This is a genomic window from Shinella yambaruensis, assembly GCF_022899355.1.
GTDB classification, from domain to species: domain Bacteria; phylum Pseudomonadota; class Alphaproteobacteria; order Rhizobiales; family Rhizobiaceae; genus Shinella; species Shinella yambaruensis.
The window spans coordinates 1-56,276 of record NZ_JALJCK010000022.1; the positions used below are offsets into that span (position 1 = coordinate 1).

Here is a 56,276-nt window from a genome sequence, read left to right on the forward strand (position 1 = left end):
GCGCCTTCACAAAACCCTTGACGGTATCCTCGACAACAAGGTCAGGGTCGTTGATGAAACGCTGCATGGTAACTCCTCCTTCAGAAAAATCAGCCGCAGGCGGCCAGCGCCTCGCGCACCGTCCGCAGCGAGCGTGCGAGCGCGTTCTCGATGGTTTCGAGCGCGACGGGTTCGGCCTGGCGGACCGGCCTGGCGTTCGGGTCGCGATGGAGCCGCAGCGGCAGTTCGATGCTCACCGGGAAATCGGGCAGCGCGGCGACGGCGGAAAGAAGGCGCACGCAGCCGATCGTGCCTTCGCCGACGGGCGTGAAGAACCAGCCCCGGTCGGTGCGGCGTACATCCTTGATATGGGCGTGGGCGGACGCGGGCAGGGCGCGCACGGCGTCGCCCGCGAAATCGCCGAAATCCGGGCGGTGCGAGGCCGTGTTGGCGGCATCGTAGTTGAGCCTGAGCCAGGGGGAGGCATATGCCGCGACGAGCGCCACGCCGTCCGCTGCCGTATTGATCAGGTTGTCGCTGCCGTCGCCCGGATTTTCGAGCGCGATGACGAGGCCGAGTCGCTCGGCGCGCTTCAGCAGGCTGTCGATGTTGCGGCGGAATGCGGCTTCGCGCGCCTGGGCGCTGGCATTCGTCGCGATGACCTTCGCGCCGAGCGCGGCGGCGAACTCCATGCGCCCGGTGAAGACCTCGACCGCGTCGTCGAGGCCGAGATCGATATGCGAGGACATCGCATGGCAGGCAAGGCCCGCCGCGCCCATTGCCCGCCGCCAGGCTTCGGCCTCCGCCGGCAGGAAGGCGGTCTCGTCGAAGGGCTCCGTGTAGCCGACGATGAAGGCCGGCTCGACATGGGTGAAACCGAGACGCGCCAAGCTTTCCAGCATCCTCTCGCGGCTGTGCCCGTCATAGGGCGCGCCGGATGCGGACACGATCCGTTCTGTCATTCCATCCTCCCGCGCCGGCCCCGCGGCCGGCATCCCGCAAGGGAACTCCTCGCCCCCGCATCACCGATAGATGCGACGGCGCGGGCGTATCGACAAACGGAAAGAACTAAAGGACCGGTGAATTGGCTTCATCAATGGCGGGAGCGGTGCCCGTCTCGCCGGCTTGCGCCTCGCCCAGCGCGGCTGTGAGCCATTCGGCGAAACGCCGCGCCAGCCGCCGCTGCGAGCCGGATTTCGGGAAGGCGAGATAATGACCGATATAGTGTACGTCCCTGGCGACACCCGTCAGCGGCGCGACGAGCTTGCCGCTCTTCAGCTCGCGATGGGCAAGGCGGGTCGATTCCAGCGCCACGCCGAGGCCGTTGGCGGCGGCGTCGATCGCGAGGAACGAGCGGTCGAAGCTGACGCTCTGGATCGGCGGCGTGCCGAGGTCGTTGGCCTCGAACCAGTCCGGCCAGCGCAGGCGCTTGTTGTCGCTGCGGATCAGGACCTTCGAGAGGAGGTCGCGCGGCGTGTGGATGCCTTGCGCGAGGTCCGGCGTGCAGAGCGGCGTCACCGTCTCCGTGCCGAGCGGGATGATCACGAGATCGTCGCCCTGCGGCTCGCCGTAGATGATGTCCGCATCGAACTCCCCGTCAACGAAGCGCACATAGGTGGTGCTCGCCGCGAGGCGGACCTCGATGCCGGGATTGGCGGCGAGGAACTGCGGCAGGCGCGGGGAGAGAACCTGCGCGGCGAAACTCGGCGCACAATGGAGGCGCAGGAGATGCGACCGGTTCGAGGAAACCAGCTCGATGCCGCAGCGCAGCTCCTCGAAGGCATTCGACGCATGGCTGAGCAGCGTCTGGCCGTCGATGGTCAGGCGCACCGTTCTCGTGGTGCGTTCGAAGAGCGGCGTGCCGAGCGCCCGCTCCAGCTTGACGATGGCATGGCTGACGGCGCTTGCGGAGAGATGCAGCTCGTCGGCGGCGGCCCGGAAGGAGCCGAGCCGGGCGGCGGATTCGAAGGCGCGGATCGAGGACAGTGAAATTCCGTTCAGCATTCGATTAGTGAAACAGATTCACCTACCGGTGTAAACTTCGCGTTTGAAGCCGGGGGTGGGTCTCTGCAATATCCCCGCCATCCGCCGGGCAAGGCGGAGCGGCTGCGCAAGAGACGGTGAGCCGCCTATCGATGGGCCGGAGCCGTTCGGCGTCCGGGGAGGAGAATTGACATGTTGCTGAAGGGCAAGACCGCCGTGATCTCCGGCGCGGCGAGCAAGCGTGGCATCGGCCGGGCGACGGCCGAACTTTTCGCGGAACACGGCGCACGCGTCGCGATCCTCGATCTCGACGAAGCGGCAAGCGCCGAAGCCGCCGCCTCGATCGCCGCCGTCGAGGGCGGCGCTCATCTCGGTGTCGCCTGCGACGTGACCGCAAGGGCGTCCTGCGATGCGGCGATCGCCCGGGTCATCGACGCCTTCGGCAAGATCGACATCCTGATCAACAATGCCGGCATCACCCAGCCGGTGAAGACGCTCGACATCACCGGCGAGGACTGGGAGCGCATCGTCGCCGTCAACATGACGGGCGTGCTGAACCTCAGCCAGTCGACCATTCCGCACATGCGCGGCAATGGCGGCGGCTCGATCGCCTGCATGTCCTCGGTCTCCGCCCAGCGCGGCGGTGGCATTTTCGGCGGCCCGCACTATTCGGCCGCCAAGGCCGGCGTGCTGGGCCTCGCCAAGGCGATGGCCCGCGAGTTCGGCGTCGACGGCATCCGTGTCAACTCCGTCACCCCCGGGCTGATCCAGACCGACATCACCGGCGGCAAGCTGACGGACGCGATGCGCGCCGACATCCTGAAGGGCATTCCGCTCAACCGCCTGGGCGACGCGCGGGACGTGGCGAACATCTACCTGTTCCTCGCCTCCGACCTGTCGTCCTACGTCACAGGCGCCGTCATCGACGTCAACGGCGGCATGCTGATCCACTGAGGATCGACCGACGGAGGGGCGCCATGACGACAGAAACCGCAACCGAAAATCCCGCCCTCCTGGCGAATGTCTCGCTTGCCGAGCGGGCCTATCGCATCCGCCGCAATGCGGTGCTGATGGGCGAGGTCCAGGGGCAGGGCTATGTCGGCCAGGCGCTCGGCATCGCCGATGTGCTCGCCGTCGCCTATTTCCACGCGCTCCGCTACCGACCGGACGATCCGCGCTGGGAGGGCCGCGACCGCTTCCTCCTGTCGATCGGGCACTATGCCATCGCGCTCTATGCCGCGCTCATCGAGGCCGGCATCGTGCCGGAGGACGAGCTCGAGACCTATGGCTGCGACGATTCGCGGCTGCCCATGTCCGGCATGGCCTCCTACACGCCGGGCATGGAGATTACCGGCGGCTCGCTCGGCCACGGCCTCGGCATCGCCGTCGGCATGGCGCTCGGCCTGAAGCGCAAGGGGTCCGACCGCTTCGTCTTCAACCTGATGTCGGACGGGGAACTGGGCGAGGGCTCGACCTGGGAAGCGGCGATGGGCGCGGCCCATCACCGGCTCGGCAACCTCGTCAATCTCGTCGATTTCAACAACCAGCAGGCCGACGGCCCCTCGCGCGACATGCTGTCGGCGGAGCCCGTCACGGACAAGTTCGCCGCCTTCGGCTGGCATGTCCAGCGCGTCGACGGCAACGACGTCGAGGCCGTGCGCGCCGCCTTCGACACGGCCATGGCGGTCAGGGACGACCGGCCCCGGGCCATCGTCTTCGACACGAAGATGGGCAAGGGCGTGCCCTTCCTCGAAAGCCGCGAGGTGACGCATTTCATCCGCGTCGAGGCGAACGAATGGGCGCTTGCGCTCCAAGCTCTGGAACAGGGACGGCCGGCATGAGCACGACAGGCAAGGAACCCGCCGCCGCGCCGGCGAAGAAGCGGCTCACCACCTCCGCCATGATCGCCTCGATCGCGGCGGAAGGACAGGCGACGCGTCCCGCTCCCTTCGGCCACGCCCTGGTCGAGCTCGCCAAGCGCGACGAGCGCATCGTCGGCCTCACCGCCGACCTCGGCAAGTACACCGACCTGCACATCTTCGCGCGGGCCTTTCCGGACCGCTTCTACCAGATGGGCATGGCCGAGCAGCTTCTGATGAGCACGGCCGCGGGGCTGGCGCGCGAGGGCTTCGTGCCCTTCGCCACCACCTACGCCGTCTTCGCCGCGCGCCGGGCCTACGACTTCATCGCCATGGCGATCGCGGAGGAGAAGCTGCCGGTGAAGATCGCCTGCGCATTGCCGGGGCTGACCACCGGATACGGCCCGAGCCACCAGGCGACGGACGACATCGCCATCTTCCGCGCGATGCCGGACATCACCATCGTCGATCCCTGCGACGCGCTCGACATCGAGCAGGCGGTACCGGCGATCGCAGCCCATGACGGGCCGGTCTATCTGCGGCTGCTGCGCGGCCAGGTGCCGGCGGTGCTCGACGCCTACGACTACAGTTTCGAACTCGGCAAGGCGAAGGTCCTGCGCGAGGGGGGCGACGTCCTCTTCATCTCGTCCGGCATCCTGACGATGCGCGCACTGGAGGCGGCCCGCGCGCTCGAGGGGGACGGTATCCGGGCCGCTGTCCTGCATTCGCCGACGATCAAGCCGCTCGATGTCGCGACCATCCTCGCGGAGGTCGATCGCGCCGGCCGGCTCGTCGTGGTGGCCGAGAACCATTCCCGCATCGGCGGGCTCGGCGAAGCGGTCGCCACGGCCCTGCTCGCCAACGGGCGTGCACCACGCTTCCGCCACATCGCGCTGCCGGATGCCTTCCTCGATGCCGGCGCGCTGCCGACGCTGCACGACCGCTACGGCATTTCCACGGATCGCATCGTCGAACGGACGAAGGGGTGGCTCGAAGAGGATTGAATCAGATAGGTGAGCAGCCGTCGGGAGCCGGCCGCCACGGATGTTCCATGCACTGCGCCGGAGGGCGCCAACTGGGAGGATTGAAAATGACTTTTCTGATGAAGCGGCGTGCCTTTCTGGCTGCGGGCGGCTCTGTTCTTGCCGCGCCAGCCATCCTGTCGTTCGGCCGCGAGGCGCGCGCTGCCGTGACCCTGACGCTCGGCCACGGCGCAGCGCCCGGCAATCCGCGCACGGTCGCCGCCGACAAGTTCGCCGAGCTGGTGAAAGCGAAGACGGAGGGTCGCGTGACGATCAACGTCGCCGGCTCCGAAACGCTCGGCAGCGATGCGGCCATGCTGACGAGCCTGCGCACCGGCGCGCTCGACATCACCGCCAACAGCCAGGGGCCGGTTTCCGCGCTCATCCCCGAGATCGCCGCCCTCGGCCTGCCTTTCCTGTTCGAGACGGCCGAGCAGGCGATCAAGGTGCTGCAGGGCGATGTCGGCAAGGCGCTTGCCGAGCGCTTCGATGCCGTCGGCCTCGTCACCCTCGACTGGTGGGACAACGGCATCCGCCACCTGTCCAACTCGAAGCTGGCGGTCAAGACGCCCGACGACGTGAAGGGCCTGAAGATCCGCACGCCGGCCGACCCGATGACCATCGACATCTTCGAGGCGCTGGGCGCGAGCACCGAGCAGATCGCTTTCGGCGAACTTTACATCGCGCTCCAGCAGGGCGTCGTCGACGGGCAGGAGAACCCGCTCGCCAACATCGAGAGCTCCAAGCTCTACGAGGTCAACAAGTACATCAGCCTGACGGCGCACAAGTGGGAATCGACGCCCTTCCTGATGTCGAAGATGTCCGAGGCACGCCTTGGCGACGACCTGGAGGCCGTGAAGGCGGCAGCCCTGGAGGCCGGCACGCTGCAGCGCGACCTGTCGGCGCAGAAGGCCACCGAGACGCTCGAAGCCTTCAAGGCCAATACGGCGATCGAGATCTCCGAGGTCGACCGTGCCGCCTTCGCGGCCGCGACGACCTCCGTCCTGGAGACCTGGAAGCAGAAGCCCTTCGGCGAGTTCGTGGCGCAGATCGCCGCGGCCGCCAAGGGCTGATCCTGCCGCACCGCGCGCCGCAGGCCGGCGCGCGGTCTTCATCCATCATCGTGCATATTGGGGAGGAGCACCGATGACCGATGGCTTGCTGGCTGCCGCCGATCGGATCGACAGGGCCATATCGCTGCTGTGTCGCGCCACGATCATTCTTGCCGGAGTCGTTCTCACGGTCGTCATGACGGCCAATGTCGCTGCCCGCTACACCTTTGCCGGCGGCGGCTTCAATTTCGCGCAGGAGCTGCCGACGCTGATCTTTCCATGGTTCATCGTCGCCGGCATCGTGCTTGCCGCGCAGATGGGCATCCACATGTCCGTCGAATGGATCTACGGGAAGTTCGCGGACCGCGGCCGGATCGTCGTCTTCATGATCGCCAACCTGATCTCGGTCGCGTCCTTCGCCGTGCTCGCGCGCCAGGCCTTGGTGGTCGCGGACATCGCCAGCATCGAGCGCAGCCCCGTCCTGCAGTTGCCCAACAGCATCGGCTACTACTCCATCGCGCTCAGCGCCGTGCTGGTGGCGGTCGTTACCGCCACGGCGTGCCTGCGCGTCTTCGTCAACGGCTGGGATGCCCGCCCGCAGGCGGAAACCGAGGAGATGCCGCTATGATGACCCTTGTGATGATCGTCGCCTTCTGCGTGCTGATGATGCTCGCGGTTCCCGTCGGCTACGCGCTGATCATTTCGGCCGGCCTCGCCATTCTTTCCACCGACCATGTCCCGCTCTCGATCGTTGCGCAGCAGGTCTACGACCAGACCCAGTCCTTCCCGATGCTCGCGCTGCCCTTCTTCATGCTGGCCGGGACCCTGATGCTCGGCGGCAAGCTGGGCCAGCAACTGCTCGAGCTCGCCTCGAAGGCCCTGCAGCGCTGGCGCGGCGGCGCGCTTTCCACGACAGTGCTCTCCTCGGTCGTCTTCGGCGGCGTCTCCGGCTCGGCCGTCGCCAATGCCAGTGCGCTCGGCTCGGTCCTCATTCCCTGGCAGAAGCGCCACGGCTATCCGGCGCCGCTGTGCGCGGCCAACAATGCCACCTCTGCCGTCATCGACGTGCTCATTCCGCCGTCGATCCCCATGATCCTCTATTCGCTGGTCAGCGGTGTCAGCATCGCGAACCTCTTCATCGCCGGCATCCTGCCCGGCCTGCTCATGGCGGCAAGCTTCGTCTTCGTCTGCTGGGCCATTTCGGTCCGCCGCGGCTATCCCGTGGCGAAGGAGAGGGTCCGCAAGCGCGAACTCGCCATGATGGCGGGCAAGAGCCTGCCGGCGCTGCTTCTGCCGGTGCTCATCATCCTCGGCCTGCGCTTCGGCTTTGCGACGCCGACGGAAGTGGCCGTTCTGTCGGTCGTCTATTCGCTGGTCCTCAGCCTCGGCTTCTACCGGGACCTGACCGTCAGGCGCTTCTGCGACAATGTCATCGAAGCGGGGGTCGCGACCGGTGTCGTCATGCTCGTCATCATGGGCAGCGCGGCGGTGGGCTGGGTGCTGACATTCGATCAGACGCCGCAAATGGTGGCGCGATGGGTCGCCGAGAACATGTCGAACCCGATCGTCATCATCCTCATGATGAACCTGCTGATGCTGATTGTCGGCATGCCGCTCGATCTGCCGCCGGCGATCCTGCTGCTTGGCCCGATCTTCGTGCCGCTTGCCGACGTGATCGGTCTCGATCGGGTGCAGCTCGGCCTGATGATGGTCATCAACCTCGGTATCGGCCTCTATACGCCGCCGATCGGAACGACGCTGTTCATCTCGTCGTCGATCGCCAAGGCGTCGATGGGGGCGACGACACGGGAACTCTGGCCGTTCTTCGTGATGGCCATGCTGCTCCTCCTGGCGGTGAGCTACATTCCGGCTCTGACCCTCTACTAGACGCTTTCTCCCATAGGCCGCGGTGAAGGTTCTTCATCGCGGTCTTCCGGGTGATTTTGCTGCCGGGCATCAGAACCCGCACCATGTCGCGCTGTGGATCCTTTCACGTAGCGGACGGCCCATCGGCAGATTCGCGAAATAGACCGGTTGGGCGAACGGCGCCAGCGGGTGGTGCCGGCGCGATAGGGCATGGTGCGCCGGACCGGTCGCTCTCGCACGGCTCTCCTTCACTGTCCTTGCGCGTTGACTGCGGCTTCCCAACGCTCCGCGAAGCCGCTCTTCCGCTCTTCGTCGTTCCAAATCAGAGCCGGGCAACGGACGATGGGGCGGCATTCTCCCGCGATGCAGAGCTTGCCGTCGTCTCCTGAAATATCGAGATTTCCCCGGCCCTGTGCGTCGAGGCTTTGGCCCGGCGCGCCCCCGAACATCTGGCAGCTCCGGTCTGATGCGCATCGCAAATGCAGGATTGTCTGGGGTGGGTCCTGGCCCATGCCGTCGAAGAGGACGATCAGACCGTTGCCGTGGATTTTGATGGGACTCATCAAACACATGCTTCTGGCGAACTCGGCGGAGTCGTCCATGCCGTCGAACTTGCTGAACCATATCCCGGAAAAGCCGTCGGGGAAGCCTCCCGCCGGCATTCGTGTCCACGCGATCGGCTCGACCCCGCTCGTGCTGAGGAGCCTTTGCCCGTCCGGACTGAAGGCAACGGAGCCGGGGGCGTTGAGATGGCCCGTCAGGACGGCTATCCCGGCGCCGCTCTCCACATCCCAGACGCGGATGCTGCGATCCTCCGCCGCCGTGGCCACGCGCAGGCCGTCGTGGCTGAACGCCGTGTCGTTCACGTCGCCTTCGTGTCCCCGCAGCACATGGATTTGGCCTCCCGACACGGCATCGAACATATGGGCTTCGTTGGCCGATGCCGTGACGATCCGCGTACCGTCCTTGCTGAAGGCCGCCGAATGAACCTCGAAGGCATGGGGCAGAACCAGCAGCTGGCCGCCATCTGCAGCATTCCATATCCGCGCAGTCCTGTCGTCCGATGCCGTGACGATCTTTCCGCCGTCCGAGCTGTAGCGTGCCTGAAGAACCTTGCCGGCATGCCCCTCCAGCGTCGCGATTTTTTTGCCTGACGCCGCGTCCCATAGGTGCACCTTTCCCTTCCGGCCTGTCGCGGCGAGCTGCTTTCCGTCAGGACTGAAGGATAGGGAGGTGACATCCAGCGGCGGCTGCAGAGACGCGATTGCGCTGCCGCTCGTGGAATCCCAGAGACGCACGATCCCCTCGGCGGATGCCGTGGCGACGCCTGCCCCCTTGGGGCTGAGGGCGACGGCAACGACCGGCGAGGGATGCGCAAGCTCGCCGAGCTGGCGGCCGCTGGCGATATCCCAGAAGCGCACGATCCTGTCCCCGGACGCTGTCGCGAGACGCGCGCCATCTGCGCTGAAGGCGACGAAGCCCAGGAAGCCGTCGGGCTTGTCGAGCGCCGTCGCGGCCGACAGCGACGCGACTTCGTTCCCGTTCGCCGTATCGCAGATGCGGACAAGAAGTCCCTCGGTGGCGACGGCGACACGGCTCGCATCTTCGCTGAAGGCCGTCGCGGATATGGTGACGCTTCCGGCATCGGCGTTCCCGCAGAAGGAAAGCTTGTTCATCGTATAGAATTCGTCGGCGTCCGCCGCGACCGGCAGCAGCAGGGCGGAAAGCGCGAAAGCCAGTCCGAGACGTTTCATCTGTTCCTCCTGGGAGCCTGGTCAATTTGAAGAGGGCGCTCGCCTGTCGGTTGCGCGCCGCAACCAAGCCGGCATGCCTCCGTTCCGAAGCGGGACCTCTCACCGAAACGGCTGGGTCATCGTCAGCAAGGACACGAGTTCCGATTGGCGGTGCGTGCCGGTTTTCTCGAATATGCGGGTGAGGTAGGTCGTGGCGGACCGGTCTGCGATCCCGAGGGTCCTTGCGATCGATCTGACGGTCTTTCCGGCGGCAAGCTCGATCGCAAAGCGTGTTTCGGCAGGCGTGAGGTCGAAAAGACCCATCAGGACCTGCGGGGCGGGAACGATCGACGACTTTCGCAATGCGGTGACCGCGACGATCAGATCGCCTCCGGGAAACAGGTCATGGGCGCTGCGATGGAGCGGCAGGGCATGAATGACGCACGCCTCGCGGCTCTCCTTTGCGCCAATCGGTATGGACTGGATCTTTTCGCCCGGTGCAAGCCCCGTCTCGATGACCTGTTGCAGCAGGCGGTTTGCCGGGATGTCCGCGATCGCCAGCCGCCCGAAGGCGACAGGCATGAAAAGGTCGGTCAAACCGTCGAACAGCGCATTGGCCGACAGGACCCGGCCGTTGCCGCCCAGCACGGCGGCGGGCAGGCCGATCGCCTGCAGCGTCGATGTCGTCGCCTTCGCGCGCTCCAGCCCGAGATGGGCGGCCATCAGGCCGGCCCGCGCCAGATGCGGGAGAAGGCGGTCAAGCGTCGCTATGTCTTCCCGGGAGTGGGGGCCGTCGGCCTTCCGCCTGGTGAAATCGTAGATCACGAGTTCGCCCGTCGGAAGCGGCACGGCGGCGGCGACCTCGCTGTCCAGCCCCAATGCATCGAGCCTCTTGCGGCACGGATCGCACGCGATCAGCTCCGCCGGGAAGTAGTCGTTGAGGACGGCGAAGCCAAAGAACGGCCTCTTCTGGGCATATGCGACGCGGGAACTGTCGCGCCACTGTTTCGTGCTTTCGTGGGCGACCTCGGCCACCTCGTCCGTGGCCCTGTACTGGACGGGACGGGCGTCGTCATAGACGAAGAGGGCCCCGCCCGGCGAACGGACGAGCGCGCCGATGTCCTCAAGCACGCGCATCCAGCCCTGCGGCTGGAAAGCAGCCTCGTAGATTCGCTCGATCAGGCCGTTTTCCATGCAGCCGTGCTCCGTCAGACCGCCACGAACCGGATGCTATACCGGATTCGTCCGCTCGTCTGTCGCTGTTCGACGACTGGCGTGCCTTGACCCGGACTGCGGCGGAAGTTGACGGGTGCCGTTTCCTGATGGCACCGGCCGGCCTTGCCGGCGCCCCCTCCGGCCGTACCTTTACCAGCCGAGGCCCTCCGATATTTTCCTGGAGGCGTCCTTCAGGAGGGCAATATAGCGCGGAATATCGTTGTCCTGTGTTCGAAAGGCCGGCGCGGCGATGTTCACGGCAGCGATGACCGAGCCGTCGAAGGCGAGCACCGGGACGGATACCGACACAAGCTGATCGCTGACCTCGCCGCGGCTGACGCAGTGGCCGGCCTCGCGAACGCGTTTCAGCTCCGCCTCCAGCCTCGCACGGGTCGTGATGGTCCGGGGGGTGAAGCGCTCGAGCTTGTCGGGAATCATCTGCGCCTGGACCTGCGGCGGCAGGTAGGCGAGCAGAATCTTGTAGGAACCCGCATGAAGCGGCCGGCGCCTTCCGATCATGGAATGCACCCGGAGGTCCCGTGTCGGTTCGAACTTGGCGATGCAGAGAGATTCGCCGTTGTCGATGATCCTCAACTGGGTCGTTTCATTCACCTTCTGCCCGAGTTCTTCGAGGATCGGGTTGGCTATTCTGACCAGATCGACCTGCGTCGATGCGGCCGTGCCGAGCACGATGGCGGTGTTTCCGAGCCGATAGGTCCCGCTGCTGCTCTTCCGGACCAGTCCACGGCGTTCCATTGTGCGTAACATTCGCAAGATTCTTGGCTTGGTCTCGCCAATGTTCCTGGCGATGTCGGCCAGCCTGCAGTCCGGATTCTTCGCGACATCCAGAAGCACGTCGATGCAGACATCAACAGCTTGAACAGTCGATCTTTTTTCTTCTTTTTCCTCGTCGTTCATGGAGAGTTTTCCACAGAGGAATGATCCTGTTATTGCCCAAGGGGAAGCGTTACGTTTAGCGTAACATGCCGGTTTTCCGTTTGACAATGGGTGTCCGGGGAACTTACGTTTTTGTTCAAGAGAGGCTCAGAACCCCTCGTCAGGCTGGCGTCAGACCGGCAGGAAACTCCAACTGGGATTTAATCAGATGACCGCAAAGATATTGACGCGGGCAGCCGTCGCGCTGCTCGGCACGATCGCCATTCCTGCACTCGCCGCCGCGCAGGAGACACCGCTGACGATCGGCATGTCGACAACACCCACCACCATCGATCCGCATGAGGACAGCTCCGCGCCCAACAACGCGACATCCCGGCACATCTGGGACAGCCTCATCAACCTCACGGGCACATCAGCCAACGACCCGGAACTGGCGACCGAGTGGAAGGCCATCGACGCCACCCACTGGGAATTCAAGCTGCGCGAGGGCGTGAAGTTTCACGACGGAAGCGCATTCGACGCCGACGACGTCGTCGCCTCGCTGCTGCGGGCCCGCGACAAGCCGAGCCAGGGTTTTGCCTCCTACACCCGCAATATTGCGAACGTGACCGCAAAGGATCCGCTCACCGTCGTCGTGGAGACGAAGGTCCCCGATCCCCTCATCCTCAATTCTGTCAGCCGTATCCGCATCATCAGCGCCGACTGCAAGGACGCGCCGGTCCAGGACTTCGACAACGGGAAGTGTGCGATCGGGACGGGGGCCTATTCCTTCGTCTCCTATACGCCGGGCGGCGAGCTGACGATGAAGCGGAACGAGGACTATTTCGCCGGCGCGTCGCACTGGTCGAACGTCACCTTGCGCTTCCTGCCCGACGATGGGGCCCGGCTGGCGTCGCTTCTGTCGAACGAGATCGACATCATCGAGGCCCTTCCGGCCGACGGCATGGCGCGGGTCGAGGCAAGCGACAGCCTGCAGGTCGTCAACGGCCAGTCCTCGCGCCTCGTCTATCTCGGCATGGACGTCAGCCGCGACGCGTCGCCCTTCGTCAAGGCCGCGGACGGTTCCAACCTCGACGAGAACCCGCTCAAGGACATTCGCGTCCGTCGCGCAATGCTGATGTCGATCAATCGACCTGCCATCGTCGACCGCGTCATGCAGAAGAACGGCACCGTCGCCGACCAGTTCGTGGCGGAGGGGTATGCCGGCCATAGCGACGCTGTCGAGAGCGTGGCTTACGATCCGGCCGCCGCAAAGGCGCTCCTGGCCGAGGCGGACTATCCGGATGGCTTCAGCCTGACGCTGCACGGCCCCTCCGGCCGCTATGTCAAGGACGCCGAAGTGCTCCAGGCCGTCGGCCAGATGTTCACGCGCATCGGCGTCCAGTCCAAGGTCGAGGTGATGCCCTGGGCCATGTATTCGGAAGCCTATGCGCAGGGCGAGTACAGCACCTATCTTGGTTCATGGGGCGTCAACACCGGCGAGACGACCAATCCGACGGTCGCTCTGGTCGCCACGCGCGACGAGGCGAAGGGAACCGGGCGCTACAATGGCGGCGGCGTTTCGGATCCGAAGATCGACGAGGTGCTCGCCCGCGCGAGCTCGACCCTGGATGAGGCGGAGCGCGCTCCGCTGCTCGAGGAGCTGTCGAAGCAGACCTTCGACAATCTGTGGATCCTGCCCATGCATTACGAAAACGTCGTGCTCGGCGCCCGCAAGACGGTCGCCTACACGCCGCGTGGCGACAAGTACACGCTCGCCTATGAAGTGAAGCCCGCAAACTGACGGCGGGCCGGGGGCCGTGCGAGGCGGCCCCCATCCATGACTTTCCAGGAGACGATCATGCAGGAACTCGGAACGGGCGATGCCAGCGCCCGGGCGACGGCGATCTATGACTACGGCCAGACGGCGATTTTCGCGTCACGGGTCGATCCGCGCCTTCACATGCTGCTCTACGTGCCGCCGACGGCGGCCGATGGCCGCAAGCTCGACCTTCTGGTCGCCGTGCACGGCACAGGCCGCACGTCGGCCATTGACTTCCGTGACGGTTTCGCCGAATTCGGCCTCTACAACGATTGCGCCATCCTGTGTCCGATCTTCCCCGTCGGCGTGCTCGGCGACGGCGCGCGCTCCGGCTACAAGTTCATCGAGGAGGGCGACATCCGCTATGACCGTGTCGTCCTCGCCATGGTCGAGGAAGTGGCCGCCAAATACGGCCAGGACTGGTCGACCTTCGCCATGTTCGGCTTTTCCGGCGGCGGGCATTTCACCCACCGTTTCGCCATCCTCCATCCGGAAAGGCTCTGGGCCGCCTCGATCGGCGCGCCGGGTTCCGTCACGCTTCTCGATCCGACGCGCGACTGGTGGGTCGGCATTCGCGACCTGGAGGCCCGTTTCGGCCGGCCGTTCCGGCCGCAGGAGCTTGCAAAGGTCCCGGTCCAGATGGTCGTCGGCGATGCCGACCTGGAGACCTGGGAGATCACCCACCAGCCCGGCGGGCGATACTACATGGAAGGCGCGAACGATGCCGGCGCGACGCGCCCCGAACGGCTGGCGGCGCTTGCGGAATCGTTCCGCGATGCGGGCGTCGACGTGAGCTTCGAGCGCGTGCCGGGCGTCTCCCACGACCGGATCAAGGTGCTGGGCCACGTTAAGGCCTTCCTCGCAAAGGTATTGAAGGACCGTCGCGCAAGATGAGAAACGCAACCATTGTCGCGCCGCAGCCCGAGGCGGTGGAAGCGGGCGCGCATGTCCTGGAGCGCGGCGGTAACGCCATCGACGCAGCGCTCGCCTGCGCCTTCGTCCAGGGCGTCGTCGATCCGCAGATGGCCGGCATCGGCGGGTTCGGCTCCATGCATGTGCACATGCCGAAGAGGGGCGTGCACGACATCCTGGAATTCTACGCCCGCGCGCCCCTGAAGGCGACGCCGGATATGTGGCTGGGCGCGATCAAGCACCAGAGCCGGGACGGCTTCGGTTACGTTCTGGAAGGCAATATCTCGGATATCGGCTACCTTGCGGTCTGCACGCCCGGATCCCTCAAAGGCTACGAGACGGCCCTCAGGGACTACGGCACGTTCGACTGGGCCGACCTCATCGCGCCGGCGATCCGCTTTGCGCGCGACGGCTTCATGATCCGCAGCCATATGCACTGGTACTGGACCAAGGACCAGTCGAACGACGGCTTTGCCAACACGCTTGAAAAGCTGCGCTATTCCGCCACCGGCCGGCGCGTCTATTTCCATGAGGACGGCAACATCCGCAATGTCGGGGAAACGCTCGTCAACACGGACATGGCGCGGACGCTCGAGCGCATTGCACGCAGCGGCGGATCCGACATCTTCTACCATGGCGAGATCGCCGAGCAGATCGCCGAGGATTTCAAGGCCAATGGCGGCCTGATCGACCAGCAGGATCTCGCCCGCTACGAACTGTCGCGCGTAAAGCCCGTTTGGGGCGAATATCGCGGGCACCGCATCGCCACGTCGCCTCCGCCGGGTTCCGGCTTCCCGCTGCTCGAACTCCTGCATATCATGCAGCAGTTCGATGTCGGCGCGATGCGACACGGCAGCGCCGAGCACATCCGCATCCTGTTCGAGGCCATGAAGCGGATGACGATCGACAAGGACGCCCATATGGGCGATCCCGCCTATGTCGACGTGCCCTACGAGAAGCTGCTGTCGCGCGACCATGCCGTCGCCCTGGCGGCGTCGATCAAGGCCGGCGAGAGGGCCAATGTCTCGCGCCTCGACCGGTCGCAGCGCGATACGACCCATATCTCGGTGATCGACAGGGAAGGCAATGCCGTCGCCATGACCCACACGCTGGGCAGCCCCTCCGGCGCGATCACGGATGGCCTCGGTTTCATGTATAATGGCACCATGAGCCGCTTCAATCCGGTTCCGGGAAAGCCCGGTTCCATCGCCCCCGGAAAGCGCCGGCCGAGTTCGGCCGCCCCGACCATCGTCTTCAAGGATGACGAACCCAGCATCGTGATCGGTGCGCCAGGGGGGAGCTACATCGCCCCCGCCGTCGCCCAGTGCCTCATGAACATGATCGACTTCGACATGTCCGTGCTCGAGGCTGTCGTCGCGCCCCGGATCGTCGGTGTCTCGAACACCATCGATATCTGCAACCGCATCCGCCATTCGGTGGAGGACGAACTGCGCGCCGAAGGGTATCAGGTGGCCCGCTCATCCCAGACCTATGCATTCGCGGCGGTCCACGCGATCAGGATCGAGGACGGGGTCTCCAGGGGCGCCGCCGATCCGCAACGTGACGGGATGGCGATCTCCGTCGCCTAGAAGCGTTTCCGGCCGAAGCGGAAAACGCCCTGGCGCCGGACAACGCGCTGAAAACAGGACCCTGGAGCAATCAATGGTCACATCGATAATCAGGCGGTTGATACAGGCGGTGTTCGTCGTCGTCGCGATGACGGTGATCGTGTTCATCGGCGTGAACGTGATCGGCAATCCGGTCGATATCCTGATCAACCCGGATGCCAACCAGGCCGAGCGTGCGCGCGTGATCGCCCATTACGGCCTCGACCAGCCGCTCTGGCGCCAATATCTCCTGTTCCTGCAAGGTCTGCTTCACGGCGATTTCGGCAACAGCTTCGTCTATGGCCGACCCGCCATGGGGCTCATCCTGGAACGCCTGCCGGCAACGCTCGAACTGGCGATCTCGGCATTGGCGATCGCGCTCGTGTTCGGCCTGCCGCTCGGGCTTTACGCGGGGCTTTATCCGAACCGGGTTTCGTCGAAGCTTATCATGAGCGGCTCCATTCTCGGATTTTCGCTCCCGACATTCTGGGTCGGGCTGATGCTGATCATGGTCTTCTCGGTCGAACTGGGCTGGCTGCCGACCAACGGGCGCGGCCCGACGCTGGAACTGTTCGGCGTGCGATGGTCGTTCCTGACCGGGGAGGGGCTGAGGCACCTGCTCCTGCCCGCCTTCAATCTCGCTCTGTTCAAGACGTCCCTCATCCTGCGGCTGACGCGCGCCGGCGTGCAGGAGGTGCTCCCCCAGGACTACGTCAAGTTCGCCCGTGCGAAGGGCCTGCGCGAGCGCCGGGTGATCGCAGTGCATGTGCTCAAGAACCTGATGATCCCCGTCGTGACGATCATCGGCCTCGAATTCGGCTCGCTCATCGCCTTTTCGGTGGTCACCGAAAGCATCTTCGCCTGGCCCGGCATGGGCAAGCTCATCATCGACTCGATCAATCTCCTCGATCGGCCCGTCATCGTCGCCTACCTGATGATGATGGTCCTGCTCTTCGTCGTCCTGAACTTCATCATCGACGTCTGTTACACCATCCTGGATCCGCGGGTCCGGCTGGATTCAAAGGCTTAGACCCATGGCCGAACACGATATGCAAGAGACGCTTCCGGAACCCGGCCGGCTTTCCAAGCACCTCGCCGATTTCTTCGCCTCGCCGGCGGCGGCGATCGGCTTCGTCACCCTCCTCGTCATCTGTTGCCTGGCGCTCCTTGCGCCCTGGATATCGCCGCAGAACCCCTACGACCTGATGCAGCTGGACATCATGGACGGGCGCCTGCCGCCGGGGTCGGAATCCATGACCGGTCTCGTCTATCACCTCGGCACGGACAGCCAGGGCCGGGACATCCTGTCCGGCATTCTCTACGGCCTTCGCACGTCGCTGCTGGTCGGCGTGCTCTCCGCCTTCGCCGCCGCCATCATCGGCACGACGGCCGGGCTGTTCGCCGCCTATATGGGGCGCCGGACGGAAACCGTGATCATGCGTCTCGTCGACCTGCAGCTGTCCTTCCCGACGATCCTGATGGCGCTGATGATGCTGGCGATCCTCGGCAAGGGCGTGCTGAATGTCGTCATCGCGCTGATCATCGCCGAATGGGCGACCTATGCGCGCACCGTCCGCGCCACCGCCCTCGTCGAGCGCGAGAAGGAATATATCGAGGCGGCGCGCATGCTCCGCCTGCCGGGCTGGCGCATCCTCTTCCGGCACCTGCTGCCGAACTGTCTCGCCCCCGTCATCGTGATCGCGACGATGCAGGTGGCGCGCGCCATCGGCCTGGAGGCGACGCTTTCCTTCCTCGGCCTCGGCGCCTCCGTCACCGAACCCTCGCTCGGCATGCTGATCTCGACGGGGTACCAGTATCTGCTGACGGGCCTCTACTGGATCAGCTTCTTTCCCGGCATCGCGCTCCTGGTCACCATCGTCGCCATCAACCTGGTCGGCGATCGCCTCCGCGACGTGCTCAATCCGAGGAATGCGTCATGAGCGCGCTTTTGCAGGTACGCAACCTGGTCACCGAGTTCGGCGGCGGCAAGGGACAGCCCGGCACCCGGGCGGTCAACGACGTGTCCTTCTCCGTCGAGCGCGGCCGCGTGCTTGGCCTCGTGGGCGAGTCCGGCTCCGGAAAGTCGGTCACCGGCTTTTCGATCATCCGGCTTCTGGAACGGCCCGGCCGCATCGCCGCGGGCGAGATCTTTTTCGACGGCGTCGATATCAGCCGGAATTCGGAGGAGGAGATGCGCCGCCTCCGCGGCAAGCGGATCGCGATGGTGTTCCAGGATCCCACGATGACGCTCAATCCGGTCCTGTCCGTCGGCACGCAGATGATCGAGGCCGTGCTGGCCCACGAGAGCGTATCGAAGGAAGCCGCCCGGCAGCGCGCCCGCGATGCGCTCGGCCTCGTCGGCATCCCGAGCCCCGAGGAGCGGCTTGCGGCCTATCCCCACCAGTTTTCCGGCGGCATGCGCCAGCGGGTGGCCATCGCCATCGCGCTCCTGCACAAGCCGGATCTCATCATCGCCGACGAACCGACGACGGCGCTCGATGTGACGATCCAGAGCCAGATCATCGCGGAGTTCCAGAAGCTCACCGAAGAGGCAAGGACCGCGGTGATCTGGGTTACACACGACCTCGCGATCGTTTCGCGGCTGGCTGACGACATCGCCGTGATGTATGCCGGCCGGCTGGTGGAGACCGGCCCCGTCTCCGAGGTTCTGAACGATCCCCGCCATCCCTATACGGCAGGCCTGATCGCCTCCGTGCCGTCGCAGAACCACCGCGGCGAGCGCTTGCACCAGATCAACGGCATGACGCCGGCCCTCAACCGTCTTCCGCAGGGCTGCAGTTTTCGCACGCGCTGCGAGCGGGCGGACGACGGTTGCCTTGTCATGCCGGAGCTCGCGCTTGCGGGCGAGCGATCCTTCCGCTGCATCCATCCCGTGACGAAAGTATCTGCATCATGACGGCTGCCGAGACCCCATTGATCGAGGCCAGGACGATAACGCAGCGTTTCGGCGCCAGGCCGGACCTTGCCGCGAAGATCGCGCTCAGCCTGAAGCTGGCGAAACCCGCCCCGGTCGTCCATGCGCTGGATGGCGTCAGCCTCAGCATCCGCAGCGGCGAGGTCGTCGGCCTCGTCGGCGAAAGCGGCTGCGGAAAATCGACCCTCGGCCGCGTCATCGCCGGGATCGCCGCGCCGACCGGCGGCAATGTTCTGTGGAAGGGCGTGGATCGCCGGGCGATGTCTGCCGCCGAGCAGAAAGAGGCCGGCCTTGCCACGCAGATGATCTTCCAGAACCCGATGGCCGCCCTCAATCCGCGCATGACGATCGAGGACATCATCTGGGAAGCGCCGAAAACGCATGGCCTGGCGTCCTCGGCGGAACGCGTCTCCTACGTGGACAACTACCTGACGCTGGCCGGGTTCGACCCGTCCATGAAGGCGCGCTATCCGCACCAATTCTCCGGCGGTCAGCGCCAGCGCGTCAACATCGCGCGGGCATTGGCGGTGCAGCCGCAATTCCTTGTCTGCGACGAAAGCGTCGCCGCCCTCGACGTCTCCATCCAGGCCCAGGTGATCAACCTGTTCATGGACCTCAGGGACCGGCTGGACCTGACCTATCTCTTCGTCAGCCATGACCTCGGGGTGGTGGAGCACATTTCCGACCGCGTCGCGATCATGTATCTCGGCCGCATCGTCGAGGAAGCGCCCGTCGAGGATGTCTTCCGTCGTCCCAACCACCCCTATACGAAGGCTCTCCTTGCGGAAGTTCCCCGGATCGAAACCGGAAAGCGGCGTTTCAAGGCCGTGGAAGGCGAACTGCCCAGCCCGCTCGATCCGCCCAGGGGGTGCCATTTCCATCCCCGCTGTCCGTTCGCCATGGAGCGCTGCCGGGTGGAGGTGCCAATCCGCAAGGAGGTGGCGCCGCGACATCTGTCGGCCTGCCATCTGAACGGCTGACGGAGCGCCTGGAGCGTTCGACCAGGGCCCGGTCGCATCCGTAATTTCAAATCCGAGAACAGGAGGTCAGCCGTGGCTGAGAAGGTTTCCCATTCCGGCGTCAACGACGTGGCGTCGCTGATTGCCGCGATCGTCAATGAAAACGAGGCCCGTTTCGTCGATGTCCGCAGGCGCATTCACGAGTATCCCGAAATCGCCTTCGAGGAGGTCCGGACCGCGGCCCTCGTCGCGGATACCCTGGCGAGCCTCGGGATCGACCACCAGACCGGCGTCGGCCGCACCGGCGTCGTCGGGCACATTCGCGGCAAGAGGCCCGGCCCCACATTGCTGATCCGCGCGGACATGGACGCCCTGCCGATGCAGGAGGAGACGGGGCTGGCCTATGCGAGCAAGGTCCCGAACCGTATGCATGCCTGCGGTCACGATCTCCACACCGCGACGGTGCTGGCCGTCGGCGCCGTGCTGAAGCGCCTGGAGGACCGATTGGCCGGTGACGTTCGCCTGATCTTCCAGCCGGCGGAGGAGGCCATCGGCGGCGCCAGGGAAATGATCGCCGACGGGGTCATGGAGGGCGTCGACATGGCGCTGAGCCTGCATAATCGGCCTGAAATACCGGTCGGCCAGTTCGGTATCGTGCACGGCTATGCGAATGCCGCGGTCGATTCCTTCGACATCACCGTGCAGGGCAAGGGCGGACATGCCGCCCGTCCCTACGCCGCCGTCGATCCGATCGTCATCGCGGCCCAACTGATCGGCCAGCTGCAGACCATCGTGTCGCGAGACGTGCGGGCGCTCGACGCCTGCGTGGTGACGGTCGGCTCGATCCATGCGGGGGAGGCGAGAAACATCATTCCCGAACGGTGTGAACTGAAGGGAACGGTGCGCAGCCGGCAGCCGGAGGCGCGCGACGCGGCGGAGGTCGGCCTGCGCCGGCTCTGCGAGGGTGTGGGTTTGAGCTTCAGGGCAGGATGCGAGCTCACCTACAGACGGGGCACGCCGCCCATCTTCAACGACGCGGGCATGCTCCAGCGCACCGTCAATGCGATCAGGGCGCAGCTCGGCGACGTCGCCTTCGACTACGAGCCGAGCATGGGCGGCGAGGATTTTGCGCTTTTCGCTGAAATCGTTCCGTCATTCCGGCTGCTTGTCGGTTCCTCCCAGCCGGGACGATCAGACAAGGTGCACAATCCGCATTATCAGCCGGACGAGCGGTCCATCGCCTTCGGAACGCTGGCGCTGGCAAGGACGGCGGCCGACCTCCTGAGCTGACGGGATGCCGGTCGGCGGTGCTTTTAATGACCATCGAGCCTTGGCATGACTGCACACGGCCGCCGATTTTCGGCGGTCGCGTTTTATTCGGATGATCAGGCGAGGATCGTCTTCGCGATCGCCGAAGCTGCGCCAACATGGGCGCGGCAGGCTGCCGCGGCGGCGGCGGGATCGTTGGCGTCGATCGCTTTGAAGATTTCCCGGATTTGCGAGGGGCCGGACGCCATGCGATTCGATGTCGAGAGCGTCATGACGCGCAGCCGCGAGATGCGGCTGTTCAGGCGGCTGACGATTTCCCAGGCGATGTTGTGGCCGCCGGCCTCGAAGACGACCTTGTAGAACTCCGTGGTCGCATCGAGCACGCCGACGGGAGAGTTTTGCTTCGATGTCTCTTCCAGTTCGTTCATCGCTTTCCGCAGCCGCGCCTTGACGTCGGGGCCGGCAACGCGCGCGCAATCGGCGACCGCGGTTGATTCCAGTGCGGCCCGGATCTCGTAGATCTGCCGCGCATCATCCCAATCGAGCTTTGCGACGATCGGTCCTTGCTTGGCGAGCATCTCGACGAGCCCTTCCGCCTCGAGATGGCGAATGACCTCGCGGATGACGGAGCGCGAGACGCCGAGCTGGTCGCAGAGCGTGCGTTCGACCAGCCGCTCGCCCGGCTCGAAGAGGCCGCCGATGATGGCGCGACGCATGCGGTCGAGCGCAATCTCCCGGAGCGTTGTCGGCGGGGTTTCGATGCGGAGGGCCGCGAGGCTTTCGGCGTTCTTTGTCATGCTGGACTCATAGCCGCAAAAAAAGTTCGAGACAATGGCTTGACACTTTGTCTTATGGTATACCAAAATATGAGCAGATGAAAGACAGGAGGATGCCTCGGTGACGCTGGTCCGGAAAACGCTGCTGCATGTGGAGACGACGTTCGTGGAGGGCGGCAGAAAGGCCGCACGGCCGCTCAAGCTGATCGCGGCCGTGGCCGTCGTGAAAAACCCATGGGCTGGCCGCGGTTTCGTCGAGGACCTGAAACCGGAAATCCATGCCGTCGCTCCGGTCCTTGGCGAGCTCCTGACCGGGATGATCATCGATGAGGCCGGCTCCGGCGAAGCCGTCGAAGCCTATGGCAAGTCGGCGGTCGTCGGCCTAGACGGCGAGGTAGAGCATGCGTCCGCCCTTATCCACACGCTTCGTTTCGGCAACCACTACCGCAGCGCCGTGGGCGCAAAGTCCTATCTCGCCTTCTGCAACACGCGCGGCCCGGCGAATGCGCCGATCATGATCCCGCTGATGGACAAGAACGACGAGGGCCGCCGGTCGCACTACCTCACCATTCAGTGCGCGGTCCCGGATGCGCCGGCCGCCGACGAGATCGTGCTGGCGCTTGGCGCTTCCATTGGCGGTCGCCCGCATCACCGCATCGGTGACCGGTACCAGGACCTCAAGGAGCTGGGCCACGATGTTGCAAATCCTGCCGCGGTCTAAGACGCCTTCGGGCGCGGCCTATCTGGAGCGGGGCGCGGGGGATGAGGCCCTCGTCCTTATCCACGGCGTCGGCATGCGCATCGAGGCCTGGGGGCCGCAGATCGAGCGGCTGGCGGAAGGATATCGCGTGATCGCGGTCGATCTTCCCGGTCACGGCCTTTCGAATGCGCTCGATGGCGCGCCGGACCTGCACCGTTATGTGGCATGGTTCCAGCGCTTCCTGGAGGAGGTCGATGCCGGGCCGGTCAATGTCGCGGGCCATTCGATGGGCGCACTGATCGCAAACGGCATCGTGGCGACGGCGCCCGGGAGGGTGCGGCGGGTTGCGCTGTTGAATGGCGTCTACCGGCGGGGGCCGGACGCGCGGAAGGCTGTGGAGGCGCGGGCGCGGGAAATCGGGTCCGGCGACTTCGACCGGGTGGCGCCGCTGGCCCGCTGGTTTTCCGAGGAGGAGGCGGGAACCGACGCCTACATCCTGGTGCGCGACCTGCTGCAGGCGGTGGACCCGTCAGGTTATGCCGCGGCCTACGCGGCCTTTGCCGGCGGGGATACGGTCTATGCGGATTGCTGGCCCGGGGTCGAATGCCCGGCGCTCTTTCTGACGGGGGACGGAGACCTGAATTCGACCGCCGGCATGACGCGGGACATGGCCGCTGCCGCCCGCCGGGGAAGGGCCGTGGTGATCGAGGGACACCGTCACATGGTGAACCTGACGGCGCCCGACGCGGTGAACCGTGCGCTTGCGGACTGGCTGGCGACGAGCTGAAACATTCGGTCCTCACGGACCATGGGAGGAGACCATGATACCAGACGCGAGAGCCTTGCGCGACGCCTTCGGCGCATTCCTGACCGGTGTCACCGTCGTCACGACCGTAGACGATGCGGGCGCGCCGATCGGGTTCACCGCCAACAGCTTCACCAGCGTTTCGCTCGATCCGCCGCTGCTCCTCGTCTGCCTGGCGAAGACCTCGCGCAATTACGCGACGCTGACCGGCGCGAAGGGGTTTGGCGTGAACATCCTCTCGGAAGGGCAGAAGGAGGTTTCCAACACCTTCGCCCGCCCCGTCGAGGACCGTTTCGCGGCCGTCGACTGGAGGCCGGGACCGCACGGTTCGCCCGTCTTCGCCGATGTTGCCGCCTGGTTCGATTGCGCGACGCATGAGGTCGTCGATGCCGGCGATCATGTGATCCTGATCGGCCGGGTCGAGGGTTTCGACAACAGCGGCAAGACCGGCCTCGGCTATGCGCGCGGCGGGTATTTCACGCCGGCGCTCGCTGAAAAGAGCCTGCTCGCCTCGGCCGAAAGCCTGCTTCTCGGCGCAGTCGCCGTGCGGAACGGTGAACTCCTCCTGATCGATGACGGCAAGGGGGGCTGGACGCTGCCGTTCGTCGAAAAGGCCGAGGGTGACGGCATGGAGGCCCTGGAGCATCATATCGCGCAGACGGTGGGGCTGACGCTCACGACCGGTCTTCTCTACTCCGTCTACGAGGACACGAAAACCGGCCAGCAGCATGTCGTCTACCGCGCCGAACTGGGAGACGGGACGGCAAGGAGCGGCCGCTTCTTTCCCGTCCAGGCTCCGCCGGTGGCCGAGATCGCCGACGGTGCGGTGCGCGACATCGTCACGCGTTTTGCGCAGGAAAGCACGCTCGGCAATTTCGGCGTCTATTTCGGAAATCAGGAAAAGGGCCGCGTGCACGCCGTGGCTGCAAAGGGGTAAGCCATGAAATTCTCCCTGTTCGTTCACATGGAACGGCTGGATGCCAGGCAGAACCATCAGGACCTCTACGAGGAATTCATCGCGCTGTGCGAGATCGCGGACAAGGGCGGCATGCATGCCATCTGGACCGGCGAGCACCACGGCATGGATTTCACGATCGCGCCGAACCCCTTCGTCAACATCGCAGACCTTGCGCGGCGCACGAAGAATGTGCGGCTCGGCACGGGCACGGTGATCGCGCCGTTCTGGCATCCGATCAAGCTTGCCGGCGAAGCGGCGATGACCGACATCATCGCCGGCGGCCGGCTCGACGTGGGCATCGCGCGCGGCGCCTACAGCTTCGAATACGAACGGCTCCTGCCGGGCCTCGATGCCTGGGGCGCCGGCCAGCGGATGCGCGAGCTGATCCCGGCCGTCAAGGGTCTCTGGGCGGGCGATTATGCCCATGACGGCGAGTTCTGGAAATTCCCGAAGACGACCTCCGCGCCGAAACCGGTGCAGCAGCCGCACCCGCCGATCTGGGTCGCGGCGCGCGATCCCAACAGCCACGAATTCGCCGTCGCCAACGGCTGCAACGTGCAGTGCACGCCGCTTGCCAATGGCGAGGCGGAAATCGCCAGCCTCATGGAGCGCTTCGATGCGGCCTGCGAGAAGGCGACGGGCGTGCCGCGCCCGAAGATCATGCTGCTGCTGCACACCTATGTCGGCTCCGACGAGGCCGATATCGCGCAGGCCGCGAAGGAAGTGAGTACCTACTACAATTACTTCTTCGCCTGGTTCAAGAACGAGCGGCCGATCAGCCAGGGTCTCATCGAGCGCCTTTCCGGGGAGGAGCTTGCCGCCAATCCAAACCTCACGCCGCAGAAGATGCGCGAGAACATGCCGATCGGCACGGCGGACGAGGTGATCAAGCGGCTGAAGGTCTACGAGGATCTCGGCTACGACGAATATTCGTTCTGGATCGACACGGGCATGAGCTTTGCGCGCAAGAAGGCGTCGCTCGAGCGCTTCATCGCCGATGTCATGCCGGCATTCCGGTGAGGCCGCCATGCAGAGCTTCCAGCAATATATAGACGGAACCTTCGAAGACGGCGCGGCGCGGTTCGACTCGATCGATCCGGCAACCGGTTCGGTCTGGGCGGCGATGCCCGAAGCGCGCGAAGACGATGTCGATCGTGCCGTGAAGGCCGCGCAGCGCGCACTCTGGAACGGCGCCTGGCCGGCCATGACCGCGACGGCCCGCGGCAAGCTGCTCTACCGGCTTGCCGATCTCGTCGAGGCCAATGCCAGGACGCTCGCCGAACTGGAGACCCGCGACACCGGCAAGATCATCCGCGAGACCTCCGCGCAGATCGCCTATGTCGCGGATTACTACCGCTATTATGCCGGCCTTGCCGACAAGATCGAGGGCGCGACGCTTGCCATCGACAAGGCGGACATGGATGTCTGGACGCGGCGCGAGCCGATCGGCGTCGTGGCGGCGGTCGTGCCGTGGAACAGCCAGCTTTTCCTCTCGGCCGTCAAGATCGGCCCGGCCCTCGCCGCCGGCTGTACGCTGGTCGTCAAGGCCTCGGAGGAGGCCCCCGCGCCGCTTCTCGAATTCGCGCGGCTCGTGCACGAGGCGGGCTTTCCGGCGGGTGTCGTCAATATCCTGACGGGCTTCGGCCCGGCCTGCGGCAGCGCGCTGACCCGTCACCCCGGCGTCGATCACATCGCCTTCACCGGCGGTCCGGCGACGGCGGCGGCCGTGGTGCGCAATTCCGCGGAAAACCTTGCCACGACCTCGCTCGAACTCGGCGGCAAGTCGCCCTTCATCGTCTTTGCCGATGCGGATCTCGACAGCGCGGCCAACGCGCAGGTCGCGGGGATTTTTGCCGCGACGGGCCAGAGCTGCGTTGCCGGTTCGCGCCTCATCGTCGAGGCTTCGGTGAAGGACCGGTTCCTCGCCATCCTGAAGGCGAAGGCGGAAGCCATCCGCATCGGCGCGCCGCTCGACATGGCGACGGAAGTCGGGCCGCTCTGCACGCGCCGGCAGCGCGACCATATTGCGGCGGTCGTCGCCGTCTCGCTGGAGGCGGGTGCGAAACTTGTGACCGGCGGCCGGGCAGGAGAAGGCGGCGGCTTCTACTATGTCCCCACCATCCTCGACTGCGACGGCGTCTCCGCCGCCTCGGTGGAAACCGAGCTCTTCGGGCCGGTGCTTTCCGTGCTTTCCTTCACGAGCGAGGAGGAGGCTGTGCGGCTTGCGAACGCCACGCCCTACGGGCTCGCCTCCGGCGTGTTCACGCGCGACCTTGCCCGCGCCCACCGCATGATCAAGCGCATCCGCGCCGGCATCGTCTGGGTGAACACCTATCGCGCGGTCTCGCCGATCGCGCCCTTCGGCGGATATGGCCAGTCGGGGCAGGGGCGCGAGGGCGGGCTTGCCGCCGCGCTCGACTATACGAAGACGAAAACCGTGTGGCTCCGGACGTCCGACGATCCGATCCCCGATCCCTTCGTGATGCGGTGACGGCGATGTTTGTCGAAATCCGCACCTACAGGCTGAAGAACGGCGGCATTCCCGAATACCTCAAGGTGGTCGGCGAAACCGGCATCGCGATCCAGAAGAAGCATCTCGGCAATCTCGTCGGTTATTTCTCCTCGGAGATCGGACCGGTCAACGAGATCGTCCACATCTGGAGCTTTGCGAGCCTGGACGACCGGCAGGCGCGCCGCGCGCGCCTTGCCGCCGATCCGGACTGGCAGGCCTTCCTGCCGAAGATCCGCGACCTGATCGTCACCGCGGACAACAAGATCATGACACCGGCCGCCTTTTCGCCGCTTGGCGGCAGCGCGCCGGCCTGACGACGATATCAACCGAACCGGGAGGATGGAAACATGAAAAGCAGACTGGTAATCGCGCTTCTTTCGACGACGCTCTTGCTTGCGGGAAACGCCGCGGCTGAGGACCTGGTCTTCACGAGCTGGGGCGGGACCACGCAGGACGCCCAGAAGACCTACTGGGCCGATGCCTTCACCGCGGAGAGCAACATCGCCGTCACGCAGGACGGCCCGACCGACTACGGCAAGATCAAGGCCATGGTGGAAGCCGGCAACGTGACCTGGGACGTCGTGGACGTCGAGGGCGACTACGCGGTCCAGGCCGGCAATGCGGGCCTTCTCGAAAAGCTCGACTTCTCCGTCATCGACAAGACCAAGCTCGATCCGCGCTTCGTGACGGACTATTCCGTCGGCAGCTTCTACTATTCCTTCGTGATCGGCTGCAACAAGGACGCGGTCGAGGCCTGCCCGAAGACTTGGGCGGATCTGTTCGACACCCAGAAGTTTCCCGGCAAGCGCACCTTCTACAAGTGGTCCGCGCCGGGCGTGATCGAGGCGGCGCTGCTGGCCGACGGCGTTGCCGCCGACAAGCTCTATCCGCTCGATCTCGACCGCGCCTTCAGGAAGCTCGACACGATCAAGGCGGATATCGTCTGGTGGGACAGCGGCGCCCAGTCGCAGCAGCTTCTCGCCTCCGCCGAGGCGCCGTTCGGCTCGTTCTGGAACGGCCGCCTGACGGCACTCGCCGAAACCGGCGTCACCGTCGAGACGTCCTGGACGAACAACATCACGGCAGCCGATTCCCTGGTCGTCCCGAAGGGCGCGAAGAACAAGGATGCGGCGATGAAGTTCATCGCGCAGGCCACCAGCGATCAGGCCCAGGCGCAGTTCGCCACCGCGACCGGCTATGCGCCGATCAACCTCGATGCCAGCACCCTGATGGACGCGGAACTGCGCAGCTCGCTGCCGGACATGCAGGCGGATACCCAGGTCAACGCCGACATGGGCTACTGGGCCGAGCATCGCGACGAGATCGGCACCCGCTGGTACGCCTGGCAGGCGAAGTAAGGCCATCTCCCGAGACGATGGCGGGCCGGCAGCTGCCGGCCCGCTTCCCAATCCACTGGATGATCGATCATGGCTGTTACGGTAGCGACAGGCGCCGTCAAAACGAAGCGCGAGGGCACGTTCGGCTATCTCCTGCCGGCCTTGCTGCTCATTGCCTTCTTCTTCATCGTGCCCGTGCTCATGCTGCTCGTGCGCAGCGTGCTGGAGCCGGAGCCCGGTTTGCAGAACTATGCGGTTCTCCTCGGCTCGACGACCTATCTGCGCGTCTTCCTGAACACGTTCATGGTGGCCGGCGTCGTAACGTTGGTCTCGATCGTCATCGGCTATCCGGTCGCCTGGCTGCTCGCCATCATGCCGGAACGGTGGTCGCGCATCGTGCTGGCCATCATCATCCTGTCGATGTGGACGAACCTGCTTGCCCGCACCTATGCCTGGATGGTGCTGCTGCAGCGTACCGGCGTCGTCAACAAGACGCTGATGGGCCTTGGCCTCATCGACCAGCCGCTGGCGCTCGTCAACAATCTCGTCGGCGTCACCATCGGCATGACCTATATCATGCTGCCCTTCGTCATCCTGCCGCTGATGGGCGTGATCCGTGCCATCGATCCGGCGATCCTGCGCGCCGCGGCGCTGTGCGGCGCCGGCCGGCTGCAATGCTTCTGGCGCGTGCTGCTGCCGCTGTCGCTGCCGGGCATCGCCGCCGGCGCGCTGATGGTCTTCGTCATGTCGCTCGGCTATTTCGTGACGCCCGCCCTCCTCGGCGGCACCGCCAACATGATGCTCGCCGAGCTCGTCGCGCAGTTCGTGCAGTCGCTGGTGAACTGGGGCATGGGAGGCGCGGCCGCATTGGTGCTGCTCGTCGTCACCCTCGCGCTCTACGCGGTCCAGCTGCGTTATTTCAATCCGGCCCGGGGGACGTGACATGCTGCTCGACTTCGACAAGCTCGGCGGGCTGCGCACCGCCCTCATCGCCCTCGTCGCGCTGGTCTGCCTCTTCCTGATCCTGCCCATCGTCTTCATCGCCGCGCTCTCGTTCGGCTCCTCGCAATGGCTGATCTTCCCGCCGCCCTCCTGGACCTTCAGATGGTATCAGGATCTTTTCGCCGATCCGCGCTGGCTCTATTCGGCGCTGACGAGCCTGAAGATCGCGGCCATCGTCACGGTGCTGTCCGTGGTGATCGGCTTCCTTGCCGCCCTCGGCCTCAATCGTGGCCGCTTTCCCGGCCGGGATTTCCTGCGGGCGCTGTTCCTCACGCCGATGATCCTGCCCGTCGTGGTGCTGGCGGTGGCGCTTTATGCGCTCTTCCTGAAGCTCGGCCTTGCCGGCACGACGCTTGCCTTCATCATCGCCCACCTCCTGATCGCGCTGCCCTTCTCGATCATCTCGATCGGCAATGCACTGGAAGGCTTCGACCGCTCGGTCGAGGACGCGGCCATCCTGTGCGGGGCGAGCCCGTGGGAGGCGCGGCTGCGCGTGACGGTGCCGGCCGTCAGCCACGGCATCTTCGGCGCTGCCGTCTTCTCCTTCCTCGCCTCCTGGGACGAGGTGGTGCTGGCGATCTTCATGGCCAGCCCTACCCTGCAGACGCTGCCGGTGAAGATCTGGTCCACGCTCCGGCAGGACCTGACGCCGGTGATCGCCGCCGCCTCCACATTGCTCATTGCCTTCACGATCCTCCTGATGATCGTCGCAGCACTCTTCCGCAAGGGACGAAAAGCATGACCCAACCCTTCCTCAGCATCCGCGGCATCCGCAAGACCTACGGCACGGTCACGGCCGTCAAGAGCGTCGGCATGGACATTGCCGAGGGCGAGTTCATGACCTTCCTCGGCCCTTCGGGGTCCGGCAAGTCGACGACCCTCTATATCCTCGCCGGCTTCCAGGATCCGACGGACGGCGACATCCTGCTGAAGGGCCGGAGCCTCTTGTCGACGCCGTCGCACAAGCGCAACATCGGCATGGTGTTCCAGCGTTATACGCTCTTCCCGCATCTGTCCGTCGGCGAGAACGTCGCATTCCCGTTGCGCATCCGCCGCCGCCCGCAGGCCGAGATCGCCGAGCGCGTGAAGGCTGCCCTGAAGCTGGTGCGCCTGGAGGGGTTCGAGGATCGCATGCCGGCCAATATGTCCGGCGGCCAGCAGCAGCGCGTCGCACTCGCCCGCGCGCTCGTCTACAATCCGCCGGTGCTGCTGATGGACGAGCCGCTCTCGGCGCTCGACAAGAAGCTGCGCGAGGAGATCCAGTTCGAAATCCGCCGCATCCACCAGGAGACGGGCGTTACCATCCTCTATGTCACGCATGACCAGGAGGAGGCGTTGCGCCTGTCCGACCGCATCGCGGTCTTCAGCCAGGGCGAGATCGACCAGATCGGCACAGGCCCCGAACTCTATTCCAACCCGGCGACCCGCTTCGTTGCGGGCTTCATCGGCGACAGCAATTTTCTCGATGCGACCGTCGTGGCGAGCCATGCCGGCAAGGCGAAGCTTTCGCTGGGCGATGGCGCCGTCGTCGAAGATGTGCCGTTGCACGGGGCGTCGACGGCAAGCGGCAAGGCATCGCTGATGCTGCGCCCGGAACGCCTGTCGCTGTCGCGCGCCTCGGTCCCCTCGGGCATTGCCGTGACGGTGCGGGATATCACCTTCCTCGGCAACAATGTCGAGGTCAGCACCGCGACGTCCGCCGGTGCCGATCTTTCGGTGCGCCTGCCGTTCGGCCACGAGGCGATTTCGAGCCTTGCGCGCGGCGAAAAGGCCTGGCTGACCTTCGACACGGCCTCCGCCCACGCCTTTGCCTGAATCCTGCCCCCAGCCGGAAGGCTGCTCTTCGAAAGGACGAGGGAACGCAAAGCAAGGAAGCGTCAGGTAGCGGCGGCATCCTCCATTTCCGCCATGTCCTGGAACCGGTCGGCGATGCGCGCATGAGGGCGCCCGCCGTCGGCGGCCGCGATGGAGACGACGATCTCGTCCGGGTGCGGCGCGTCGGCGATCTGGAAATTGGCGGTGAGGAAGTGGGACCGCTTGCCGGTCTCGCTCTTGTGCATCATCGGCAGCGAGAGCAGCGCGCCGGGCGCGTTGCGTGTATTGGCGAATTCGAGATAGTTCGTGCCGCCGATCGCGTTGCGGAAAGGATTGCCGAAGCGCAGGGTGTGGATCATCGCCGAGGCATGCTCGATCTCGCCGTTGATGCCCACGGCGGCCGCCTTGCCGCAAGCCTCGATCTGCTCGGCCGGCATCTGCGCGAGCAGCCGGCGCGTCATTTCCTCGCTGAGCGGCCCGGCGATGCGGACGATCTGCGGCCGCAGGTTTTCCACGAAGCCCTTGCCAGCCCATGGGTTCTCGATGATGGCGGCCACGACGACGATCCTGACGGGCCGCGGCGTCGCTTTGCCGCCTTCGACATGGGTTTCTTCCAGGAACGTGCAGATCTTTCGAATGCCGAGCGCCATGTCGTTTCCACCATCTATTGAATGTCTCCTCAACCTAGCGCGCGACGGCGCGGGGTCTTCCTATTTTTCGGAGGAGGCAGGGGCGAACACCTCCTATGAAAACGAGTAGATTTAAGCCGCGGTGCATCGCATTATCCGGGTCCGAACGACGGGAGTGCGTGGCGCGTTGGATCAGAAATCTCGCATACTCTCGCTGCGCGACGTGGCGAGCCAGATCAACAGCGGCGGCGACCTTGCGACCGTGTTGCAGCACCTCGTCGCGGCCGCCTGCCGGCACGCCAACTGGGCACTCGGCTCGATCATGGGCATCGATGCCGCGCATGGTTATGCCCATGTCATCGTCCGTCACGATCCGACGCTCATCCAGCGGGACCTGCCCGATCGCTGGGAGCTTGCCACCAGCCCGTCGTTGATCGCGCTTCAGCGCAATGAGCCTGTCTATATCCGCGACGCGCGTGAAAGCACCGAGTTCCCGGGCTATCGCAAGGAGGCTTTCGAGCGGGACTATCGCACCGTCCTCGTCATGCCGATGGACTGTGCCGATGCCGAGGGCCGCCCGATGGTGCTGAGCGTTATTGCGCGCACCGTGACCGACGTGACAGAGGATGATCTGGCCTTCCTCGGCACCATCCTGCATCTCGGCGCGATCGCGGTGGAAAAGCAGCATCGGCTCGCGGCGGAGAAAAGCGCGTCGGAGCGGCTCGATCGGGCGCTTGCGGCCCATACCTCGTTGCTGGAGCATGTGCTCAGCGACGGTTCCGTCTCCTCGCTCGCTGCAATGGTTGGACGGCTGCTGCCCAATCCGCTGGTCGTCGTGGACTTCACGGTCAATCAGCTCATCGCGGGACGCTCGCCCCTGGCGGACGCCGACGATGCGGCCTGGCAATCGGCCGCGCCGACGGTTTTCGCGCGCGCGCTGATGCGGGCGGCGCGCGATGCGGTGGAGCGCGGCAGCACCGCTGCGGCGCCGATCTTTCTTGAGGACGGCGCGCGGCGTTTGCGTGTCTTTGCCCGCGTGGAGCCCTTGACGGTGGATCGCCAACAGGTCGGCGCGCTCGTCATCTTTCCCTCCGCGGCGGCCGAAGGCGAACTGGACCAGCTCATGCTCGACAGCGCGAAATACGCGCTCAGCGTCCAGATGATGCGCAGCTTCTTGCGCTTCCGCTTTGAGACACGCACGCAAAGCGAGCTCTTCTTCGAGATCGTGGAGCGGCGCTGGCGTGATGCAGCCGATATTGGCCAGCGCGCCGCCCGGCTCGGCCTCGATCTGTCGCTCGCACAGCAGATGATCGTCGTCGATTTTCCCGAGCGCGCCAAGGCCTTGGGCGGCGGCTCGATCGACGTGGAGCATACATTGTCGCGCGTCCTGCAGCAGGCCTCTATCGAGGCCGTGCTGGTGGCAATCGATGGCGGGCTCGTATGCCTGATGCCGTATGAAGACTCGCCCCGGCAGGAGCGCTCGACGAAACTCATGCGGCGTATCGCCGACGACCTCAGCCGCTATCTCGGCGAGGCGCCGATCGTCGTTGCCGGAAGCCGCTGCATCGGTCTTGACGATTACGCCATGGCCTGGGAACGGTGCAATCGGATGATCCGCATCGGCCGTTCCTTCGGGCTGACGGGCGCGCTGTCGACGCAGGATTTCGGGCCCCTGCCCATGCTCGTTTCGGCCGCCGATGTCGGCGACGTCCGCAATTTCGTGCGTGCCAGCATCGGCGCGATTGCCGAACATGATCGTGAAAACGGAACGCCCTACCTCGAAACGCTTTCCGCCTATCTGGAGGAGGGCTGCCGCAGCCAGGCCTGTGCCGATCGTCTTGGCCTGCACGTAACGACGCTGCGCTACAGGCTGGCGCGCATCCAGGAGCTTTTCGGCATCGACGTAGAAACGCCGGAACGGCGCTTTGCCGTCGAGCTCGCCCTCCGCCTTCACAGCGTCATCGACAATCATGCTCTCGGCGAGCGCTGATCGGTCCGTTCGGATCTCCTACGAACCGTAGCAGAACTCTTTTGCCATCTCCTCCGCCCGGCAGGAAGAAGCGCCGGTCCGCCCCGGCTAGCTTCCTCCCAACAAACCGCGGAGGAGAACGAGGGCATGGTGAAAGAGGCGGCAGCACTGGACGCACCGATCGATCCCGTCGCGCTGCGTCGGGCCTTCGGCACCTTCGTCACCGGCGTCACGGTCATCACCACGCTTGAAGCCGACGGCACACCACGCGGCATGACGGCCAATTCCTTCACCTCCGTCTCGCTCGATCCGCCGCTGCTGCTGGTCTGCGTCGCCAAGTCCGCTTCCAGCTATGCGGCCTTCATCGCGGCGGACTGTTTCGCGGTCAACATCCTGCATGAAGGCCAGGTTGATGTGTCGGCCACCTTCGCTTCCAAGGCGCCGGACAAGTTCCTGTCGGTCAATCACGACCGGGCGCATACCGGCGCGCCGGTGCTGACGGACAGCCTCACCTGGTTCGACTGCAGCCTGCACAACGCCGTCGACGCGGGCGATCATGTGATCCTGATCGGCCGGGTGCGGGCTTTCGGCACCAGCCCGACGGCCCCGCTCGGTTTCTGCCGCGGACGCTATGCCAGCGTGAAGGATCCGCTGCCGACGGGCTGGCTCGCCTCGCACGGCATGATCATCGGCTATCTCATCGAGGCCTGCGACGGCCTGCTGCTGCGGGCGGACGGCAAGGGCGGCTGGGTCCTGCCCTCCGCGCGCCGCCGCAAGGCCGACAGCGAACTCGTGGTGGATGGCGGCGACGCGCTCCGCCTCGTGCCGGAGGAGACCTTCCTCTATTCCGTCTTCGACGTCGCCGACAGCGATCCCGGCTATCTCGTCTACCGCGCCCGGCTGGCGGGCGAGGGGGCGGAGATCGGCCTCCCGGAAAGCCTTCGCTTCTTCCCGATCGACGATCTGCCCTACGCGGCGATCGCGACCCACGAACTGCGCTCCATGCTGCGCCGCTATGTGCGCGAACGGCAGGCGGGCCGCTTCGGCATCTACATGGATTCCCACGACGGCGGCCGCGTCGCGATGATCGACGGGCAAGCCCGCGCCTGGCTCCAGGCCTCCCAAGACCAAGGACAATGACATGAAGACGACCGTCAGCACCATCGAAGGTTCCCGCCAGCAGCTGTTTATCGGCGGCGAGTTCGTCGCGCCGAAGAACGGCGCCTACATCCGGAGCTTCGATCCGACGACCGGCGAGCCCTGGTACGAATTCGCCGAGGCCGACGCCGATGATGTCGAGGCCGCCGTCGGTGCGGCCACCGCCGCGTTTCGCGATCCCGCCTGGCGCCGCATGACGCAGACCGATCGCGGTGCGCTGGTCCGCCGCCTCGCCGAATTGGTCCGCGCCAATGCCGATGCGCTCGCCGAGATCGAGACGCGCGACAACGGCAAGCTCCTGAAAGAGACCCGCGCCCAGATGCGCGCCATGCCGGACAGCTACCACTATTTCGCCGGCATGGCCGACAAGCTGCAGGGCGACACGATCCCGATCAACCGGCTCGACACGCTGAACCTCAACCTGCGTGAACCGCTCGGCGTGGTCGGCATGATCACGCCGTGGAATTCGCCGCTGATGCTGCTCACCGGCACGCTCGCGCCGTGCCTTGCCATCGGCAACACCGTCGTCATCAAGCCTTCCGAGCATGCCACGGCCTCGACGCTGGCGCTCGCCGAACTCATCCATGAAGCGGGCTTCCCGGCCGGCGTCGTCAACGTGGTGACCGGTACTGGCGGTAGCGCCGGCGAGGCGCTGACGCGTCATCCCGGCGTCGCCAAATACGTCTTCACCGGCAGTACCGCGACCGGCCGCCGCATCGCCGGCAATGCCGCTGAAAACCTCGTGCCCTGCTCGATGGAGCTTGGCGGCAAGTCGCCCCATGTCGTCTTCGGCGATGTCGATATCGAGCATGCGGTGAACGGCGTCGTCTCCGGCGTCTTTGCCGCCGCGGGCCAGACCTGCGTGGCCGGCTCGCGCTGCTTCATCGAGGCCGGTGTCTATGATCGGTTCATCGAGGCGCTCGTGGCGCGGACCCGGCGCATCCGCGTCGGCCTGCCGACCGTCGACGACACCGATATCGGCCCGCTGGCACTCGCCGACCAGCTTTCCAAGGTGGAATCCTACGTCGCCTCGGGCGTCAAGGAAGGCGCGAAGGTCGCCGTCGGCGGCGGCCGGCCGCAGCAGGCGGAGCTTGCGCCGGGCGGCTGGTATTTCGAGCCGACCGTCATGGTGGATGCCGGGAACGACATGGCCTTCATGCGCGACGAACTCTTCGGGCCGGTCGTGGGCGTCATGCCCTTCCGTAACGAGGAGGAAATGATCGAGCTCGCCAACGACACGCGCTACGGCCTCGCCTCCGGCATCTGGACGAAGGACATCGACCGGGCGCTGCGCTTCGCTAGCCGCATCGATGCGGGCACAGTCTGGATCAACACCTACCGTTCCGCCTCCTTCATGTCCGCGAACGGCGGCTTCAAGGAAAGCGGCTACGGCCGGCGTGGCGGCTTCGAGGTCATGTACGAGTTCTCGCGGCTGAAGAACGTCATCATCGACTATTCCGGCGCCATGCAGGACCCCTTCGTCATCCGCCTCAAATAACAAGCATCGAAAGGCAGAATCCCATGAAGTTCGCAGTCTCGCTCACGATGGAACGTTTTTCGCCCGAGGTGCCGATGGCCACGGTGAAGAACAATCTGCTGACGCTGGCCCGCATGGCGGATGAGGGCGGTTTCGAGATGCTCTGGACGGCCGAGCACCACACGCTCGAATGCACCATCTCGCCGAACCCGTTCCAGACGCTCGTCTGGCTGGCGCAGCATACCGAGAACATCCGGCTGGGCACCTCGACGCTCGTCGCGCCCTACTGGAACCCGATCCGGCTTGCCGGCGAATCGGCGCTCTGCGACCACCTGACGAACGGCCGCCTCGAATTCGGCATCGCCCGCGGTTCCTATCAGTACGAGTTCGACCGCATGGCCGGCGGCATGCCGCAGCAGGAGGGCGTGGCCTACATGAAGGAGCTGGTGCCCGCGGTGAAGAAGCTGTGGGCCGGCGACTATGCCCATGAGGGCCATTACTGGAAGTTCCCGGTCACCGCCGCCGTGCCGAAGCCGCTGCAGGCGCCGCATCCGCGCATCTGGGTCGCCGCGCGCGATCCCGGCACGTTCGACTGGGCGATCGCCAACGGCGCCTCCATCCTCTCGACGCCGCTTTCCGCCCCAGCCGCGGAAATCCAGGTGCTTGCCGACAAGTTCGAGAAGGCCGTGGCCGACCATCCGGAAGTCCCGCGTCCGCGTTTCATGATGCAGCGCCGCACCTGCGTCTACGACCGGCCGGACGGCTGGGAGCGGGCCGTGCGGCACAGCATGGACTACGGCCGCGCCTTCGAGAACCTGATGCAGAACATCGGCACCGTGAAGGACGGTTTTCCCGAGGCCGTGCCCTACGAAGCGGTGAAGGGCAAGGAGAACTACAATCCGGACAATATCCGCATGAACCTGATGTTCGGCACGCCGGACGAGGTGATCGAAAAGCTGATGGTCTATGAAGCCGCGGGCGTCGACCAGTATTGTCTCGGCCTGACCTTCAACCTGCCCTTCGAATTGCAGAAGCGTTCGATCGAGCTCTTCGTCAAGGAAGTCATGCCCGTCTTCGCCGCGCGCGAGAGCGAGCGCAAACGGGCCGCCGTGGGACACTGATCATGGACGACACGCAAGAGCACAAGGTCGGCGAAGTCACGCTCAACTATCGCATCGACGGCGATGGCGGCGAGCCGCTCGTCTGCATCCACGGGGTCGGCTCCTATCTGGAGGCCTGGTCGGGCGTTGTGGAGCGGTTGAAGGACCGCTTCACCATCCTCACCTTCGACCTCCGGGGGCACGGCAAGTCGAGCCGCGTCAAGGGCCGCTACGAGATCGACGATTTCGTGACCGAGACGCTGGCGCTCGCCGACAAGGTCGGGTTTTCGACCTTCAACCTCGCCGGCTTTTCGCTCGGCGGCCTGATCGCCCAGCGCCTCGCGCTGACCCGTCTTCCGCGTCTGCGCCGGCTCGTGCTCCTCTCCACCGTCGCTGGCCGCACGCCGCAAGAGCGCGAGCAGGTGCTGTCCCGGCTCGCCGCGCTTCAGGCGGGAACCCCGGCCGATCATCACAATGCCTCGCTCTCGCGCTGGCTTACGGAGGCGTTTCAGGAGAAGAACCCCGACGTCATCACCTGGCTCAGAGCGCGCGATGCGGAAAACGACCCCGACTGCTACGCATCGGCCTATCGGGTCTTGGCCGAAACGGATTTTGGCGGTTTTCTCGACCAGATCCGCTGCCCGACGCTGATCGCCACCGGCGAGGATGATGTCGGCTCAAACCCGCGCATGGCCCGCTACATGCACGAGCGCATCCCGGGATCGCGGCTCGTCCTCTTTCCGGGCCTGCGCCATTCCATCCTCATCGAAGCGCCCGACGTCGTCGCCGATGCCATGGGCGATTTCCTGACAGGTACGGAGGCGGCCCATGGATGAGGCTTTGCGGAAAAAGGGCGAGGGCGTGCGCCGGCATGTGCTCGGCGAGGACTATGTCGACCGCGCGATGGGCGCGGCAGACGCCTTTTCGAAGCCCTTGCAGGATATGCTCAATGAATATTGCTGGGGCATGGCCTGGACGGATGACGGTCTGGACCTCAGGCAGCGCAGCCTTCTCAACCTCGGCATGCTGGCGGCAAGCAACCGCATGCATGAATTCGGCCTGCATTTCCGCGGCGCGGTCCGCAACGGCCTGACGGACAGGGAGCTTCAGGCGGCGCTTGTCCAGATCGCGGTCTATTGCGGTGTGCCGGCCGGCGTGGAGGCCTTTCGCGTCGCCCGCGCGGTCCGCGCCGAGATGGCGGGGGAGGGCGCGATTTGATTTCCGTCATTTCGGCGGAGCCTTGCGGCGCATGCTGCTTGGGAACGCCGGAAGACGCAGGAGGCGACGGGCCTCAAAATGGCACACAACGGCGGGGAGAGGAACCTGCGCCGTCAAGGAAACGACAACGGACAGAGGGAACAAAGGCATGATCAGAACCACGATATTTGCGGCGCTCACCGCCTCTCTCGCCCTCTCGCTGGCGGCCGCGCCGGCGCAGGCCGGCGAAGTGCTCGACCGCGTGCTCGCGGCCAAGAACCTGAAGGTCGCGACCGACGCCAACTGGGCGCCGCAGTCCTTCGTCAACGACAACAACGAGATGGACGGTTTCGATATCGACGTCGCCAAGGAGATCGGCAAACATCTCGGCGTTTCCGTCGAGTTCGTGACGCCGGGCTGGGACATCATCACCGCCGGCAAGTGGCAGGGCCGCTGGGACATGCATGTCGGCTCGATGACGCCCACCAAGGCGCGCGCGGCGCTCTTCGACTTCCCCGCCGTCTACTATTACACGCCCGCGGCCGTCGCCGTGCACAAGGACAGCAAGGCCGAAAAGCTCGCCGATCTCGAAGGCAAGCGCGTCGGCGTGACGGCGACATCGACCTTTGAGGCCTATGCCAACCAGGACCTGACGCTGGACGCCGCCGGCGCGCCGGCCTTCACCTACGAATTCAAGCCGGGCGAGGTGAAATCCTACGCCAATTCGACGACCGCCTTCGACGACCTGCGCCTGGGCGACGGCACGCGCCTCGACGCCGTCGTCTCCTCGCTGCCGAGCATCCTCGACGCCGAAAAGGCCGGATACCCGATCAAGCAGCTCGGCAAGCCGGTCTTCTTCGAGCCGCTGGCGGTCGCCGTCGAGCATGGCGATGCGGAACTGAGCGCGAAGATCGCCGAAGCCGTCAAGGCCATGCAGGCGGACGGCACGCTGAGCAAGCTTTCCGTCAAGTGGTACGGTGTCGACTACACGGTCACGCAGTAACATCCCACCGGTGCGTGCGGCCCGGCCTGCGGGCCGCACCAATCTTCAAGGAGCGGAGATGCTGTATCCCGATACCGTCGAATCGGAAGTCCTCGTCCACAAGCCCTGGTTCGTCGCCACCCTTTTCGTGTTGGTCTTCGCCGTCTTTCTCGCCTTCGACCTCACGGGAACGTCGATGGGCGAGCTGATGCGCCCGGTGATCGGCGCGCCGGCCGAAAGCGGCTTCTACGGCCGGTTCGCCATCGGCCTCGTCATCGCCGTGCTCTTCTGCCTGAACATCGTGCTGATCGGCTTCGCCTCTCTGAGGGTGCAGGTGACGATCGTCTGGTTCGAGTTGCTCCTGCTCTTCCTCGCCTTCTTCACGACCTTCAATCTCAGCCTGCCGTTCATCGCGGAAAAGCTGCCCTTCATGATCACGCAGGGCCTGTTCACGACGATCTACGTCTCGGCCATCTCGATTGCGATCGCCTCCATCATCGCCATTCTCGGCGCGGTGGCCAAGCTTTCGACGAACGGCTTCGCCTACGCGATCGCCAGCTTCTACACCTCCTTCTTCCGCGGCCTGCCGCTTCTGATGCAGGTCTATCTCATCTATCTCGGCCTGCCGCAGCTCGGTTTCATCATCGATGCAGTACCGGCCGGCATTCTCGCGCTCTCGCTGTGCTACGGCGCCTATATGACGGAGATCTTCCGCTCGGGCATCCAGAGCATCGACCGCGGCCAGTGGGAGGCCTCGCGCTCCATCGGTTTCGGCTTCGGGCTTACCATGCGCAAGATCATCCTGCCGCAGGCGTTGCCCGTCATCATTCCGCCGACGGGCAACCAATTCATCTCGATGCTGAAGGACAGTTCGCTCGTCTCGGTCATCGGCGTCTGGGAGCTGATGTTCCTGGCGCGCACGCTCGGCCAGAAGACCTTCCAGCACATGGAGATGCTGATCTCGGCCGCCATGCTCTACTGGGTCGTGTCGATCTGCCTCGAACTCATCCAGTCCCGCATCGAACGCCACTACGCCAGGAGCAAAGTGCGATGAGCGAGAAGATCATCGACGTCCGCAACGTCTCCAAATGGTACGGCGCCTTCCGCGTGCTGACCGATGTGAACCTGACGGTGGAGAAGGGCGAACGCATCGTCATCTGCGGTCCATCCGGCTCCGGCAAATCGACGCTGATCCGCTGCTTCAACCGGCTGGAGGCGCACCAGCAGGGCGACATCGTCGTCAACGGCATCACGCTGCACGACAGGATGCGCGACGTCGCCGAGGTGCGCAAGAATGTCGGCATGGTGTTCCAGCACTTCAATCTCTTCCCGCACATGACCGTGCTGATGAACTGCATGGTCGGGCCGATGTGGATCAAGGGCGTGCCGGAAGCGGAGGCCCGCAAGACCGCGCTGAAGTTCCTCGAACGTGTCCGCATTCCCGAGCAGGCGAACAAATACCCCGTGCAGCTCTCCGGCGGCCAGCAGCAGCGCGTGGCGATCGCCCGTTCGCTCTGCATGCAGCCGGCGGTCATGCTGTTCGACGAGCCGACCTCGGCGCTCGACCCGGAGATGGTGTCCGAGGTGCTGGAGACGATGACGAGCCTTGCCCGCGAGGGCATGACAATGGTCTGCGTCACCCACGAAATGGCCTTCGCCCGCGCGGTGGCCGACCGGGTGATCTTCATGAATGCCGGCCAGATCATCGAACAGGGCAAGCCGGATGATTTCTTCGGCAATCCGCAACATGAGCGAACCAAGCTGTTCCTCAGCCAGATTCTGAAGCACTAGGCAATTCCAGAGACCGTCGTCAGCTTTCCTGCACGCCGCACCAGTCGGCCGCAAAGAGCGCCAGCGTCTTGGTGACACGGCGCAGCGAGGAGAGGCTGACCCGCTCGTCGATGCCGTGGATGTTTTCCGCGATGGGACCATAGACGAGTGACGGGATGTTGCCGTGCACGGCGAAAATGGTGGCATCCAGGTAACAGGCCATGACATAGGACCTGAGGTCGGCGCCCGCATGGGCGGCGGCGTGCGCGGTGCGCAGGCTTGTCTCCGCGTCGGTACCTTCGGGCAGCTCGTAGCCGGCCTGCACGACCCCGACCCATGTGAGCGTGACCAGGTTTTCTCCGGCGAAAGCCGGATCTTCGGCCGCGATCCGCTCGATGAATGCTTCGACTTCGGCCGTGCGCATCCTCGGGTCTTCGCCGGGGTAAAAGCCGATCCGGCCCTCTGCGACGCAATCGCTCGGGATGGAGGCGATCCAGTCGCCGCCGGTGATCGTGCCGATCGTCAGGGCGACGGGGTTGGGAAGATCCTCGAACAGAGACTTGCCGATCCGCTCGGCGATCCATTCGGCTTCCAGCCGCCTCAAGTGCCCGATCAGGCGGATCATCAGGTCGATGGCGCTCTGGCCCGATTCCGGTTCACGCGGATGGGCCGGACGCCCCTTCGTCTCGAGCCGGAACTTGATCACGCCGGCATTGGCGCGCACGAGCTGCTCGTCGGTCGGTTCCGGGCTGACGATCGCATCGGCGGTGAAGCCTTCGGCGAAAAGCGTCGCCGCGCCATTGCCGGTGATTTCCTCCTCCACGACGGACTGCACCTGAACGTCGCCACGAAGTGAAAACCCGGCTGCCGCGATGGCGTCGAGCGCGAAGATGGAGGCAACGAGGCCGGCCTTCATGTCGCCGGCGCCGCGCCCGTAGAGCCAGTCGCCATCCCGGCGAGGCTCGAAAGGCGGGGCGGTCCAGCGGTGGGGGCTTCCCGCCGGCACCACGTCGACATGCGAGTTGAAAGCGAGCGAGCGGCCGCCGGTGCCCGCCCCGGCCTTCCGGCCGACGACGTTCCAGCTTTCCGCATAGTCGACCGTCGCCGGCGAGAATGCCGGGTGACGGCCGATTTGGGAGGCATTCGTGCGCACGCGGTCGACCGCGAAACCGCGTTGCCTCAGCGCTGCCGCGAGGAAATCCTGCGCCGCGGCTTCCTCGTTGCGCAGCGATTTGAACCGGACCAGCGCTTCCAGGAACGCAACCTGATCGTCGAAAAGCCGATCGACGGCGCTGAGGATTCGGTCGTTGATGGATGACATGGCAAGCCCTGGCAAAAATATGGAGGTTGGGGCACCGTAGTCCCTGTCCCGTGCAATTCAAGCCGGTTCAGTCGAGGACGAGCGCGATGAACCATTCGGTCGCATGCTGAACTCGTTGACCGTCGGGCCCTCGGACCGATCGATCGGGAAGGTGCCGGCAACCGGCGGATAGCAGGGGAGTTTAAATTCTACAGAAATTATAGAATATACTTCCTTCCGAACGTTCCGGAAGCAGGCGATGCTTTTCCCGTTGCTATCGAACTCAGGGGAAAACGACATGAAGGGTATTTGGGGCATCAATACGCTTTCGGCCATCGCGCTTTCGACGACCTTTCTTGCAGGATCGGCATCGGCGTCGGACGCGCTGGTCGATGCGAAATGGCTGCAGGACAATCTTTCCAACCCGAAGGTCCGCATTTTCGAGGTGAGCGTCGATACGGGCGTCTATGAGCGCGGCCATATTCCCGGCGCGGCGCATCTCGACTGGCATACCGACCTCGTGGATCCCCAGAAGCGGGACATTGCCAGCCGCGAGGCCTTCGAAAAGGTCTTGCGCGATGCCGGTGTCGACAAGGATACGACGATCGTCCTCTACGGCGATAACAACAACTGGTTCGCGGCCTGGGGCGCCTGGGTGTTCGAGGTCTATGGCCTCGGCAGCCAGGTCAAGCTGCTCGATGGCGGGCGCAAGCTCTGGGAAGCGCAGGGCCTGCCGCTCGACACGGCCGTTCCCGATCACGCCGATTCCACCCTGGCGCTTGCCGACCGGGATGATTCCGTGCGTGCCCGCTTCGTCGATGTCGTCGCGGTCGCGGAGGGCAAGAACGATATCAAGCTCGTCGATATCCGCTCGGCCGACGAATATGCCGGCAAGATTTTCGCGCCGGAGGGCGTGAAGGAACTGTCCGTGCGTGCGGGCCACATTCCCGGCGCCGTCAACGTTCCGTGGGGCACGATCGTCAAGGAGGATGGCACGTTCAAATCCGCCGACGAGATCAGGGCGATCTATGCCGAAAAGGGTGTCGACGGCTCGACGCCTGTCATCACCTATTGCCGCATCGGCGAGCGATCGAGCCACACCTGGTTCGCGCTGAAGAAGATCCTCGGCTACGACGTGCGCAACTATGACGGTTCCTGGACCGAATACGGCAATGCCGTCGGCGTGCCGGTGAACAATATCGCCGGCACGATCTGGACCGGCAAGTAACAGCGGTTCCCGAAGGCGCGGCGCCTTACGCCGCGCGGGATGCCGACGCGGGTGGACATCCTCCCAGGTCCACCCGCATTTTCATGTCCAGCCGCCGGATCGCCATGTCTTCCATCGCCGCCCGCTCTCTTTCCGTCTCGGTGCTCGCCCTCCTTGCCGCCTGGAGTGTCTGGCTGGCGCAGGATGCTGCCGGACGGGTGCTTTCCTTCGCGCTGATCGCCGGCAGCGCCTTCGGCATCGTCCTGCAACGGGGCCGTTTCTGCTTCCTGTGCAACCTGCGGGACTTCGTGGAAAGGCGGGATGAATCCGGCGTCATCGCCATTCTCGTGGCGCTTGCCGCGGGCATCGTTCTGTACCAGGCCGTGCTCGGGGCCTGGGTGCCGGTGCCGCAACCGGATCGCCTGCCGCCGAATGCCCATATCGGCCCGGTCGGGACGGTGCTCGCATTTGCCGCCTTCACCTTCGGCCTCGGCATGGCGCTCTCCGGCTCCTGCCTTTCGGCGCATCTCTACCGGCTGGGCGAGGGGGCCTTCGGCTCGCTCGCCGCGCTGCTCGGCGCCGCCGCGGGCTTCCTGCTCGGCTTTTCGACATGGAACGCGCTCTATACCTGGACGGTGTTCGACGACCCGCCGGTCTGGCTTCCCGGTGTATTGGGTTATGCCGGCGCCACGATTGCAGGACTGCTCGCGCTCGGCGTGCTCGCATGGCTGGTCCTTCGCAACGCCGCCCCGCCGCAGCATGCCGGCCTCCAGCCTGCCTCGTCCTTCGAAACGGTCTTCGTCCGGCGCTGGCCTCCGGTCGTCACAGGCCTCCTCGTCGCGACGATCGGCGCCTTCGCCTATCTGCGCGTCGCGCCGCTCGGCGTGACGGCGGAACTGGGCAGTCTCGTGCGCACCGGTGGCCTGTCGCTGGACCTCGTTCCCGAGACCCTCGTTGGGCTGGACACGGTTCGCGGCTGCGTGAGCGCGGTGAAGACGGCGCTGCTTTCACCGAACGGCGTCTTTGTCATCGGGCTGGTTCTGTCGAGCTTCGCCTCGGCACTCCTCGCGGGGCGCTTCGACCCCTCATGGCCCGGTCCGCGCGGCCTGGCCGCGCGCTTTGCCGGCGGCGTGCTGATGGGGTGGGGGGCGATGACGGGCCTCGGCTGCACTGTCGGCGTGCTCCTCTCCGGCATCCAGGCCGGCGCCGTTTCGGGCTGGGTCTTTCTCGTCTTCTGCACGCTGGGCGCCGTTCTCGGTCTGGCCGGCCAGCGCCGGCTCGCGCGCAACGGCTGACGCAGCGTCTTCGCGCCGGGTGCTTGCGGTTCTGAAATAGATGCGGCGCGCGGCGGGCAAGGCGGCCGCCACGATCAGGGCGAAAAGTGCCGCGGCGATGCCGATCATCGTCTGAAGGTCGAACCACTCGGCCAGGGCGCCGAGGGCGAAGGCGCCGAGCGCCGGAGCGGCGCGGAAGACGAGCATATAGAGCGCCAGCACGCGACCGCGCATCGCGGGCAGGCTGAGCGTCTGCGCCATGGATTGCATCGCGATGTTGCAGACGACGTGGAACAGGCCCGCCACGGCAATGGCCGGCAGGGCGAGGAAGGCGGAGGTGCTGAAGGCGAAGACCACCAGGGCCGCGGAAATGCCGAGCGCCGCACCGTAGCTCGTGCGCACCAGCGCGGGCGCGCTCTGTCGCCGCAGCATCCAGCTCGCTCCCACGAAGGCGCCGATGCCCTGCGCGCTCATCAGCATTGCCAGCATCTCCGGTCCGCCCTCGAACGAACCGCCGGCAAGGGCGGGGAAGAGCTCGGTAAAGGGCCGGGCGAGCAGCGAGAACGACGTCGTCAGCACGAAGAGCATGGCGATGGCCGGCTCGCCGGCGATGTAGCGAAAGCCGGCCAGGACATCGCCGGCGAGCGGTGCGGAGCGGGCCGCATGCGGCGTGTGATCGATCCAGCGCCGAACGTGTACGAGCGCCGCGAAGGTGGCGGTGAGGGCAAGGGCGTTGAAGACGAAGACGCTTTCGATGCCGGTCTTGACGATCAGGAGGCCCGCGATGGCCGGCCCGGTGGTGCGGGCGATATTGACCGCGATGGAGTTCGTGGCGATGGCCTGCGACAGCCGCCCCTCGGGTGCGAGCATGCCCGTGACCAGCATCCGCGCCGGATTGTTGAAGCCTTGCAGCGTGGCATCGATGACGGCCCAGAGGAGCAGCAGCCACGGCATCATGCCGCCGGACGTCAGGAGCAGCCAGATGGCGCCGCAGTTGAGCACCGTCAGGGCCTGGGTCAGCCGGATCAGCCGGTACGGGTTGCTGCGGTCCGCGACGGCCCCGGCAAGCGGCGCCACCCAGATGGCGGCGATCAGGTCGCTGAGCGCGATCGCCCCGACCCATGCGGGCGAATGGGTAAGATCCCAGGCAAGCCAGCCGACCGCCGTCTTCTGCGCCCAGGCGCCCATGAAGCCAGCACATTGGGCGATGGCGAAGACGATGAAGTTGCTGCTGCGCGGCGGCGGCTTCGGGGCGGTGGAGGCTTCCTCGGCGGCGGACGTCATTGCACCCGCCGCCCCTGCACGACGCGATCGAGAACGATGGCGCAGAGCAATATGGCGAGCCCGGCAAGGAGGCCCTGGCCCTGCGCGGCATATTGCAGGGCATGCAGCACGTCCTCGCCCAGGCCCTTCGCGCCGATCAGCGCGGCGATCACCACCATGGAGAGGCACATGAGGATCGTCTGGCTGACGCCGGCCATGATCGATGGCGCGGCCGTCGGCAGGTCGACCTTGAAGAGGATGAAGGTCCGGGATGCGCCGAAGGCGACGGCGGCCTCGCGCACGGAGGCCGGGACGGACGCAATGCCGAGCGCCGTCAGCCGGACGACGGGCGGAATGCCGAAGATGATCGTCGCGATGATGCCCGACGGCTTGCCGATGCCGAAGAGCGCGATCACCGGAATGAGATAGACGAAGGCCGGCATGGTCTGCATGAAATCGAGCAGCGGGCGCACGATCGCCGCGACGCGCCGGTTGTAGCCGCACAGCACGCCGAGGGGAATGCCGATCGCAATGGAAATGAGCGCCGCCGTGCCGAGAAGGGCGACGGTCTGCATGCTCTTTTCCCAGTAGCCGAGGATGGCGAGGTAGCTGATCGCGACGAAGGTCAGCAGGAAGACGCGAAAGCCTGCGAGCTGCCAGGCGATGGCGAGGATGATCGCCATCACGACCGGCCATGGCGTCTGTGTGAGGATGCCCTCCATCACGCCGAGCATGCCGTTGATCGCCTTCGTCAGGGTGCCCGCCGCTGGCGAGACCGCGCTGCTGATCGCGGCGATGAACCGGTCCAGCCACGCGGCGGCGCCCGAGTTCCAGGCGGGATCGCTCGGGAAGGCGTCGAAGAGCGTGCGGTCGTTGAAATGAAGAAAGACGATCGGAACGAAGATGGCCAGCAGTGCCGCGGCGCCGGCGGCGTGAAGATGGCTGAATCCCGCCTTGCCCGCATCGCCTTCCAGCCGCCAGGCGCGGAAACGGCGTTCGGCGATATGATTGGCGAGCCCGCCCGCCACCAGGCGGGAGGCGGCAAGCATGCCGGTGCCGAGCAGGGCCACCAGCCACGCGCCGGTCCTTGCGTCTTCCGCCGCCTGCCGGGCATCCTTCGCCGCCTGCTCCAGGGCCGCGGCGGACCGTGTCAGCGACTTTGCGATGGGCGTACCGGCGTCCCGGTCGTTCGCGGTCTTCGCTTCGAGAAGGCGCGTCGCGGCGAGGGTCTCGAGCCTGTCGGCGCGCGCGCTCTGCCCGGCGCTGGCGCCGCCGCCAAGCGCGAAGGCGATCAGCACCACGGCGAGCAGGTCGGCGACGAGGAACGGCCAGAACGCCGACCAGAGGCGCCGCCCGGCGAGCCAGACGGGGCCGAGGACGGCGGCGGCGATGTTGAGGGAGGGCACATAGCCGCGCCGTTCGCCGATCCGCCGGAAAGCCCGGCGATAATAGGTGCTGTTGATGGCGGCGAAGCGGTCGATGGCCTCGTCCCGCGCCGTGTGGTCGCTCATGCGATGGCTCTTGCTTTCACGATGGGGTCTTGCGCGCGCGCCGGCAGGCGGGCGTTCTGGACGAAACGGCGGACATAGTCGTCCGCGGGCTGCGCCACGAGGTCCGCCGCCGTACCCGTCTGCACGATGCGGCCCGCCCGCATGAGAACGACGCGGTCGGCGATGCGGAAGGCTTCGTCGACATCATGCGTGACGAAGACGGTCGTCTTTCCGAGATCACGCGACAGCGCCATGAACTGGGTCTGGAGATCGTGGCGGATCAGCGGGTCGAGCGCGCTGAACGGCTCGTCCATCAGGAGGATATCGGGATCGGCCGCGAGCGCCCGGGCAAGGCCCACGCGCTGTTGCATGCCGCCGGAAAGCGCGGCGACCCGCCGGTCGCCGAGGCCGTCAAGGCCGACGCGCACCAAAAGCTCGTCCGCCCGGTCCTCGCGCCGTGTGCGCGCCACGCCGCGGATCTCGAGCGGCAGGGCCACGTTGTCGCGCACGGAAAGATGCGCGAGCAGGGCATGCGACTGGAAGACCATCCCGATCCGCCGCGAGCGCAGCTCCCGCAGCGCTCGCGGCCCGAGCGACAGGATGTCGCCGCCGTCGATCCGCACCTTGCCGGCGCTCGGTTCGAGAAGGCGGTTGATCAGGCGCACGAGCGTCGACTTGCCGCTGCCGGAAAGGCCCATCAGGCAGACCAGCTCGCCCTTTTCGACCGACAGGCTCGCGCCGCCGACACCGATGACGGCGCGCAGGCGCTTGAGGACGGCATCGTCCGGCACGGACCGGCGGGCCTCTGCGAGAACCGCCTGCTCGTCCGTGCCGAAAATCTTCCAGACGTCCTCAAGCTCGATCATGGATCAGTTTCCGGTCCAGCCCGCGACGACATCCGGATTGGCGGCGATCCAGTCCCTGGCCGCATCGTCCGGCGCCTTGCCCTCGACGGCGATCGCGAAGGCGAGCTTGCTGACGGCATCCGTGGTGAAGGTCACCTTTTCGAGGATCGCCGCGACTTCGGGCGCGCTTTCCGCGAGCGACCCGGAATAGGCGATGTGGATCGCCGCATCCTTGTAGGCCGACTTGATCGCGGACTTTTCCAGCCAGTTCGGATCGGACGGCTCGACGAAGGTCCATGCGGCATCGTCGTGCTTCGGCTCCTCCAGCACTTCCAGCGCGTAGCGGGCGAAATTCTGGTGCGGGCCGTAGCAATAGCCGATCCAGCCGGTGCCGGCCTTCACGGCGGCGTCGAGATCGGCGGTCGTGACCGCCTCGTCCGTCGTCTGGAGTTCGAAGAAATCCGCAAAGCCGTAGTCGCGGGCGCGCACCGTTTCGATGTTCGTCGAAAGCCAGCCGGCAGCGCCGATCCAGATCTTGCCCTTGCCCTTGCCATCGGCGGAGAAGACGGCCGCCTTGGCCGGATCGGCGAGGTCGAAGACGGAGTGGATGTCGTGCTTGTCCGCTGTTGCCTTCGTCGTGCAATAGCCCTGCGTGCCGGCATAGGAGTTGGCGGCGAGTTTCACCTTGCCGCCCTCGCCGGCATATTGATCGACGAGTGCCTGCTGGTTCGGCAGCCAGACATCGGTCCAGATGTCGATCTCGCCGCCATTGCGGTTCAGGGCCTCCCAGATGACGGGCACGGAGCCGGCTTTCACCGCCTCAACCTCCTTGCCGAGCTGCTCTTCGAGCAGGACCTTGACGACATAGGCTGTGCCTTGCGCGGTGGCGTAACCGGGATCGGCGATGGTGATGGGGTTTGCCTGCGCGAGGGCCGGCCAGAGCATGGCGAGCGCTGCCGAGGTCGCGAGGAGGGACTTGATCGTGAGATGCATGGTACGGTCCGTTCGGGTTGCGTTGGGATGATGTTCGGTGTTCAGGCGCGGTTCCGGCCCGCTTCGGAGGGCCGGTTGCGCGCGAGAGGGGGCAGGGCGAGCCGCTCGCGGAGCGAGCCGGTCTGCGGGCCGGGATTGAGAAGACTGCGTTCCCGCAGCAGGGGCACGACGGTGCGGATGAAGTCGTCCTGCCCTTCGGGAAAGGTCGGCGGCAGCAGCATGAAGCCATCGGCGGCGCCGCTTGCGGTCCAGTCCTCGATCTGGCCGGCGATGTCCTCCGCCGTGCCGATGACCTGCCAATGGCCGCGCGCGCCGGCGATGCGGCGGGCGAGGGCGCCGACGGTAAGGCCCTCCTTACGGGCAAGCTCGGTCAGGAGGACCTGCCGGCTGCGGATGGAGTTCGACACGGGCAGATCCGGAAGCGGGCCGTCGATGTCGATCCCGGAAAGATCGACGTCTCCAAGATAGGTTTCGAGCAGCGAGAGCGCGACGTCGGGCTGGATGAGATCCTGCAGTTCGGCATATTTGTCTTCCGCCTCGGCCGTCGTCCTGCCGATGACGGGGAAGATGCCGGGCAGGATGAGGACGTCGTCGGCGCGCTTGCCCGAGGCCGTGCGACGCTTCCTGATGTCCTGATAGAAGCTGCGGGCCGAAACGATGTCGGTCTGCGCGGTGAAGACGACATCCGCGGTCTTCGCGGCGAGCGCTTTGCCGCTGTCCGACGAGCCGGCCTGCACCAGGAGCGGGCGACCCTGCCGTGAGGGGATGACGTTGAGCGGACCCTTGCTGCGGAAATACCGCCCCTCATAGTCGATGGTCTTCACGGCGTCGGGCTCGAAGAAGACGCCGCTCTGCTTGTCGCGCACGAAGCCGTCGGGATTCCAGCTCCCCCAGAGGGCGAGCACGGCATCGACGAATTCGTCGGCGCGGGCATAGCGGGCAGCATGGTCGAAGTCCGGCCCCGGATTGAAGTTGTCGCTTTCCTGCCGAAGCGACGAGGTGACGATGTTCCAGCCGATGCGCCCGTTGCTGATGAGATCGAGCGAGGCGAGCTGCCTTGCCAGGTTGTAAGGCTCGTTGAAGGTCGTGGAGGCCGTCGCCACCACGCCGATCCGCGTCGTCGCGGTCGCGACGGCGGCGGTGAGCGTCAGCGCCTCGAAGCCATGCGACCATTCGTCGACGCGCCGCAGGGCCTCCGCCCGGCTCTTCGGCACGCCGAGACGATCGGAGATGAAGGCGATCTCGAAGCCGGCGGCTTCGGCTGCCCGCGCGGCATCGATGTAATGCGCGGCGGTGATATTGGCATCGGCGCGCGTCGACGGATGCCGCCAGGCGGCGACATGATGCCCGCTGGGATAGAGAATGGTGCCGAGAACGATTTTGCGTGAGGACATGGCGACGAACTTGAAAAGGGGCAAACTGTTGCGGTTTCTCGCAAAATAATAAATTCTATAGTTTCTGTAAGGAAATATGTTCTCTTCTGCGGCGCATGTCGGGTTTATTCATCGCGCCCCCGGCGGCGGGCGGAGCACCGGCCTTTCGCGTTCCCGTCCCCGGCCGCAGCCGGCCAAGCCTTTGATCTGCCGAGGCCAAATCGAGGCGCCAAGCGAGGCATCCGCGAAAGCGCACCAGGCCTGCCGATATGCGGATAGTTTGGCGCGCGGGCCGATTTCGGGGGAGCATTTTTTCTCTTCGGCAGCCATTGGGCACATCGTTATCCCTTTAATCTATAGTTTTAGTAGATAATATCGCTGTGTGATTGAGCGGTGCCCGCGGTGCCGCGCCCGTTCCGGGGATCTCAACCGGCTGTCTTCAGCGCGCATTGGAGAAATATCATGGCATTTCCACCCACCGCCGCATCATCCGTTCCCACCGCCTCGCTCGAACTCGACGCCGATGTCCTTGTGATAGGCGGCGGGCCGGCGGGCACCTGGGCGGCCATCGCCGCGGCCGCGAGAGGGGCGAAGGTCGTCCTCGCCGACAAGGGCTTTTGTGGCTCGTCCGGGGCCACTGCGCCTTCGGGCACGGGGGTCTGGTATGTGCCGCCGGATCCGGCGCGCCGCGCGAAGGCGATGAACAGCCGCTGGGATCTCGGCGGCCGGCTGGCGGATCCAGCCTGGATGCGGCGGGTGCTGGACCGGACCTATGACAATGTGAACCGGCTTGCCGAATGGGGTTACCCGTTCAGCGACGACGCCGACGGCCGGTCGATCCGCAACGGCCTCGACGGCCCGGACTACATGCGCCTGATGCGCAAGCGCACGAAGGCCGCGGGCGTGAAAATCCTCGATCACAGTCCCGCGCTCGAATTGCTGCGCGATGACGGCGGCGCGGTGGCGGGGGCCGCGGGCGTCCGCCGCCAGAAGGCGGACACCTGGCTGGTGAGGGCCAATGCGGTCGTCATCGCGACGGGCGGCTGTGCCTTCCTCAGCAAGGCGCTCGGCTGCAATGTGCTCACCGGCGACGGCCTTCTGTTCGCTGCCGAGCTTGGCGCCGAGCTCTCGGGAATGGAGTTCTCGACCGCCTATGCCATGGCGCTCGAAGGCGGCTCGGTCACCAAGACGCGCTTCTACGATTGGGCGACCTTCACCTTCGAGGACGGTTCGCCGATTCCGGGCGCGGCCTCCAAGGGCGGCCGGTCGGTGATTGCGCGCGTGCTCCAGTCGCGGCGCGTCTTCGCCCAGCTCGACAAGGCCGACGCGGAGACGGAGCAGGCGATGCGCTATGCCCAGCCGAACTTCTTCCTGCCGCTCGACCGCGTGGGGATCGATCCGTTCCGGCAGCGCTTCCCGGTGACGCTGCTCTTGGAAGGCACGGTGCGCGGCACCGGCGGGCTGCGGATCGTCGACAGCACCTGCGCCACGACCGTCCCGGGCCTCTATGCGGCGGGCGATGCGGCGACCCGCGAACTGGTTTGCGGCGCCTTCACCGGCGGCGGCAGCCACAATGCCGCCTGGGCGATGTCGTCCGGCTACTGGGCCGGCAGCGCGGCCGGCGAGCATGGCCGCCACCTGCGCGGCCGCAACCGGACGGTCCTGCGCGCCGGCGGCGTCGGCATCGCCGATGGGCCGGGCCGGGCGATCGACGCCGCGGCGCTCACCCGGGCGGTGCAGGACGAGGTCTGGCCGTATGACCGCAACTATCTTCGCTCCGGCGAGCGGCTGACCGACTCGCTCGGCCGTCTCGACGGCCTCTGGCGCGGCGCCCGCATGGCGCAGGCCGCGTCGCTCGACGAGGCGCAGCGCACCCGCGAAGGCGTGGCGATGCTGGCGACCTCCCGGTGGATGTACCGCAGCGCCCTGTCGCGGACCGAAAGCCGCGGCATGCACAAGCGCGAGGATTTTCCCGAGAAGGACGACAGCCAGCTTCACTACACGACGAGCGGCGGCCTCGACGAAATCTGGATCGGACACGAGCGCGCGCCCTCGCCCGAAGTAGAGGTGCTCGCGGCATGATCGAGGTCATCAGTGAGGATCGCTGCACGGGCTGCAACATCTGCGTCAATGTCTGTCCGACCAATGTCTTCGCCCCGGCCGCCGGGGGCATCCCGGTCATCGCGCGCCAGGATGACTGCCAGACGTGCTTCATGTGCGAGGTCTATTGTCCGGACGACGCGCTCTACGTGGCGCCCCACGCGACCGAGATCACTCATGTGACGGCCGCGGAGCTGGAGGAGCGGGACCTCTTCGGAAGCTATCGCAGGTCGATCGGCTGGATCAGGGGCGGCCGCCCCCGGCCGGCGCCGGAAATCATGCAGCGACTGGAGCACCGCTGAAGGCGGGCCGGCGGCTGCAAGCCTCAAGGCATGAACCGCAATTGGAACGAATGGGGATTTGAATGTCTATCAATCGCAGAATGTTCGTGGCCGTGCTGACGGCCGTCATCGGGTTCGCGGCCGTGCAGGCCATGCCATTACAGGCGCTGGCGGCGGAAAAGCCGAGCGTGATCCGCCTCGCCTCCTTCGGCAACGCCGCCGGCAAGCCCTATGGCACGGGGGCGATCGGGGTCCTGCGGGCGCAGGAACTGCTGGAGAAGGAATTTGCCGCCGACGGCATCTCGATCGAATGGCAGTTCCCGCGCGGAACCGGCCCCGCGATCAACGAGGCCATCGCAAACGGCCAGCTCGACTTCGCCTATTACGGCGGCCTGCCGAACATCGTGGGGCGCGGTGCCGGCCTCAAGACCAAGGTCGTCTCGTCCTATGGCGTCAGCCCGAGTTATGTCGTGGCCAGGCCGGATGCGAAGATCGCCTCGATCGCCGATCTCAAGGGAAAGAAGGTCGCGACATCGCGCGGCACGATCAACGAGCTCAGCCTCTTCCGCATCCTGGAGCAGGCGGGCCTGACGCCGGACGACATCCAGTTCTTCGACCTGCAGACCGCCGACCAGATCGCCGCGATCACCTCGGGTGACATCGATGCGGTCGTCGGCGGGGGCAGCAGCGTGCTTCAGCTCGTCGAGCAGAACATCGCCACGGTCGTCTTCACGACGAAGGGCAGCCCCGCTCCCGGCAGCAATTTCGGGTCCTTCGTCGTCACGGATGCGTTCCGCGAAGCCTATCCGGACCTGACGCAGCGGGTCGTCAACAAGTTCGTCGAGGCATCCTACTTCGCTTCCGACGAGAAGAACCGCGAGGCCCTGTTCGATATCTGGGCGCTGACCGGCTCGCCGCGGTCCACCTTCGAGAAGGACTATGCCGACGAGGTGCTGAAGGATCGCCAGAGCCCGCTTCTCGACGATTTCTATCGGGCGAACGTCACCGCCGGTGTCGATTTCGCCGTCAGCCAGAAGCTGATCCGCAAGCCGTTCGACGTCAACGAATGGGTGGACGACAGCTACCTGAAGAAGGCCCTGAAGGACTACGGCTACGAGAACGTCTGGACCCCGCGCGACAGCAAGGGCAACGCCGTCCAGTTCTGACGCTTTCGGTCCGTCCCGATTTTTCGACCGCCAGCTTTCACCGGATTCCCGGTGAAGGAAAGGAGAGAGCATGTCCGACGTCACCTTCAAGGCGCCCGTCATCATCCGCGATCGCCGGCCTCAGCGGGCCGGTGCAGGAGAGGGCGCGGCGCGCTCGTGGCCTCGGCCTTGGCTGCCCGATGCGGCCGCCAGGGTGCTCCTGGGCCTCGTGCCTCCGCTCGCGCTGCTGGCCCTGTGGTCCTATGCCGTCCGGCAGGAATGGCTGGCGGAGCAGATCCTGCCCGCGCCGATCCTCGTCTATGAAACGACGCTCGACCTGCTGCTGACCGGCCAGCTTGCCGAGGAACTCTCAGTCAGCCTTGCCCGCGTCGGGGCGGGCCTTGCGATCGGCGGCGGGCTCGGCCTCCTGTTCGGGCTCGCCTTCGGGCTCTTTCGCACGCTCGACCTCTATGTCGCGCCGACGGTTCGCGCCTTCTGCCTCGTGCCGTCGCTGGGCTGGCTTCCCTTCTTCATGCTCGTCTTCGGCATCGGCGAAACGCTCAAGCTCGTCCTCATCGCCAAGACCTGCTTCCTGCCGCTGATGGTCGGGGCCTATGAGGGATTGCACAGCCGGCCGCGCAAGTACGACGACGTTGCGAGCGTCCTCGAACTCTCGTGGTTCTCGCGTGTGCGGCTGGTCGTCTGGCCGTCCATTCTGCCGTCCATCCTGACGGGGATACGCCAGGCGCTCAGCCGCGGCTGGAAGGTGCTCATCCTCGTGGAGATGATCTCGTCGGCCGCCGGCCTCGGCTATCTGATGATGTGGGGGCGCAAGGCGTTCCAGCTCGACGTCGTCTTCGCGACCATGATCGTTATTGGCCTGGTCGGCTGGGCGCTCGACTATGCCCTGACGCGCTTCCAACACCGGGCGACCGCCTGGTCGTTCAAGGCGGCCTGACATGGCGGCGACCAATTTCTCCGCCGCGTCGCGGTCCGGCATCGTCGCGCGTGCCCTAGTGCTGCCGGCCGCGCTTCTTCTCCTCTGGGTGCTGCTGGACGCCCTCGGCGCCCTGAAGGGCGGCATCGTGGTATCGCCCTCGCAGGTCTTCGGCACGGCCTATGAGGGATTTGCCGACGGGTCGCTGCCGGGCGCGGCGCTCGCGACCCTGCTGCGGGCGCTGACCGGCTGGGCCATCGGCGCGCTTGCCGGGCTCGTTTTCGGCCTGATCCTCGGCCTGTCCGGCATCGCGCGCAATCTGTTCGATCCCTCGATTTCCAGCCTGCGGCAGATCGCCCTGTTCGCCTGGATCCCGCTGCTCAGCGCATGGCTGGGAAACGGCGAGGCGATGAAGATCACGCTGATCGCCCTTGGCGCCTTCTTTCCCATGGCGCTCGGCACCCAGGCAGGCTGCCAGAACGTCCCGGCGCCGTTTCGCGAGGTCGGCAGGGTGCTGGAGCTCGATCGCCGCGCGACGATCACCGCCATCATCGTTCCCGCGGCCCTGCCGTCGATCCTGGTGGGGCTGGAGCTCTCCCTCAATATTGCCTGGCTCGGCACCTTCGGGGCCGAATACCTGATCGGCACGGGCTACATCAACGGCATGGGCGACGGCCTCGGGGCCTATCTCGCGGCGGCGCGGGAATATGCCCGCATGGACCAGGTCCTGCTCGGGGTCCTGTTCCTCGCGCTGATCGGCCTCGGCCTCGACAGGCTCGTTCTCGGATTTTC

General features: G+C 65.8%; 52 protein-coding genes and 1 pseudogene (1 of these 53 running past the window's edge). 40 read left to right on the forward strand and 13 right to left on the reverse strand.

The window, feature by feature from the left end:
* Window positions 1-89: 89 nt before the first annotated feature.
* Window positions 90-941 (reverse strand): sugar phosphate isomerase/epimerase family protein, encoded by an 852-nt coding sequence (locus tag MUU56_RS30770; protein WP_245082442.1) that lies wholly within the window; start codon window positions 939-941, stop codon window positions 90-92.
* Window positions 942-1,047: 106 nt separating this feature from the next.
* On the reverse strand, window positions 1,048-1,983 hold the full coding sequence (locus tag MUU56_RS30775; RefSeq protein WP_245082444.1) for a LysR substrate-binding domain-containing protein: 936 nt from the start codon (window positions 1,981-1,983) through the stop codon (window positions 1,048-1,050).
* A 171-nt stretch (window positions 1,984-2,154) separates the two neighbouring features.
* Here MUU56_RS30775 and MUU56_RS30780 point away from each other — a divergent pair, with 171 nt between their 5' ends.
* The 6 genes from MUU56_RS30780 (at window position 2,155) to MUU56_RS30805 (ending at window position 7,782) form a co-directional block, all read left to right on the forward strand.
* Window positions 2,155-2,916 carry an SDR family NAD(P)-dependent oxidoreductase gene (locus MUU56_RS30780; protein ID WP_245082447.1) on the forward strand — a complete coding sequence of 254 codons (762 nt, stop codon included), beginning with the start codon at window positions 2,155-2,157 and terminating at the stop codon, window positions 2,914-2,916.
* A gap of 23 nt (window positions 2,917-2,939) precedes the next feature.
* On the forward strand, window positions 2,940-3,803 hold the full coding sequence (locus MUU56_RS30785; protein WP_245082450.1) for a transketolase: 864 nt from the start codon (window positions 2,940-2,942) through the stop codon (window positions 3,801-3,803).
* Entirely contained in the window at window positions 3,800-4,825 is a 1,026-nt protein-coding gene (locus tag MUU56_RS30790; protein WP_245082455.1) for a transketolase family protein, read from the forward strand. The genes MUU56_RS30785 and MUU56_RS30790 overlap by 4 nt, the downstream gene beginning before the upstream one ends.
* An 86-nt stretch (window positions 4,826-4,911) precedes the next feature.
* Entirely contained in the window at window positions 4,912-5,916 is a 1,005-nt protein-coding gene (locus MUU56_RS30795; protein ID WP_245082457.1) for a TRAP transporter substrate-binding protein, read from the forward strand.
* Window positions 5,917-5,989: 73 nt separating this feature from the next.
* On the forward strand, window positions 5,990-6,523 hold the full coding sequence (locus MUU56_RS30800) for a TRAP transporter small permease (RefSeq protein WP_245082459.1): 534 nt from the start codon (window positions 5,990-5,992) through the stop codon (window positions 6,521-6,523).
* A complete protein-coding gene (locus tag MUU56_RS30805; protein ID WP_245082607.1) occupies window positions 6,523-7,782 on the forward strand; it encodes a TRAP transporter large permease subunit in 1,260 nt (419 codons plus the stop codon). The genes MUU56_RS30800 and MUU56_RS30805 overlap by 1 nt, the downstream gene beginning before the upstream one ends.
* A 227-nt stretch (window positions 7,783-8,009) precedes the next feature.
* Here MUU56_RS30805 and MUU56_RS30810 read toward each other — a convergent pair whose 3' ends face one another.
* From MUU56_RS30810 to MUU56_RS30820, 3 genes are all read right to left on the reverse strand, one after another.
* Window positions 8,010-9,515: a WD40 repeat domain-containing protein gene (locus MUU56_RS30810; RefSeq protein WP_245082462.1), complete on the reverse strand. Its 1,506-nt coding sequence runs from the start codon at window positions 9,513-9,515 to the stop codon at window positions 8,010-8,012.
* A gap of 99 nt (window positions 9,516-9,614) precedes the next feature.
* Window positions 9,615-10,688 (reverse strand): helix-turn-helix transcriptional regulator, encoded by a 1,074-nt coding sequence (locus MUU56_RS30815; RefSeq protein ID WP_245082464.1) that lies wholly within the window; start codon window positions 10,686-10,688, stop codon window positions 9,615-9,617.
* 171 nt (window positions 10,689-10,859) lie between these two features.
* Window positions 10,860-11,627 (reverse strand): IclR family transcriptional regulator, encoded by a 768-nt coding sequence (locus MUU56_RS30820; protein ID WP_245082466.1) that lies wholly within the window; start codon window positions 11,625-11,627, stop codon window positions 10,860-10,862.
* Window positions 11,628-11,814: 187 nt separating this feature from the next.
* Between MUU56_RS30820 and MUU56_RS30825 the strand changes: the two genes are divergently transcribed.
* The 8 genes from MUU56_RS30825 (at window position 11,815) to MUU56_RS30860 (ending at window position 21,110) form a co-directional block, all read left to right on the forward strand.
* On the forward strand, window positions 11,815-13,389 hold the full coding sequence (locus tag MUU56_RS30825) for an ABC transporter substrate-binding protein (protein ID WP_245082468.1): 1,575 nt from the start codon (window positions 11,815-11,817) through the stop codon (window positions 13,387-13,389).
* A 57-nt stretch (window positions 13,390-13,446) separates the two neighbouring features.
* A complete protein-coding gene (locus MUU56_RS30830) occupies window positions 13,447-14,301 on the forward strand; it encodes an alpha/beta hydrolase family protein (protein WP_245082471.1) in 855 nt (284 codons plus the stop codon).
* Complete coding sequence (gene ggt / locus MUU56_RS30835) at window positions 14,298-15,908, forward strand: gamma-glutamyltransferase (protein ID WP_245082474.1); 1,611 nt, start codon at window positions 14,298-14,300, stop codon at window positions 15,906-15,908. The genes MUU56_RS30830 and ggt overlap by 4 nt, the downstream gene beginning before the upstream one ends.
* A 73-nt stretch (window positions 15,909-15,981) precedes the next feature.
* Window positions 15,982-16,956: an ABC transporter permease gene (locus MUU56_RS30840; RefSeq protein WP_245082477.1), complete on the forward strand. Its 975-nt coding sequence runs from the start codon at window positions 15,982-15,984 to the stop codon at window positions 16,954-16,956.
* Between the two features lie 4 nt (window positions 16,957-16,960).
* The gene (locus tag MUU56_RS30845) at window positions 16,961-17,866 is read left to right on the forward strand and encodes an ABC transporter permease (RefSeq protein WP_245082480.1); all 906 of its coding nucleotides are present in this window, start codon (window positions 16,961-16,963) and stop codon (window positions 17,864-17,866) included.
* Window positions 17,863-18,843 (forward strand): ABC transporter ATP-binding protein, encoded by a 981-nt coding sequence (locus MUU56_RS30850; protein WP_245082482.1) that lies wholly within the window; start codon window positions 17,863-17,865, stop codon window positions 18,841-18,843. Before MUU56_RS30845 ends, MUU56_RS30850 begins: the two co-directional genes overlap by 4 nt.
* Window positions 18,840-19,841 (forward strand): ABC transporter ATP-binding protein, encoded by a 1,002-nt coding sequence (locus tag MUU56_RS30855; RefSeq protein ID WP_245082485.1) that lies wholly within the window; start codon window positions 18,840-18,842, stop codon window positions 19,839-19,841. The genes MUU56_RS30850 and MUU56_RS30855 overlap by 4 nt, the downstream gene beginning before the upstream one ends.
* 72 nt (window positions 19,842-19,913) lie before the next feature.
* Window positions 19,914-21,110 carry a M20 metallopeptidase family protein gene (locus MUU56_RS30860; RefSeq protein WP_245082488.1) on the forward strand — a complete coding sequence of 399 codons (1,197 nt, stop codon included), beginning with the start codon at window positions 19,914-19,916 and terminating at the stop codon, window positions 21,108-21,110.
* A 95-nt stretch (window positions 21,111-21,205) separates the two neighbouring features.
* On the opposite strand, the gene MUU56_RS30865 is transcribed toward MUU56_RS30860, so the two are convergent.
* Window positions 21,206-21,886 carry a GntR family transcriptional regulator gene (locus tag MUU56_RS30865; protein ID WP_245082490.1) on the reverse strand — a complete coding sequence of 227 codons (681 nt, stop codon included), beginning with the start codon at window positions 21,884-21,886 and terminating at the stop codon, window positions 21,206-21,208.
* Between the two features lie 100 nt (window positions 21,887-21,986).
* Here MUU56_RS30865 and MUU56_RS30870 point away from each other — a divergent pair, with 100 nt between their 5' ends.
* The 10 genes from MUU56_RS30870 (at window position 21,987) to MUU56_RS30915 (ending at window position 30,994) form a co-directional block, all read left to right on the forward strand.
* A complete protein-coding gene (locus MUU56_RS30870; protein ID WP_245082494.1) occupies window positions 21,987-22,586 on the forward strand; it encodes an amino acid synthesis family protein in 600 nt (199 codons plus the stop codon).
* A complete protein-coding gene (locus tag MUU56_RS30875; RefSeq protein ID WP_245082497.1) occupies window positions 22,561-23,352 on the forward strand; it encodes an alpha/beta fold hydrolase in 792 nt (263 codons plus the stop codon). Before MUU56_RS30870 ends, MUU56_RS30875 begins: the two co-directional genes overlap by 26 nt.
* A 34-nt stretch (window positions 23,353-23,386) precedes the next feature.
* Entirely contained in the window at window positions 23,387-24,307 is a 921-nt protein-coding gene (locus tag MUU56_RS30880) for a flavin reductase (RefSeq protein ID WP_245082500.1), read from the forward strand.
* A gap of 3 nt (window positions 24,308-24,310) precedes the next feature.
* On the forward strand, window positions 24,311-25,348 hold the full coding sequence (locus tag MUU56_RS30885) for an LLM class flavin-dependent oxidoreductase (protein WP_245082503.1): 1,038 nt from the start codon (window positions 24,311-24,313) through the stop codon (window positions 25,346-25,348).
* 7 nt (window positions 25,349-25,355) lie between these two features.
* Window positions 25,356-26,819: an aldehyde dehydrogenase gene (locus tag MUU56_RS30890; RefSeq protein ID WP_245082505.1), complete on the forward strand. Its 1,464-nt coding sequence runs from the start codon at window positions 25,356-25,358 to the stop codon at window positions 26,817-26,819.
* Window positions 26,820-26,824: 5 nt separating this feature from the next.
* Window positions 26,825-27,154 carry an NIPSNAP family protein gene (locus tag MUU56_RS30895; protein ID WP_245082507.1) on the forward strand — a complete coding sequence of 110 codons (330 nt, stop codon included), beginning with the start codon at window positions 26,825-26,827 and terminating at the stop codon, window positions 27,152-27,154.
* Window positions 27,155-27,187: 33 nt separating this feature from the next.
* Complete coding sequence (locus MUU56_RS30900; RefSeq protein ID WP_245082509.1) at window positions 27,188-28,198, forward strand: ABC transporter substrate-binding protein; 1,011 nt, start codon at window positions 27,188-27,190, stop codon at window positions 28,196-28,198.
* Window positions 28,199-28,267: 69 nt separating this feature from the next.
* Complete coding sequence (locus tag MUU56_RS30905; RefSeq protein ID WP_245082511.1) at window positions 28,268-29,119, forward strand: ABC transporter permease; 852 nt, start codon at window positions 28,268-28,270, stop codon at window positions 29,117-29,119.
* A 1-nt stretch (window position 29,120) separates the two neighbouring features.
* A complete protein-coding gene (locus tag MUU56_RS30910) occupies window positions 29,121-29,921 on the forward strand; it encodes an ABC transporter permease (RefSeq protein ID WP_245082513.1) in 801 nt (266 codons plus the stop codon).
* Complete coding sequence (locus MUU56_RS30915) at window positions 29,918-30,994, forward strand: ABC transporter ATP-binding protein (RefSeq protein WP_245082515.1); 1,077 nt, start codon at window positions 29,918-29,920, stop codon at window positions 30,992-30,994. The genes MUU56_RS30910 and MUU56_RS30915 overlap by 4 nt, the downstream gene beginning before the upstream one ends.
* A 62-nt stretch (window positions 30,995-31,056) precedes the next feature.
* On the opposite strand, the gene MUU56_RS30920 is transcribed toward MUU56_RS30915, so the two are convergent.
* Window positions 31,057-31,644, reverse strand: a complete 588-nt coding sequence (locus tag MUU56_RS30920) for an amino acid synthesis family protein (RefSeq protein WP_245082517.1) — start codon at window positions 31,642-31,644, stop codon at window positions 31,057-31,059.
* Window positions 31,645-31,810: 166 nt separating this feature from the next.
* Between MUU56_RS30920 and MUU56_RS30925 the strand changes: the two genes are divergently transcribed.
* The 9 genes from MUU56_RS30925 to MUU56_RS30965 all read left to right on the forward strand — a co-directional run bounded on the left by MUU56_RS30925 (window position 31,811) and on the right by MUU56_RS30965 (window position 41,297).
* Entirely contained in the window at window positions 31,811-33,613 is a 1,803-nt protein-coding gene (locus MUU56_RS30925; RefSeq protein ID WP_245082519.1) for a helix-turn-helix domain-containing protein, read from the forward strand.
* A gap of 126 nt (window positions 33,614-33,739) precedes the next feature.
* On the forward strand, window positions 33,740-34,732 hold the full coding sequence (locus tag MUU56_RS30930; protein WP_245082521.1) for a flavin reductase: 993 nt from the start codon (window positions 33,740-33,742) through the stop codon (window positions 34,730-34,732).
* A 1-nt stretch (window position 34,733) separates the two neighbouring features.
* The gene (locus tag MUU56_RS30935; protein WP_245082523.1) at window positions 34,734-36,248 is read left to right on the forward strand and encodes an aldehyde dehydrogenase; all 1,515 of its coding nucleotides are present in this window, start codon (window positions 34,734-34,736) and stop codon (window positions 36,246-36,248) included.
* Window positions 36,249-36,271: 23 nt separating this feature from the next.
* Window positions 36,272-37,348 (forward strand): LLM class flavin-dependent oxidoreductase, encoded by a 1,077-nt coding sequence (locus MUU56_RS30940; RefSeq protein ID WP_245082525.1) that lies wholly within the window; start codon window positions 36,272-36,274, stop codon window positions 37,346-37,348.
* Window positions 37,349-37,350: 2 nt separating this feature from the next.
* The gene (locus tag MUU56_RS30945; RefSeq protein ID WP_245082530.1) at window positions 37,351-38,163 is read left to right on the forward strand and encodes an alpha/beta fold hydrolase; all 813 of its coding nucleotides are present in this window, start codon (window positions 37,351-37,353) and stop codon (window positions 38,161-38,163) included.
* The gene (locus MUU56_RS30950) at window positions 38,156-38,545 is read left to right on the forward strand and encodes a carboxymuconolactone decarboxylase family protein (protein ID WP_245082534.1); all 390 of its coding nucleotides are present in this window, start codon (window positions 38,156-38,158) and stop codon (window positions 38,543-38,545) included. Before MUU56_RS30945 ends, MUU56_RS30950 begins: the two co-directional genes overlap by 8 nt.
* Before the next feature lie 148 nt (window positions 38,546-38,693).
* Complete coding sequence (locus MUU56_RS30955) at window positions 38,694-39,527, forward strand: transporter substrate-binding domain-containing protein (RefSeq protein WP_245082537.1); 834 nt, start codon at window positions 38,694-38,696, stop codon at window positions 39,525-39,527.
* A gap of 58 nt (window positions 39,528-39,585) precedes the next feature.
* Window positions 39,586-40,560 carry an amino acid ABC transporter permease gene (locus tag MUU56_RS30960; RefSeq protein WP_245082540.1) on the forward strand — a complete coding sequence of 325 codons (975 nt, stop codon included), beginning with the start codon at window positions 39,586-39,588 and terminating at the stop codon, window positions 40,558-40,560.
* Window positions 40,557-41,297 carry an amino acid ABC transporter ATP-binding protein gene (locus MUU56_RS30965; protein ID WP_272807993.1) on the forward strand — a complete coding sequence of 247 codons (741 nt, stop codon included), beginning with the start codon at window positions 40,557-40,559 and terminating at the stop codon, window positions 41,295-41,297. Before MUU56_RS30960 ends, MUU56_RS30965 begins: the two co-directional genes overlap by 4 nt.
* Window positions 41,298-41,316: 19 nt before the next feature.
* On the opposite strand, the gene MUU56_RS30970 is transcribed toward MUU56_RS30965, so the two are convergent.
* Window positions 41,317-42,597, reverse strand: coding sequence for an ArgE/DapE family deacylase (locus MUU56_RS30970; RefSeq protein ID WP_245082543.1), 1,281 nt, complete (start codon window positions 42,595-42,597; stop codon window positions 41,317-41,319).
* Between the two features lie 277 nt (window positions 42,598-42,874).
* On the opposite strand from MUU56_RS30970, the gene MUU56_RS30975 reads away from it, so the two are divergent.
* Both MUU56_RS30975 and MUU56_RS30980 read left to right on the forward strand, forming a co-directional pair.
* A complete protein-coding gene (locus tag MUU56_RS30975) occupies window positions 42,875-43,804 on the forward strand; it encodes a sulfurtransferase (protein WP_245082546.1) in 930 nt (309 codons plus the stop codon).
* Between the two features lie 104 nt (window positions 43,805-43,908).
* Window positions 43,909-45,078 (forward strand): YeeE/YedE family protein, encoded by a 1,170-nt coding sequence (locus MUU56_RS30980; protein WP_245082548.1) that lies wholly within the window; start codon window positions 43,909-43,911, stop codon window positions 45,076-45,078.
* Between the two features lie 72 nt (window positions 45,079-45,150).
* Here the strand turns inward: MUU56_RS30980 and MUU56_RS30985 are convergent.
* From MUU56_RS30985 to MUU56_RS31005, 5 genes and pseudogenes are all read right to left on the reverse strand, one after another.
* Window positions 45,151-46,341 (reverse strand): annotated as a pseudogene (locus MUU56_RS30985) (MFS transporter); the annotation flags it as partial.
* Window positions 46,338-47,831, reverse strand: a complete 1,494-nt coding sequence (locus MUU56_RS30990; protein WP_245082551.1) for an ABC transporter permease — start codon at window positions 47,829-47,831, stop codon at window positions 46,338-46,340. The gene MUU56_RS30990 and the pseudogene MUU56_RS30985, both read right to left, overlap by 4 nt.
* A complete protein-coding gene (locus MUU56_RS30995) occupies window positions 47,828-48,676 on the reverse strand; it encodes an ATP-binding cassette domain-containing protein (protein ID WP_245082553.1) in 849 nt (282 codons plus the stop codon). The genes MUU56_RS30990 and MUU56_RS30995 overlap by 4 nt, the downstream gene beginning before the upstream one ends.
* A gap of 3 nt (window positions 48,677-48,679) precedes the next feature.
* Window positions 48,680-49,648: an ABC transporter substrate-binding protein gene (locus MUU56_RS31000; protein WP_245082555.1), complete on the reverse strand. Its 969-nt coding sequence runs from the start codon at window positions 49,646-49,648 to the stop codon at window positions 48,680-48,682.
* 41 nt (window positions 49,649-49,689) lie between these two features.
* Complete coding sequence (locus MUU56_RS31005) at window positions 49,690-51,042, reverse strand: LLM class flavin-dependent oxidoreductase (RefSeq protein WP_245082557.1); 1,353 nt, start codon at window positions 51,040-51,042, stop codon at window positions 49,690-49,692.
* 441 nt (window positions 51,043-51,483) lie between these two features.
* Between MUU56_RS31005 and MUU56_RS31010 the strand changes: the two genes are divergently transcribed.
* The 5 genes from MUU56_RS31010 to MUU56_RS31030 form a co-directional block, all read left to right on the forward strand.
* Entirely contained in the window at window positions 51,484-53,103 is a 1,620-nt protein-coding gene (locus MUU56_RS31010; protein WP_245082559.1) for an FAD-dependent oxidoreductase, read from the forward strand.
* Window positions 53,100-53,423: a 4Fe-4S dicluster domain-containing protein gene (locus tag MUU56_RS31015; protein WP_245082562.1), complete on the forward strand. Its 324-nt coding sequence runs from the start codon at window positions 53,100-53,102 to the stop codon at window positions 53,421-53,423. The genes MUU56_RS31010 and MUU56_RS31015 overlap by 4 nt, the downstream gene beginning before the upstream one ends.
* 62 nt (window positions 53,424-53,485) lie before the next feature.
* Window positions 53,486-54,568: an ABC transporter substrate-binding protein gene (locus MUU56_RS31020; protein ID WP_245082564.1), complete on the forward strand. Its 1,083-nt coding sequence runs from the start codon at window positions 53,486-53,488 to the stop codon at window positions 54,566-54,568.
* A gap of 70 nt (window positions 54,569-54,638) precedes the next feature.
* Entirely contained in the window at window positions 54,639-55,505 is an 867-nt protein-coding gene (locus MUU56_RS31025) for an ABC transporter permease (RefSeq protein ID WP_245082566.1), read from the forward strand.
* A gap of 1 nt (window position 55,506) precedes the next feature.
* Window positions 55,507-56,276, forward strand: partial view of an ABC transporter permease gene (locus MUU56_RS31030; protein ID WP_245082568.1) — the 5' portion only. It continues 31 nt past the right edge of the window; the window shows 770 of its 801 coding nt (coding positions 1-770); its start codon is at window positions 55,507-55,509; its stop codon lies beyond the right edge, outside the window.

Bases quoted from the DNA above. Each gene is read 5' to 3' on its own strand.
- MUU56_RS30810 (WP_245082462.1), bottom strand. From the start codon at position 9,515: ATGAAACGTCTCGGACTGGCTTTCGCGCTTTCCGCCCTGCTGCTGCCG.
- MUU56_RS30980 (WP_245082548.1), top strand. From the start codon at position 43,909: ATGTCTTCCATCGCCGCCCGCTCTCTTTCCGTCTCGGTGCTCGCCCTC.
- MUU56_RS30840 (WP_245082477.1), top strand. From the start codon at position 15,982: ATGGTCACATCGATAATCAGGCGGTTGATACAGGCGGTGTTCGTCGTC.
- MUU56_RS30940 (WP_245082525.1), top strand. From the start codon at position 36,272: ATGAAGTTCGCAGTCTCGCTCACGATGGAACGTTTTTCGCCCGAGGTG.
- MUU56_RS30830 (WP_245082471.1), top strand. From the start codon at position 13,447: ATGCAGGAACTCGGAACGGGCGATGCCAGCGCCCGGGCGACGGCGATC.
- MUU56_RS30845 (WP_245082480.1), top strand. From the start codon at position 16,961: ATGGCCGAACACGATATGCAAGAGACGCTTCCGGAACCCGGCCGGCTT.
- MUU56_RS30920 (WP_245082517.1), bottom strand. From the start codon at position 31,644: ATGGCGCTCGGCATTCGAAAGATCTGCACGTTCCTGGAAGAAACCCAT.
- MUU56_RS30955 (WP_245082537.1), top strand. From the start codon at position 38,694: ATGATCAGAACCACGATATTTGCGGCGCTCACCGCCTCTCTCGCCCTC.
- ggt (WP_245082474.1), top strand. From the start codon at position 14,298: ATGAGAAACGCAACCATTGTCGCGCCGCAGCCCGAGGCGGTGGAAGCG.
- MUU56_RS30960 (WP_245082540.1), top strand. From the start codon at position 39,586: ATGCTGTATCCCGATACCGTCGAATCGGAAGTCCTCGTCCACAAGCCC.
- MUU56_RS30820 (WP_245082466.1), bottom strand. From the start codon at position 11,627: ATGAACGACGAGGAAAAAGAAGAAAAAAGATCGACTGTTCAAGCTGTT.
- MUU56_RS30850 (WP_245082482.1), top strand. From the start codon at position 17,863: ATGAGCGCGCTTTTGCAGGTACGCAACCTGGTCACCGAGTTCGGCGGC.
- MUU56_RS30875 (WP_245082497.1), top strand. From the start codon at position 22,561: ATGTTGCAAATCCTGCCGCGGTCTAAGACGCCTTCGGGCGCGGCCTAT.
- MUU56_RS30990 (WP_245082551.1), bottom strand. From the start codon at position 47,831: ATGAGCGACCACACGGCGCGGGACGAGGCCATCGACCGCTTCGCCGCC.
- MUU56_RS30945 (WP_245082530.1), top strand. From the start codon at position 37,351: ATGGACGACACGCAAGAGCACAAGGTCGGCGAAGTCACGCTCAACTAT.
- MUU56_RS31000 (WP_245082555.1), bottom strand. From the start codon at position 49,648: ATGCATCTCACGATCAAGTCCCTCCTCGCGACCTCGGCAGCGCTCGCC.
- MUU56_RS30935 (WP_245082523.1), top strand. From the start codon at position 34,734: ATGAAGACGACCGTCAGCACCATCGAAGGTTCCCGCCAGCAGCTGTTT.
- MUU56_RS31010 (WP_245082559.1), top strand. From the start codon at position 51,484: ATGGCATTTCCACCCACCGCCGCATCATCCGTTCCCACCGCCTCGCTC.
- MUU56_RS30970 (WP_245082543.1), bottom strand. From the start codon at position 42,597: ATGTCATCCATCAACGACCGAATCCTCAGCGCCGTCGATCGGCTTTTC.
- MUU56_RS30995 (WP_245082553.1), bottom strand. From the start codon at position 48,676: ATGATCGAGCTTGAGGACGTCTGGAAGATTTTCGGCACGGACGAGCAG.
- MUU56_RS30910 (WP_245082513.1), top strand. From the start codon at position 29,121: ATGCTGCTCGACTTCGACAAGCTCGGCGGGCTGCGCACCGCCCTCATC.
- MUU56_RS31025 (WP_245082566.1), top strand. From the start codon at position 54,639: ATGTCCGACGTCACCTTCAAGGCGCCCGTCATCATCCGCGATCGCCGG.
- MUU56_RS30785 (WP_245082450.1), top strand. From the start codon at position 2,940: ATGACGACAGAAACCGCAACCGAAAATCCCGCCCTCCTGGCGAATGTC.
- MUU56_RS30770 (WP_245082442.1), bottom strand. From the start codon at position 941: ATGACAGAACGGATCGTGTCCGCATCCGGCGCGCCCTATGACGGGCAC.
- MUU56_RS30865 (WP_245082490.1), bottom strand. From the start codon at position 21,886: ATGACAAAGAACGCCGAAAGCCTCGCGGCCCTCCGCATCGAAACCCCG.
- MUU56_RS30815 (WP_245082464.1), bottom strand. From the start codon at position 10,688: ATGGAAAACGGCCTGATCGAGCGAATCTACGAGGCTGCTTTCCAGCCG.
- MUU56_RS30905 (WP_245082511.1), top strand. From the start codon at position 28,268: ATGGCTGTTACGGTAGCGACAGGCGCCGTCAAAACGAAGCGCGAGGGC.
- MUU56_RS30900 (WP_245082509.1), top strand. From the start codon at position 27,188: ATGAAAAGCAGACTGGTAATCGCGCTTCTTTCGACGACGCTCTTGCTT.
- MUU56_RS31020 (WP_245082564.1), top strand. From the start codon at position 53,486: ATGTCTATCAATCGCAGAATGTTCGTGGCCGTGCTGACGGCCGTCATC.
- MUU56_RS30805 (WP_245082607.1), top strand. From the start codon at position 6,523: ATGACCCTTGTGATGATCGTCGCCTTCTGCGTGCTGATGATGCTCGCG.
- MUU56_RS30885 (WP_245082503.1), top strand. From the start codon at position 24,311: ATGAAATTCTCCCTGTTCGTTCACATGGAACGGCTGGATGCCAGGCAG.
- MUU56_RS30965 (WP_272807993.1), top strand. From the start codon at position 40,557: ATGAGCGAGAAGATCATCGACGTCCGCAACGTCTCCAAATGGTACGGC.
- MUU56_RS30775 (WP_245082444.1), bottom strand. From the start codon at position 1,983: ATGCTGAACGGAATTTCACTGTCCTCGATCCGCGCCTTCGAATCCGCC.
- MUU56_RS30795 (WP_245082457.1), top strand. From the start codon at position 4,912: ATGACTTTTCTGATGAAGCGGCGTGCCTTTCTGGCTGCGGGCGGCTCT.
- MUU56_RS30975 (WP_245082546.1), top strand. From the start codon at position 42,875: ATGAAGGGTATTTGGGGCATCAATACGCTTTCGGCCATCGCGCTTTCG.
- MUU56_RS30895 (WP_245082507.1), top strand. From the start codon at position 26,825: ATGTTTGTCGAAATCCGCACCTACAGGCTGAAGAACGGCGGCATTCCC.
- MUU56_RS30890 (WP_245082505.1), top strand. From the start codon at position 25,356: ATGCAGAGCTTCCAGCAATATATAGACGGAACCTTCGAAGACGGCGCG.
- MUU56_RS30825 (WP_245082468.1), top strand. From the start codon at position 11,815: ATGACCGCAAAGATATTGACGCGGGCAGCCGTCGCGCTGCTCGGCACG.
- MUU56_RS30880 (WP_245082500.1), top strand. From the start codon at position 23,387: ATGATACCAGACGCGAGAGCCTTGCGCGACGCCTTCGGCGCATTCCTG.
- MUU56_RS31005 (WP_245082557.1), bottom strand. From the start codon at position 51,042: ATGTCCTCACGCAAAATCGTTCTCGGCACCATTCTCTATCCCAGCGGG.
- MUU56_RS30915 (WP_245082515.1), top strand. From the start codon at position 29,918: ATGACCCAACCCTTCCTCAGCATCCGCGGCATCCGCAAGACCTACGGC.
- MUU56_RS30950 (WP_245082534.1), top strand. From the start codon at position 38,156: ATGGATGAGGCTTTGCGGAAAAAGGGCGAGGGCGTGCGCCGGCATGTG.
- MUU56_RS30930 (WP_245082521.1), top strand. From the start codon at position 33,740: ATGGTGAAAGAGGCGGCAGCACTGGACGCACCGATCGATCCCGTCGCG.
- MUU56_RS30800 (WP_245082459.1), top strand. From the start codon at position 5,990: ATGACCGATGGCTTGCTGGCTGCCGCCGATCGGATCGACAGGGCCATA.
- MUU56_RS31015 (WP_245082562.1), top strand. From the start codon at position 53,100: ATGATCGAGGTCATCAGTGAGGATCGCTGCACGGGCTGCAACATCTGC.
- MUU56_RS30855 (WP_245082485.1), top strand. From the start codon at position 18,840: ATGACGGCTGCCGAGACCCCATTGATCGAGGCCAGGACGATAACGCAG.
- MUU56_RS30790 (WP_245082455.1), top strand. From the start codon at position 3,800: ATGAGCACGACAGGCAAGGAACCCGCCGCCGCGCCGGCGAAGAAGCGG.
- MUU56_RS30780 (WP_245082447.1), top strand. From the start codon at position 2,155: ATGTTGCTGAAGGGCAAGACCGCCGTGATCTCCGGCGCGGCGAGCAAG.